The sequence below is a fragment of the Pusillimonas noertemannii genome, from assembly GCF_003096595.1.
Lineage (GTDB): Bacteria > Pseudomonadota > Gammaproteobacteria > Burkholderiales > Burkholderiaceae_B > Pusillimonas > Pusillimonas noertemannii.
Window position 1 is genome coordinate 170603 of sequence record NZ_QEKO01000003.1, and the last position, 57671, is coordinate 228273.

51 protein-coding genes and 2 pseudogenes (2 of these 53 running past the window's edge) are annotated in these 57671 nt (G+C 57.3%); 20 read left to right on the forward strand and 33 right to left on the reverse strand.

The window, feature by feature from the left end:
- A protein-coding gene (locus C7440_RS11920; protein WP_116518683.1) for an amidase family protein crosses the window boundary here: on the reverse strand, positions 1 to 1086 show its 5' portion. 357 nt of this gene lie to the left of the window's left edge; the window shows 1086 of its 1443 coding nt (coding positions 1-1086); it begins with the start codon at positions 1084 to 1086; its stop codon lies beyond the left edge, outside the window.
- Between the two features lie 224 nt (positions 1087 to 1310).
- Between C7440_RS11920 and C7440_RS11925 the strand changes: the two genes are divergently transcribed.
- On the forward strand, positions 1311 to 1892 hold the full coding sequence (locus C7440_RS11925; protein ID WP_116518684.1) for a MarR family winged helix-turn-helix transcriptional regulator: 582 nt from the start codon (positions 1311 to 1313) through the stop codon (positions 1890 to 1892).
- A 22-nt stretch (positions 1893 to 1914) separates the two neighbouring features.
- Here the strand turns inward: C7440_RS11925 and C7440_RS11930 are convergent, their stop codons facing one another.
- From C7440_RS11930 to C7440_RS11950, 5 genes are read right to left on the reverse strand one after another with little or no spacing between them, the layout of a single operon-like run.
- The gene (locus C7440_RS11930) at positions 1915 to 2760 is read right to left on the reverse strand and encodes an ATP-binding cassette domain-containing protein (RefSeq protein WP_116518685.1); all 846 of its coding nucleotides are present in this window, start codon (positions 2758 to 2760) and stop codon (positions 1915 to 1917) included.
- Positions 2757 to 3644, reverse strand: a complete 888-nt coding sequence (locus tag C7440_RS11935) for an ABC transporter ATP-binding protein (RefSeq protein ID WP_116518686.1) — start codon at positions 3642 to 3644, stop codon at positions 2757 to 2759. The genes C7440_RS11930 and C7440_RS11935 overlap by 4 nt, the downstream gene beginning before the upstream one ends.
- Positions 3641 to 4492, reverse strand: coding sequence for an ABC transporter permease (locus C7440_RS11940; protein ID WP_116518687.1), 852 nt, complete (start codon positions 4490 to 4492; stop codon positions 3641 to 3643). The genes C7440_RS11935 and C7440_RS11940 overlap by 4 nt, the downstream gene beginning before the upstream one ends.
- A complete protein-coding gene (locus tag C7440_RS11945) occupies positions 4492 to 5496 on the reverse strand; it encodes an ABC transporter permease (RefSeq protein WP_116518688.1) in 1005 nt (334 codons plus the stop codon). The genes C7440_RS11940 and C7440_RS11945 overlap by 1 nt, the downstream gene beginning before the upstream one ends.
- Positions 5497 to 5505: 9 nt before the next feature.
- Entirely contained in the window at positions 5506 to 7035 is a 1530-nt protein-coding gene (locus C7440_RS11950) for an ABC transporter substrate-binding protein (RefSeq protein ID WP_116518689.1), read from the reverse strand.
- Between the two features lie 259 nt (positions 7036 to 7294).
- Between C7440_RS11950 and C7440_RS11955 the strand changes: the two genes are divergently transcribed.
- Both C7440_RS11955 and C7440_RS20110 read left to right on the forward strand, forming a co-directional pair.
- Complete coding sequence (locus C7440_RS11955) at positions 7295 to 8506, forward strand: Rieske 2Fe-2S domain-containing protein (protein WP_165832563.1); 1212 nt, start codon at positions 7295 to 7297, stop codon at positions 8504 to 8506.
- 73 nt (positions 8507 to 8579) lie between these two features.
- Complete coding sequence (locus C7440_RS20110; RefSeq protein ID WP_116518691.1) at positions 8580 to 9329, forward strand: SDR family NAD(P)-dependent oxidoreductase; 750 nt, start codon at positions 8580 to 8582, stop codon at positions 9327 to 9329.
- Between the two features lie 49 nt (positions 9330 to 9378).
- Here C7440_RS20110 and C7440_RS11965 read toward each other — a convergent pair.
- From C7440_RS11965 to C7440_RS12000, 8 genes and pseudogenes are all read right to left on the reverse strand, one after another.
- Positions 9379 to 10326, reverse strand: a pseudogene (locus C7440_RS11965) (LysR family transcriptional regulator); the annotation flags it as partial.
- Positions 10327 to 10481: 155 nt separating this feature from the next.
- Entirely contained in the window at positions 10482 to 11633 is a 1152-nt protein-coding gene (locus C7440_RS11970) for an ABC transporter substrate-binding protein (protein WP_116518693.1), read from the reverse strand.
- A 41-nt stretch (positions 11634 to 11674) separates the two neighbouring features.
- Positions 11675 to 12262 carry an aromatic-ring-hydroxylating dioxygenase subunit beta gene (locus tag C7440_RS11975; RefSeq protein ID WP_165832565.1) on the reverse strand — a complete coding sequence of 196 codons (588 nt, stop codon included), beginning with the start codon at positions 12260 to 12262 and terminating at the stop codon, positions 11675 to 11677.
- A gap of 2 nt (positions 12263 to 12264) precedes the next feature.
- Positions 12265 to 13656, reverse strand: a complete 1392-nt coding sequence (locus tag C7440_RS11980; RefSeq protein WP_116518695.1) for an aromatic ring-hydroxylating oxygenase subunit alpha — start codon at positions 13654 to 13656, stop codon at positions 12265 to 12267.
- A gap of 376 nt (positions 13657 to 14032) precedes the next feature.
- The gene (locus C7440_RS11985; RefSeq protein ID WP_116518696.1) at positions 14033 to 15325 is read right to left on the reverse strand and encodes a TRAP transporter large permease; all 1293 of its coding nucleotides are present in this window, start codon (positions 15323 to 15325) and stop codon (positions 14033 to 14035) included.
- A complete protein-coding gene (locus tag C7440_RS11990) occupies positions 15322 to 15807 on the reverse strand; it encodes a TRAP transporter small permease (RefSeq protein ID WP_116518697.1) in 486 nt (161 codons plus the stop codon). Before C7440_RS11990 ends, C7440_RS11985 begins: the two co-directional genes overlap by 4 nt.
- Positions 15808 to 15892: 85 nt before the next feature.
- Positions 15893 to 16705, reverse strand: a complete 813-nt coding sequence (locus C7440_RS11995) for an alpha/beta fold hydrolase (protein ID WP_165832566.1) — start codon at positions 16703 to 16705, stop codon at positions 15893 to 15895.
- Between the two features lies 1 nt (position 16706).
- Positions 16707 to 17939, reverse strand: coding sequence for a dienelactone hydrolase family protein (locus C7440_RS12000; RefSeq protein ID WP_116518699.1), 1233 nt, complete (start codon positions 17937 to 17939; stop codon positions 16707 to 16709).
- 342 nt (positions 17940 to 18281) lie between these two features.
- On the opposite strand from C7440_RS12000, the gene C7440_RS12005 reads away from it, so the two are divergent.
- Together C7440_RS12005 and C7440_RS12010 are read left to right on the forward strand one after the other, a co-directional pair.
- Entirely contained in the window at positions 18282 to 19286 is a 1005-nt protein-coding gene (locus C7440_RS12005; protein ID WP_116518700.1) for a TRAP transporter substrate-binding protein, read from the forward strand.
- A gap of 138 nt (positions 19287 to 19424) precedes the next feature.
- Complete coding sequence (locus C7440_RS12010; protein WP_116518701.1) at positions 19425 to 20585, forward strand: ABC transporter substrate-binding protein; 1161 nt, start codon at positions 19425 to 19427, stop codon at positions 20583 to 20585.
- Between the two features lie 105 nt (positions 20586 to 20690).
- Here C7440_RS12010 and C7440_RS12015 read toward each other — a convergent pair whose 3' ends face one another.
- From C7440_RS12015 to C7440_RS20190, 8 genes are all read right to left on the reverse strand, one after another.
- Positions 20691 to 21464 (reverse strand): IclR family transcriptional regulator, encoded by a 774-nt coding sequence (locus tag C7440_RS12015; RefSeq protein WP_116518702.1) that lies wholly within the window; start codon positions 21462 to 21464, stop codon positions 20691 to 20693.
- 186 nt (positions 21465 to 21650) lie between these two features.
- Positions 21651 to 22208 (reverse strand): 3-phenylpropionate/cinnamic acid dioxygenase subunit beta, encoded by a 558-nt coding sequence (locus tag C7440_RS12020; protein ID WP_207775404.1) that lies wholly within the window; start codon positions 22206 to 22208, stop codon positions 21651 to 21653.
- Positions 22205 to 23611, reverse strand: a complete 1407-nt coding sequence (locus C7440_RS12025) for an aromatic ring-hydroxylating oxygenase subunit alpha (protein WP_116518884.1) — start codon at positions 23609 to 23611, stop codon at positions 22205 to 22207. Before C7440_RS12025 ends, C7440_RS12020 begins: the two co-directional genes overlap by 4 nt.
- 26 nt (positions 23612 to 23637) lie before the next feature.
- Positions 23638 to 24642, reverse strand: coding sequence for a 2Fe-2S iron-sulfur cluster binding domain-containing protein (locus C7440_RS12030; protein ID WP_165832567.1), 1005 nt, complete (start codon positions 24640 to 24642; stop codon positions 23638 to 23640).
- A 435-nt stretch (positions 24643 to 25077) separates the two neighbouring features.
- Positions 25078 to 26529 (reverse strand): aldehyde dehydrogenase, encoded by a 1452-nt coding sequence (locus C7440_RS12035; RefSeq protein ID WP_116518704.1) that lies wholly within the window; start codon positions 26527 to 26529, stop codon positions 25078 to 25080.
- Positions 26530 to 26538: 9 nt separating this feature from the next.
- Positions 26539 to 28326, reverse strand: a complete 1788-nt coding sequence (locus C7440_RS12040) for a thiamine pyrophosphate-requiring protein (protein ID WP_207775405.1) — start codon at positions 28324 to 28326, stop codon at positions 26539 to 26541.
- A gap of 219 nt (positions 28327 to 28545) precedes the next feature.
- A complete protein-coding gene (locus tag C7440_RS12045) occupies positions 28546 to 29694 on the reverse strand; it encodes a thiolase C-terminal domain-containing protein (RefSeq protein ID WP_116518706.1) in 1149 nt (382 codons plus the stop codon).
- The gene (locus tag C7440_RS20190) at positions 29691 to 30134 is read right to left on the reverse strand and encodes a Zn-ribbon domain-containing OB-fold protein (protein ID WP_116518707.1); all 444 of its coding nucleotides are present in this window, start codon (positions 30132 to 30134) and stop codon (positions 29691 to 29693) included. The genes C7440_RS12045 and C7440_RS20190 overlap by 4 nt, the downstream gene beginning before the upstream one ends.
- A gap of 163 nt (positions 30135 to 30297) precedes the next feature.
- Between C7440_RS20190 and C7440_RS12055 the strand changes: the two genes are divergently transcribed.
- The 3 genes from C7440_RS12055 to C7440_RS12065 are packed head-to-tail and all read left to right on the forward strand — an operon-like array spanning position 30298 to position 33634.
- Complete coding sequence (locus tag C7440_RS12055) at positions 30298 to 31215, forward strand: SDR family oxidoreductase (protein ID WP_116518708.1); 918 nt, start codon at positions 30298 to 30300, stop codon at positions 31213 to 31215.
- A gap of 8 nt (positions 31216 to 31223) precedes the next feature.
- On the forward strand, positions 31224 to 32087 hold the full coding sequence (locus C7440_RS12060) for a MaoC/PaaZ C-terminal domain-containing protein (RefSeq protein ID WP_116518709.1): 864 nt from the start codon (positions 31224 to 31226) through the stop codon (positions 32085 to 32087).
- Between the two features lie 29 nt (positions 32088 to 32116).
- Positions 32117 to 33634 carry an acyl-CoA synthetase gene (locus C7440_RS12065; protein WP_279305865.1) on the forward strand — a complete coding sequence of 506 codons (1518 nt, stop codon included), beginning with the start codon at positions 32117 to 32119 and terminating at the stop codon, positions 33632 to 33634.
- Here the strand turns inward: C7440_RS12065 and C7440_RS12070 are convergent.
- The 4 genes from C7440_RS12070 to C7440_RS12085 all read right to left on the reverse strand — a co-directional run bounded on the left by C7440_RS12070 (position 33627) and on the right by C7440_RS12085 (position 37480).
- Positions 33627 to 34118, reverse strand: coding sequence for a flavin reductase (locus C7440_RS12070; protein WP_116518711.1), 492 nt, complete (start codon positions 34116 to 34118; stop codon positions 33627 to 33629). The genes C7440_RS12065 and C7440_RS12070 overlap by 8 nt on opposite strands.
- A gap of 23 nt (positions 34119 to 34141) precedes the next feature.
- Positions 34142 to 35407, reverse strand: a complete 1266-nt coding sequence (locus C7440_RS12075) for a styrene monooxygenase/indole monooxygenase family protein (protein ID WP_116518712.1) — start codon at positions 35405 to 35407, stop codon at positions 34142 to 34144.
- A gap of 201 nt (positions 35408 to 35608) precedes the next feature.
- Positions 35609 to 36643 (reverse strand): LysR family transcriptional regulator, encoded by a 1035-nt coding sequence (locus C7440_RS12080; RefSeq protein WP_116518713.1) that lies wholly within the window; start codon positions 36641 to 36643, stop codon positions 35609 to 35611.
- A 45-nt stretch (positions 36644 to 36688) separates the two neighbouring features.
- Positions 36689 to 37480: an SDR family oxidoreductase gene (locus C7440_RS12085; protein ID WP_116518714.1), complete on the reverse strand. Its 792-nt coding sequence runs from the start codon at positions 37478 to 37480 to the stop codon at positions 36689 to 36691.
- A gap of 259 nt (positions 37481 to 37739) precedes the next feature.
- On the opposite strand from C7440_RS12085, the gene dctP reads away from it, so the two are divergent.
- The 4 genes from dctP (at position 37740) to C7440_RS12105 (ending at position 41528) form a co-directional block, all read left to right on the forward strand.
- Complete coding sequence (gene dctP / locus C7440_RS12090) at positions 37740 to 38714, forward strand: TRAP transporter substrate-binding protein DctP (RefSeq protein ID WP_116518715.1); 975 nt, start codon at positions 37740 to 37742, stop codon at positions 38712 to 38714.
- Positions 38715 to 38735: 21 nt separating this feature from the next.
- Entirely contained in the window at positions 38736 to 39236 is a 501-nt protein-coding gene (locus C7440_RS12095; RefSeq protein WP_116518716.1) for a TRAP transporter small permease, read from the forward strand.
- Positions 39233 to 40549 (forward strand): TRAP transporter large permease, encoded by a 1317-nt coding sequence (locus tag C7440_RS12100; RefSeq protein ID WP_116518717.1) that lies wholly within the window; start codon positions 39233 to 39235, stop codon positions 40547 to 40549. The genes C7440_RS12095 and C7440_RS12100 overlap by 4 nt, the downstream gene beginning before the upstream one ends.
- Positions 40550 to 40751: 202 nt before the next feature.
- Positions 40752 to 41528, forward strand: a complete 777-nt coding sequence (locus C7440_RS12105) for a helix-turn-helix domain-containing protein (protein WP_116518718.1) — start codon at positions 40752 to 40754, stop codon at positions 41526 to 41528.
- A 33-nt stretch (positions 41529 to 41561) separates the two neighbouring features.
- Here C7440_RS12105 and C7440_RS12110 read toward each other — a convergent pair whose 3' ends face one another.
- The 4 genes from C7440_RS12110 to C7440_RS12125 form a co-directional block, all read right to left on the reverse strand.
- Positions 41562 to 42662 carry an alcohol dehydrogenase catalytic domain-containing protein gene (locus C7440_RS12110; RefSeq protein ID WP_243410916.1) on the reverse strand — a complete coding sequence of 367 codons (1101 nt, stop codon included), beginning with the start codon at positions 42660 to 42662 and terminating at the stop codon, positions 41562 to 41564.
- 10 nt (positions 42663 to 42672) lie between these two features.
- Positions 42673 to 44088 (reverse strand): aldehyde dehydrogenase family protein, encoded by a 1416-nt coding sequence (locus C7440_RS12115; protein ID WP_116518720.1) that lies wholly within the window; start codon positions 44086 to 44088, stop codon positions 42673 to 42675.
- A gap of 2 nt (positions 44089 to 44090) precedes the next feature.
- Positions 44091 to 45359 (reverse strand): cytochrome P450 family protein, encoded by a 1269-nt coding sequence (locus tag C7440_RS12120; protein WP_165832569.1) that lies wholly within the window; start codon positions 45357 to 45359, stop codon positions 44091 to 44093.
- Positions 45360 to 45496: 137 nt separating this feature from the next.
- Entirely contained in the window at positions 45497 to 46282 is a 786-nt protein-coding gene (locus C7440_RS12125; RefSeq protein WP_116518722.1) for an IclR family transcriptional regulator, read from the reverse strand.
- Positions 46283 to 46415: 133 nt separating this feature from the next.
- On the opposite strand from C7440_RS12125, the gene C7440_RS12130 reads away from it, so the two are divergent.
- The 7 genes and pseudogenes from C7440_RS12130 to C7440_RS12160 all read left to right on the forward strand — a co-directional run bounded on the left by C7440_RS12130 (position 46416) and on the right by C7440_RS12160 (position 53222).
- Positions 46416 to 47687 (forward strand): aromatic ring-hydroxylating oxygenase subunit alpha, encoded by a 1272-nt coding sequence (locus tag C7440_RS12130; RefSeq protein ID WP_116518723.1) that lies wholly within the window; start codon positions 46416 to 46418, stop codon positions 47685 to 47687.
- 7 nt (positions 47688 to 47694) lie between these two features.
- Positions 47695 to 48461 (forward strand): annotated as a pseudogene (locus tag C7440_RS20120) (SDR family oxidoreductase).
- 28 nt (positions 48462 to 48489) lie between these two features.
- Positions 48490 to 49749, forward strand: a complete 1260-nt coding sequence (locus C7440_RS12140) for a styrene monooxygenase/indole monooxygenase family protein (RefSeq protein WP_165832572.1) — start codon at positions 48490 to 48492, stop codon at positions 49747 to 49749.
- Positions 49750 to 49764: 15 nt separating this feature from the next.
- Positions 49765 to 50265, forward strand: coding sequence for a flavin reductase (locus C7440_RS12145; protein WP_116518724.1), 501 nt, complete (start codon positions 49765 to 49767; stop codon positions 50263 to 50265).
- A 43-nt stretch (positions 50266 to 50308) separates the two neighbouring features.
- On the forward strand, positions 50309 to 51340 hold the full coding sequence (locus tag C7440_RS12150; RefSeq protein ID WP_116518725.1) for a TRAP transporter substrate-binding protein: 1032 nt from the start codon (positions 50309 to 50311) through the stop codon (positions 51338 to 51340).
- A 38-nt stretch (positions 51341 to 51378) separates the two neighbouring features.
- Positions 51379 to 51903: a TRAP transporter small permease gene (locus C7440_RS12155; protein ID WP_116518726.1), complete on the forward strand. Its 525-nt coding sequence runs from the start codon at positions 51379 to 51381 to the stop codon at positions 51901 to 51903.
- Positions 51903 to 53222 carry a TRAP transporter large permease gene (locus C7440_RS12160; RefSeq protein WP_116518727.1) on the forward strand — a complete coding sequence of 440 codons (1320 nt, stop codon included), beginning with the start codon at positions 51903 to 51905 and terminating at the stop codon, positions 53220 to 53222. The genes C7440_RS12155 and C7440_RS12160 overlap by 1 nt, the downstream gene beginning before the upstream one ends.
- An 82-nt stretch (positions 53223 to 53304) precedes the next feature.
- Here C7440_RS12160 and C7440_RS12165 read toward each other — a convergent pair whose 3' ends face one another.
- The 3 genes from C7440_RS12165 to C7440_RS12175 form a co-directional block, all read right to left on the reverse strand.
- Positions 53305 to 54039, reverse strand: a complete 735-nt coding sequence (locus tag C7440_RS12165; RefSeq protein ID WP_116518728.1) for a cyclase family protein — start codon at positions 54037 to 54039, stop codon at positions 53305 to 53307.
- Complete coding sequence (locus C7440_RS12170; protein ID WP_165832573.1) at positions 54036 to 55481, reverse strand: aldehyde dehydrogenase family protein; 1446 nt, start codon at positions 55479 to 55481, stop codon at positions 54036 to 54038. The genes C7440_RS12165 and C7440_RS12170 overlap by 4 nt, the downstream gene beginning before the upstream one ends.
- A gap of 65 nt (positions 55482 to 55546) precedes the next feature.
- Positions 55547 to 56815, reverse strand: a complete 1269-nt coding sequence (locus C7440_RS12175; protein WP_116518730.1) for an aromatic ring-hydroxylating dioxygenase subunit alpha — start codon at positions 56813 to 56815, stop codon at positions 55547 to 55549.
- 255 nt (positions 56816 to 57070) lie between these two features.
- Between C7440_RS12175 and C7440_RS12180 the strand changes: the two genes are divergently transcribed.
- Positions 57071 to 57671 carry the beginning of a thiamine pyrophosphate-requiring protein gene (locus C7440_RS12180; protein WP_243410900.1) on the forward strand. The gene runs 1157 nt beyond the window's last position, so only the first 601 of its 1758 coding nucleotides appear in the window; its start codon is at positions 57071 to 57073; its stop codon lies beyond the right edge, outside the window.

The window sequence follows — 57671 nt, forward strand, 5'->3', positions numbered from 1 at the left end:
GGGATTGACCTTGTTCCAGGCGATAAGATCGTCGATGGAGGAGATGCCGCAGGGCTGAAGCGCGCCAAGCAGGGCATTGAGGCTTTCTTTGAACTCGGTTCGGAACACGCTCGAGCGTACATCGTTCAACTGTTCCGCGCTGGGCAGGTCGCAGGGGTCTGCAATATAGGCGCCCGAGCAGGCGAGTCGCTGCAGCACAGAATCGAAGGCTGCTCGGCAGCCATCGTCGAGCACGGTGTCGGCGATGAACTTGCGGGGAACCCCGATGCGCATTCCTTCAAGGCTTGTACCTAGAAGAGACGGTGCGTCCGGAAAATAAGACAGGGACAGTGAGTCGTTTACATCGGCGCCGGCCAATGCGCTGAACACCAGAGCCGCATCTTCAACCGTTACGGCCAACGGTCCAGGCGCGTCTTGGCTGGGTACAAGGGGGACAACGCCATGGCGGCTGACTCGTCCCACGGTGGGCTTGAAGCCCACGACGGAACTATGTACGGCGGGCGTCTGGATGGAATTCTGGGTTTCTGTGCCAATTGCAAAGGCGCAGAACCGGGCCGCTACCGAGGCCGCCGAGCCCACGCTGGACCCCTGGCCTCGATCATAGCGGTGTCCCAGAAGGTTGCGTACCACGCCTCCGGCTCCGCTGAACTCGGACGGCATGACGTCCGAGACGAAATCGGCGAACTCGGTCAGGTTCGCCTTGCCCAGCAGCACCGCACCGGCGTCGCGTAAGCGACGCACCAAGGTCGCTTCGTAGGGGGGGAGAAACCCCGCCAGAGCCTTGCTGCCGGCGGAAGCGGGGCATCCATCGACTGTGAAGACGTTGTCCTTTACGAGATACGGCACCCCGTGCAAGGGGCCGCGGATGAGACCCTCGGCCCGTTCCTTGTCGGCCCGAACCGCCTCTTGCAGGGCAAGCGGGGAAACGTTTCGAACGCAATTGACGCCGCGAGGCCCTGGATTCAGTCGCTCGATTCGGTTCAGGTACCACTGTGTGACTTCTTGCGAAGAAACCTGGCCGGAGGCGATTGCCGAGCCTATGGCCCTGGCCGAGCCGCTCAAGAGAAGGTTGGAAAGGTCGGGCATTGCGTGTTGTGTCCTATCGAAAAAATGAAGCAAGGCGAGCCGAGGCGATGAGGCCGTGGCAAAGTGCTTGGAAATACTGGTAGTCTTGAGTGTCAATAGAATAGTGAGAGCGCTGCCAATGATGTGTGCTGATTTATCAATGACGAATGCATGATCAAGATGATATTTAAATATTTGTATTTTGCAATTAAAAAGGCATTCAGACAAGATCAAGCTGTTAAACTATGTACATCAGGCAGTTGTCTGCCCCACACGGAGATTCAATCTTGGATGCTCAGTTCAGTCTGGAACACCGTCTTGCATATCGGTTTGCCGTTCTCTCCGCCGAGAGCGTTCGTTTCTTGGGCGCCATATACACCAAAAAATTCGGCATCTCTACCGCGGGGTGGCGCATCATGTCCATCATCGGGCGGTACGAACCCATCTTCCCTGGCGTGGCCGCGCAGCATTGCACAATGAGCGCTGACAAGCTTACGCGGGCGGTAGATCGTCTCGTCCAGAAGGGCTACGTGGTGCGCAACACCGACGAGGCAGACCGGCGTCGTGTCATTCTGTGCCTGTCGTCACGAGGCCGGGCGGTTTACAACGAAGTCGAAGAGCTGCATCAATTGATGGAAGCAAAATGGCGCCAGGCGCTAAGCCAAGAAGAAAACACGGTTCTGGACTCCATCATGGACAAGCTCGAGGCGCGTGCGCACGACATATTCAACCGCCCCCCTGAAACCGAGGCCGGCGGCGCTGTGCGCACGACGCGGCGCGCTGCCGCCACGCGGGCTTCGGCGGCACGTAAACGGGCAGTGGCCTGACATAAACACGCAGGGCGCGGCTTCACGCCGGCTCTGCACTCTCTTCCAGCTGTACACGGTGAATCCATGTCGGGTCGACGTCCGGCAAGGGAATGGCCCGCAGAAGACGCTGGGTATATTTTTGGTGTGGGTGCTCGAACACTTCGTTCGTCATGCCGTTTTCAACGATATCGCCGCCGCGCATCACAATGACTTTTTCACACGTTGCACGCACCACCGAGAGATCGTGGCTGATCAGCAATAAAGTCAGGCCACGGTCTTTGCGCAGCTTGTCCAGCAGTTGTAAAAGCTGCGCCTGCACCGAAACATCCAGTCCCGAGACGATCTCGTCCGCGACAATCACCTCGGGGTTCAGCGCCAGGGCTCTGGCAATACCCACCCGCTGGCGCTGGCCCCCTGAAAGCTGATGCGCATAACGCTTAGAGAAGCTTTCTGACAACCCTGCCAGCTCAAGCAATTCAACGGCTTTGTCACGCGCTTGGGCGGACGACTTGACCAAGCCGTTGCTGATCAAGGGTTCAGCTACGATCGAGCCGACGGTAAGTCGAGGGTTAAGCGCCGATTGGGAATCTTGAAAGATGATCTGCATGCGCCGCCGTAATGGGCGCAGTTCGTGTTCAGACAGCCCGATCAGCTCTTGTCCTTCGAAGCAGATGCTGCCACCCGAGGTTTCGCTCAGCCTAAGCAGTGCGCGGGCCAGGGTGCTTTTTCCAGAGCCCGATTCCCCGACGATGCCGATGGAGTCTCCGCGCGCCACCTGGAATGAAACACCATGCAGCACTTCTATCATGGGTACAGGCTTGAACAGGCGCTTGCGTGCGGAGTCGGGAAATGAGACCCGAAGACTCTTGACGTCGAATTGCATCATGCCGCGCTCACTCCCTGGTGATTCACGATTTCGTCGAACAGTTCTGCGTGCAAGGTGCTGGATATCGGCTGAAGCAAGCGGTTCGGACGATCATAGCGCGGTACCGCGTCCAGCAGCGCCTGGGTGTACCGATGTTTGGGCAAACGGAATACATCGTGGGTCGTCCCCGACTCGAGAATCGTGCCCGCGAAGATAACGCTGATTGCATCGCACACTTTTGCGACAACCCCCAGGTCATGGGTCACAAACAGTACCGAGGTGCCGAACTGCTCTTGCAGTTCCCGAATGAGGCGCAGAATCTGGTGCTGCACCGTAACGTCCAGCGCCGTGGTGGGCTCGTCGGCAATGATCAGTTTGGGCCGGCACGCAAAGGCGATCGCAATGACAATACGCTGGCACATGCCGCCAGAAAGTTGGTGCGGATGCTGTTTCATGACGCGTTCGGGATCTCGGATACGAACCGCTTCCAGCATTTCGAGCGCGCGTGCGCGGGCTGCTTTTTTTTTCATGCCCATATGAAACTGCAAGACATCGGTGATCTGCGTTTCGATCCGCATGACCGGATTGAGCGCCGTCATCGGGTTCTGCAGAATCATGGACATCGACCGTCCCAGAAGCCGCCTTCTTTCGGTGGGCCTTAGTAAGGTCAGGTCTTGGCCATCGAACCAGATGCTTCCAGAGTCGATACGTGCGCCGTCAGGCAGGACGCCGAGAATCGCTTTGCCAACCATCGTTTTACCACCGCCTGACTCGCCCACCAAGCCATGCACCGCCTGGCTTTCAAGGCAAAGGCTCAGGCCACGCAGTATGGGTGTACGAGTGCCGCGCGGGCCGCGCACGCTTAGCGACAGGTTTCTGACTTCAAGCAGAGGAGACGTGTTCATCGTTGCAGCACCGGATCGACGGCTTGCTGTGTGCCGTCGCAAAACGCGTTCAGACTGAGAACCATGATGATGATGACAAGAATAGGCGCAGCGAGTACCCACCAAGCCTGATTGATGTAGGCGCGCCCGTCGGCGATGATGCCTCCCCAGGTGGCGACGCTGCTGGAGCTGAAGCCGATGAAGCTGAGAATGGCTTCGACCACGATGGCGCGGCCCATTTCAAGGCCGAAAAGAACCATCATGATGGGCAGGACGTTCGGAAGGATCTCGTGCAAGACCACCCGCAGCGGCCGCATGCCGATTGCGCGCGCCGACATGATGAAATCCTGCTCTTTGAGCGCCTGTACTTCGCCCCGTATGACCCTACAGAATCGGGTCCATCCGATGATGATGACGGCCATGATCACCGTCATCAGGCCGGGACCGATGACGGCCGCCAGGACAATGGCCAACAACATTGGCGGAAATGACATGAATACTTCCAGGACACGGGAAATCACGGCATCGACTTTGCCGCCGAAGTATCCGGCGAAGATGCCCAGGGCGACGCCCACCAGGGCCGAAGCTGCCGCACCCGCCAGCATTACCAGTAAGGCCGGCCGGGTCCCGAACAAGAGTCGAGACAACAGGTCTCGGCCTAAAGCGTCGGTACCCAGCGGGTAATTGGGGTCGCCGCCGGCAAACCAGGCGGGCGGCAGCAGCTGATTGAGCAGGCTTTGCTCCACTGGGTCGTGTGGGGCGAGCCAGGGCGCTAGTATGGCAACCAGGATCAATGCCGTCAGCACGCCGCCGCCCAACCACATGCGGGCATTGCCGCGAAGAGGGAACGCAAGACACAGTGATTTCATCAGTGACGCGCCCTTACGTTGAGTGCCGAATGAAGTAGATCGAAAGCGAAGTTCATGATGACGAAGATAAAGGCAAACACGATCGTCACGCCTTGAATCAGCGGCAGGTCCCGATTAATTGCTGCGACATACAGTAGGTTGCCTATGCCCGGATAGGCAAAGATCAGCTCGACGAGCACGGTTCCTCCGACCAGGAAGACAAAGTTGACGCCGGTCAGGGTGATGGTGGGTAGTAGAGCGTTGGGCAGGGCATGCCGAAACAGAACACGGGGCCGAGCGAAGCCCTTTACACGCGCAAGAAGGATGTAGTCCTGCACGTTCGCCTCGAGTAAAGAGCTTTTGAGCACGCGAGCGATAACCGCAAGCAGAGGCAGGGCAAGCGCCGTCGCCGGAAGGATCAGATGTTGCAAGAGCTCGCCCACCTGTGAAAAGCGAAGGGTAGCCAAGCTTTCGAACAGATAGAATTGCGTGCTGAAATCGAAACTGCGCGATGGGTCGATGCGGCCCGAAAGCGGAAGCACGGGCCACATGACGCCAAAGGCCAGGATCAGCAGCAAGGCCCAGAGAAACTCTGGAATCGCCAGGGCCACCGAGTTTATCGAGTCGATCAGGCTTTCAAGGATGCCGCCCCGCCAGTATGTGGCGGCAAGAGCAAACAGAAAGCCCGCTATCAGCGAGATGATGATCGCCACCACCGCAAGCTCCAGCGTGGCGGGCACGCTCTTGAGCACCAGCGTGAGCACATCCTGCTTCAGCATGATGGAAGTGCCCAGGTTTCCGGTGGCGATGTCCTGAAGGAAAATCAAGAACTGGTGGGGGATGCTCTTATCCAAACCGAACTGGACACGCAACTGCTGGATGTCTTCAGGTGTGGACTCGCCCACGATCATCATGGCCACCGGGTCGCCCGGGATAAGCCGAAGAAGCACGAACACGACGAGAGCGACCCCGAATAAGGTGGGAATCGCCAGCAGCAGGCGCCGAAACAACACATTTGCATTCATCGGCCGACCTCAGGCACGTCCGATCTTGGCGGGGAGGATGTGCCCGACCAAATGCGGGGTGAAGGTCAGTTCGCGTTTATAGATAACCGGCTGGTAAAACTGAAACAGTGGAATGACGAAGGCGTTCTCGGCGATGTACCGGTTGACCGCTTTGTAGCCGGCCAGCCGCTTTGCCTCGTCCCGCTCCTCGAACAAAGGTCTGATCCGGCCGTCCAGGTCGGGCGTTTGCCAGGAAGCATGGGGCGAGTTCATGACCATCGCCGTGCCCAACGATGATTCAGGGTCTGCTGTGGAGTTGCCCCAGTTGTAGAAGGCGGCCGGCGCCAGTTTGTGCTGGGCGCGAAGCTCGAAGTGTTTGGCGATTTCATACACTTCGACGTTGGCTTTGATGCCGACCTTGCGCCACATTTCCACAATGGCCAGAACGGTTTCGTAATCTTTGGGCTTGTAGCCGCGCGTGGTCTGGATCGTAAACTCCACGGGCTTGTCGCGCGAGTAGCCCGACGCCTTGAGCAGGCGCTCGGCCAGGGCAGGGTCATAAGGCGTGGTAATAGAGGGGTCGTAGCCCTTGTATTGCGGGGCCAGCAGCGTGTCGATCGGGGTGGCCATGCCTCGGTGCAGGCGCTCGACGATCAGCTTCTTGTCGATGGCATGCGCCGCGGCCTTGCGCACATTGGCGTCTTCCATAATGCCGTTGTTATTGAGAAAAAGCAGGGCGATGTCGGTGATCGGGTGAGCGACGCCGACAAGATCAGTCTTGCGGCTTAGACGCTCATATTCCTCGTAGGGAACATCAAGCGTTATATCCGACGCACCTCGCTCTATTTCTGCAACACGCCCCGCCGGATCGACGATGAACTTGAAGACGACGGTATCAAAGGCGGGCTTGGGGCCCCAGTAATGGGGGTTGACCTTCAGGCGCAGGAAAGAACCGCGTTCGAATTGGTCGAACATATAAGGCCCCGAACCCATCGGCCGCCTTTCGAACCCTTCTTTGCCCACGGCTTCGTAGTAATGCGGAGGAATGAGGTAACAGGCCAGGAAGGTAAAGCGCTCTAGCATATTGGCCCGCCAGGGCTCTACATCGAAGGTCACGACGTTGCCCTGCGTCGTAAGGTTCTTGATGCTGGCAAATACGGTGGACAGGGGGTTGCCCGAGGAAGCCTCTCTTAGGCGCCGCAGATTCCACAGTACGTCGTCCAGGCTGACCGGCTTGCCGTCATGCCAGAAGGCGCCCTCGCGAAGGCGCATGGAGATCTTGTCGCGGTTCGGGCTCCAGCTGAATTCATCCATCAGGCCCGGCTGCAGGGACAGGTCTTCGGCCTGCCCGATGTACGGGTCATACAGCGTTTTGAATATGCTTTGCAGCCCCGGGCTGGTGGCGTAAGAGCCGCTGTTCGGATCGAAGCCCGGCGGGGCGATGTTGTAGGCGATGGTCAGCGTCGGGCCGATCTCGGCGCGCGCCTGCTGGGACCACAGCAACGGCGACAGGGCCGCCGGTGCAACGGCAAGTGTTTTTATGAATGAGCGGCGCTTCATGATGATGTCTCCTTCTTTTGGCTCGTTTTCTAAGCTGCCTGATGCACACCGTTCATGCGCAAAGCAGCCCGAACGAGAATTCGCAGAATATCTCAGTTGTTTGTTTAAATCAATAGTCGCATAATACAAATATCGCCAAATAGAGTTAATTTTCGGGCCTGCGGCGATGGGCTCATGAATGGAGAAATGTCCGATGCTTAGTCCAGAACGGAACCGGACCCTTACATCTGTCGGTCCGGACACCCCTATGGGAAATCTAATGCGTTCCTATTGGCTGCCCGTCTTGCTATCCAGCGAGCTTCCCGACCCTGATTGTCAGCCCGTGCGTGTGCGCCATCTTGGGGAAAAACTCGTGGCTTTTCGCGACACGTCGGGCACGGTGGGTCTGCTCGACGAGTTCTGTCCGCACCGTAGGGCCTCTTTGGTTCTGGGCCGCAACGAAGAGGGCGGTCTGCGATGTGTTTATCACGGCTGGAAATTCGATACCTCCGGCGCATGCATTGATTTGCCCAGCGAGCCACCCACTAGCTCATTCAAGCAACGCGTTCGCACAAAAAGCTATCCGTGTATCGAGGCGGGTGGCGCGATATGGGCCTATCTGGGCGAGGGCGAGCCGCCCGCGCCGCCGGCGTTCGAATGGATGGCCGTACGGCCCGAGCAAAGATTCGTCAGCAAGCGCCTGCTGGAGTGCAATTGGGCTCAGGCCCTTGAAGGCGATATCGACAGCAGCCATGCCTCTATTCTGCATTCAAGGCTGAACCCTGCCGACTACGCCGAGTTCGAGGGCGCGCGCGAACTGCTGTACTTTGATGGCGATCGGTATCCGCGCTATGAGGTGTTCGATACCGACTTCGGCATGACGATGGCGGCCAGGCGAAATGCAGAACCGGGTTCGCATTACTGGCGGGGCGCCCAGTACATCATGCCTATCTTCGTCATGATCGCGCCTTTTGACGACCCTTTGCCTCAGATGAATATGTGGGTGCCCATGGATGATGGCAACACCATGGTATGGGCTTTGCATTGGCACCCTGATCGAAACCTCACCCAAGACGAGCTTGAACGACGAGGCAGCAACCTGTACTTTCATTGCACCCAGTTTGAAGACGGAACCTCCGAAGCCGGCAGCAGTTGGATCCCGAAAGCGAACAGCCGCAACGATTACCTGGCGGATGCCGAGGTGCAGCGCACCAAGATGTATTCTGGAATCGAGCCCTTGTGGTGCCAAGACAAGGCAGTACAAGAAAGCATGGGTACGATCACCGATCGCGTGCACGAGCATCTTGCACCCAGCGATCTTGCGATCAGCCGTTGGCGGCAGAAAATTCTTGCTACAGTCGAAAACCCGGTTCAGCTAGAAGAGCTTCCCGGCCGAGACCCACAAACCCATCGTGTGCGTCCGCCTCACTTCGTGGCGCCCGAGAACGCCGATTGGCGATCTCGCATGGAGGAAGAATCCAGAATCGCTTAAGCGTTGCAAGCCGGCATAGTGCCAAGGCCTTGTGCCGGTGGCTTTTCAGGATGATTCATATTTCGGACATAACATGAGCAATCAAATCCAAGAAAAATCGGTGCTTGTCATCGGCGCGTCCGGAGGCATAGGCGCAGAGATCGTTCGGGCCTTTGTTCAGGCAGGCGCTCGCGAGGTTATCGCGGCAGGCCGCAAACCCCCCCGCCATTTGCCTGAAGGCGTGGGGTTCATTGAAATGGATGTCGTCTCGCCAGAGAGTGTCCGCCGCGCTGCCGCTCAGGTAGCGGACAAGGTCTCCATCGTGGTCAACAGCAGCGGAATCAACGAAGGCCGCCGTTTGAGCGATATTGACCTGGCTGGCGCTCGAAGAGAAATGGAGGTCAACTATTTTGGCCTGTTAAACGTATATGAGGCGTTCGCGCCGGCCATGAGGGCCAGAAAAGAGGGCACGTTTGTCAATCTGCTCAGTGTTTTGGCCCATGCAAACCTGCCGCTGATGGCTACATATTGCGCCAGTAAAGCCGCGGCGCTTTCCCTGACCCAGGCCATGCGGGCAGAGCTGGCCGGGTTTGGGGTTCGCGTTTGCGCCATACTGCCCGCGGTGGTGGATACGGCAATGAGCTCGGCGGCCTCGTCGCCGAAGATGTCGCCCATTGAACTGGCCGATGAGATCGTCGAAGGCGTCATCAACGGGGTAGAGGATTTATATCCGGGCACGGCCGCACAGCTAAGGATTGCGTTGCAGAAGGATTGGAAGGCAGTGGAGCGCAGCCTGGCGGCAAGGTTGCCGCCAGGTTCATGCACCCACGCGCGGCGCGATTGATTTCTCTTCGCAGCCACGCAATGCCGGCGTCCGCTTCTGCCTGCTCGTGCCACACCATCGAATACGGCAGGTGAGAGCGGCCGCAGGGGTCGGTGTGAAGCCGCAGCCCGTACAGATGCGCTGTCGCGTCGGCGAGGTGGCGCGGAAGCATGCCTATGGCGTGCGACGTTGCCACGATGGGGGCTATCGCCAGTGGGTGCGGAACGACCGCAGCGATATGTCTGGTCAGGCCATGCCTGGACAATACGCCTTCGAGCGTTGTCGAATCGCCGATATGAACGTTCCTGCGCAGGCCGCGCTCTGCTATGTGCGAAGGCGAGATGCCCGTATGAGGCGTATCAGCGAGACGTACGACGACGTGCGGGTATTTTGCAAGATCTTCCAGCGTCAATTCTTGAACCGCATGGTCGGCCCTGGTCAGGTATACCTGCTCGATCTCGGTCAGCAACGACGAATTGAAGCGGGAACCGATCTCTACAAAGGTGCCCAGTGCCAGGTCGATTCGACCAGCATCAAGTTCGTGGGCGATGTCCAGTGTGCTGGCGGACAGTATTTCAACGCGGACGGACGCGCTTTGCTGGATTAGAGATTGCAAAAGCACGGGCATCAGTGTTGCACTGGCAAAGTCGGTGCCCGATATCAGAAAGCGCCGCTTGCTTGTCTTGGGGTCGAAGCCGCGTGTCTCAAGGGCGAGTTGCAGGCGCAGCATCATCTCGTGCACCGTCGGCGCAAACTCAAGAGCAAAGGCTGTGGCGCGTATTGAATTGCCGTCGCGTACGAAGAGTTCGTCTCCTAGTGCGGAGCGCAGGCGCCTGAGGCCGTGGCTTACCGCCGACGGACTGAGTTTCAGGCGCCGGCCCGCACCGACAACGCTTTGTTCGGCCATCACCGCATTGAAGATGCGCAGCAAGTTCAAGTCCAGCGCCGAAAACCGGAACTTGCTCCCTGGGTTCTGTTGCTCATCCATTCCGTCTCCTTGGCATTTTTCTTCTTCCATCCTGCGGGGTCAGCGTAATTTTTGCTGATCCGCTCGCGACGGAATGCCGTAAAGACAGTTTATTATCAAAATTCTTATACAGCAATTATTGCTTATAGCAATGAATTGGACGAGCAGCATCAGCGGATCAGGCTTTTCCCCCTATTTGTTTCTTGTCAGTCCAGGATTTTCCATTGCCCATTTTTCAAGGTGACCAGGATGCGCGAGCGCTCGTCCGAGCCAAAACGGCTGTCGGGAGTGTAGTTATAGACGCCATGTGTGCCTGCCAGTTCTTTCGTCGAAACCAGGGCCTCCCGAAGTGCGATCCGGAACTCGGGCGTACCCGGTTCGGCATTCTTGACGGCCCGGGCGGCAGCATCCGTTACCAGCAACCACGCGTCAAAGGCATAGGCTGAAATGGCGCCGCTGGGAGGTTCGCCATTTGCTTTTTCATATGCTTTGCGGAATTCAAGCGTAAGCTGTTTGCTGGGGTTGGAGTCTGGAAGCTGGTCGGCTACGACGACGGGGCCGGCCGGAACAATTACGCCCTCGACGGCAGTGCCGCCCACACGCACAAAGTCGGGATTGATGAGGCCGTGTAATCCGTAGAGCAGTCCTTTATAGCCGCGCTCCCTCAACGTCAGGAATGGCAGGGTGCCCGGAGTGCCGGAAGTTCCGGTAACGACGGCGTCTGGACGGGCTGCGAGGATTTTCAGGGTTTGTCCCGTAACAGAAGTATCAACGCGTGCGAAACGCTCGTTGGTTACGACGTCGATGTCCGTACCGGCCAGATTGGCCTTGAGTGCGGCATATACGAGGTCTCCCCACGGGTCCGAGAACCCTATATAGCCTACTTTTTTGATGTTTCCGTTCTTCTTCATGTGCTCTACCAGGGCTTCGACCATTAGCTCTCCGGGTTGCGGCACGGTCAGCATCCATGATCCGGGCTCGCCCTTCAGGTTTGCAGCCGACAAGGCAAGCAGCGGGGTTTTGGTTTCATGCGCCACGGCGGCAATGGCCAAGGCTGCGGGCGTACCCGTGCCTCCTAGAATGGCGTCCACCTTGTCCTCGTTGACGAGCTTTCTTGCATTTCTCGTGGCGGTGGTCGGATCGGACGCATCGTCATATTGAATGACCGTGATTTTGTGCCCTGCAACTTCGGACCTGTATGTGCGAGCCGCCTGCAGGCCATGCACCAGCGGTAGGCCTAAAGAGGCAGTGGGCCCGGTCAGAGAGCTGACGAACCCAATTTTTATATCGGCAAAAGCCGAGGCGCTTGCCGTGCTGAGGGTCAACGCGATCGCCGCGATACCAATTTTTAATGTCATGGTTGTCTCCGTTATAGTTGGAACTGGCTGTTTCCGCTTTCTTAGACGCAATAGAAGTCAAGTAAGCTGGGAACTCGGTCATTGAGAAGAGTGGCGCGTTTGCTGACGACAGACAGCGTTTCGCCTGCAATTTTTAGCTGATAGTCATAAAGCCCGAAGTATGTGTGCTCGGCTTGTGTTCTTAGGCTGTAACTATGGCAAGACCAACTGGCCTGGACCCGCAAGCGTTCCGCATTGACTGGCTCTACGACGGGAGCGCCAACCAGGTGGGCGGTCCTTATCAGCGGAGTTGAAGCAAGGGAGCGACCTGTTCCGACGCGCCACGCTCTATCCGATAAGGCATCTCTCCCTTCGATGTAGATCAAAGATGTTTCATTGTGGGGATCTTGCGTAACCTGGTCTTCAGACGTCCAGGCCGGAACCCAAAAGACCGCGTCGGGCTCATAGAGGGCCAGCCACTCGTCCCATTTGCGGTTGTCGACCAAATTAGCTTCCAGTGCGAGAAATTCAGTGACTTGGGCCAGTACTTCGTACTTGTTCATGCTCAAATGCCTCTTGCGGTTGTCGCCCCAATTGGTTTCCAGGGCGAGAAGCTCTGTGACCTGCGCCAGTGCTTCGTATTCACTCATGCTTAATTCCCTTGCTTTGGCTGGGTGGACAGTAGACGCAGCCATTCGCGGAATGCGTGCTGGTGGCCAGTTTCGTCACCCATGTCAAAGTCGGAATACACCCACGATTGTGGATTGACGCCAAGCTCGGCGGCTTCAGGCGATGCACCATGCTGCAAAACTGCCATACCGCGGGCATAGTCGACCCATGCGTCGGGCTGGTCGACGAGGCCTTGCTGGCACGCTTCGTAGCAGGCCATGTCGTCGGGGTTTGCAATACCCAGGTTCAGAAATTGTTCGCAATGACGGATACGTCGACGGCGAGCCTCGGGATCTTCGCCTTTGGGGCCGATGCAGTAGGTGATCATTTCGGTCTGGTTTGCAGAGATCGGACGGATCAAGGCCAGCAAAGATGCGATGTTGTCCCAAAGCTGAAGGTTGGGATAAATGTTCAGGTTGCGGGTATACAGCATCCATTTGGCACGGACCTCGCCCACACGCTTCACCAGGTCGTCACGCGCAACAAATAGCGGGCGCGCCTCTGGCGTCGGTGTGGGTCCAAACATGACGGCGTGTCCGTTACCCAGGTCGAAGACGCCTCGCTGCAGCTTTGTCCGCTCTCGAGTCAGTCCTACGTAGGCCGATACATTTGATTGCGAGACGGCCTTGCCCGTCTCTTCCGCGACTTTGCGTTGACGATCGAGAACATCAAGGTAGGTGCTGTGAGTAGGCCTGAAGTGGTAGCTGTCAGTACCGTTTTCAATCTGCCATTTCCAGTTGGCGTTATAAGTGAAGGTGACGCGTCCCGGGATAAGCTCGAGGCCGTCGGCTCCCTGGTCCACCACGAGATCGATGAACGCCTTCGAGTCGGCAAGATGCTCGTCCAATGAGGGAACATCGGGGTTCAGGGAACCGAAGATGAACCCTCGATAGTTCCCACACCGGGCTATCGGTTTGAGATCATGGTTGTGATTATCAAAGGCGGGCAGATAAGCGCCGGCTTCTTTGCCATGTACTGCCACAAGCTTGCCCGAACTTGAAAAGGCCCATGCGTGGTACGGACAGGAGTGTATTCTGCGATTTCCTTGCTGCGAACTGGTCAGGAGCGCGCCCCGGTGCGTACAGCTATTGTGCAAGGCGTGAATCTCGCCGTCTGCGTCTCGGGTCAGCAGAACAGCCTGGCGGCCGATGCTTGTCGATATAAAGTCGTGCGGGTTTGCAATCTCTGACTCGTGGCCCAGGAACATCCAGGTGGATTCAAAGATATGCTTCATTTCAAGCTCGAAGATTTCTTCGCTTGTAAAAGCGCTTCCATGAACCCGGAACAGACCCTCTTTGGGCCGGTCGTCCACCAATCGAGCCAGTCGTTCGTTCAACTGAGTTGTCGAACTTCTCTCTTCCAGAATTGCATTCATAAGCTGCCTCACTTCTTGTGCCAAATTGAACGCCCGCCTCGCAGGATGTGTACGGCGGCAACAAGATGATTGTTGATGGCGGTGGGCAGAAGGTCGAGTGAAGTTTCAGCAGGAATGGTGATGCACGGTGTTCATGGCCTGAATTTTATGAATTATTTATTCTTTTAAAACATAAGCTTAGTATTTTTTTTGTTGCGTTCTGGCGAGAAGGGATCAAGGTGCAGGGGGCTTTCATTAGGGAAGAACCCTATGAATACAAGCGATGAAGGCTGGGTGCCGACCGATAAAAAGAACAGCCACGCAGCAGGCGGCAATGCCTACTGTGTGGCCGTTCAGGCCAGACGGCTATATTTGCAGTAAGCCTACTACCCTTGCCCTACCTCATCAGCGAAGGCAGCAGCAAGCTGATCTGGGGGAACGCAACGAGTATGCCCAGTGTGAAGACCATGATCGCCACCAGCAGCCATGTTCCCGCAAATATCTTGGCAAGGCCGACACCAGGCAGCAAGGCATTCAGCACAAACAGGTTCATGCCCACCGGCGGCGATATCATGCCGATCTGCACCACCATGACGATCAGGACGCCAAACCAGACCGGATCCAGTCCCAAGCTGAGGATGACGGGAAAGAACAGAGGAACGGTAAGCAGTATCATCGTCAGTTCTTCCATGACGCTGCCAAGTATCACGTAGACCACCATCATCGCCACGACAACCATGACGGGCGACAGGTTCATTGCCATGATCCAGCGCTGCAAATCGCTTGGCATTGTCGTGAAATTGACGAAATTTGCGAAGATGCCGGCTGCGATGATCAGCACAAACAGCATGGCCGTTGTGCGTGTTGACTCGACCAATACCTCGAACGTCGTCTTGATGGTCAGTCTGCGGCGAGCCAGCGCAAAGAGGAAAGCCCCGGCGGCTCCAAAACCCGCTGCCTCGGTGGCAGTGAACCAGCCGCCATAGATCCCGCCCAAAACGACGACGATAAGAAGGGCGACCCCCCAGATTCCGCGCAAGGCGCGCCAACGCTCGGGCCATGTTGCCCTCTTCCCTGCGGGCGCTTGTTGAGGGTCACGCACCGTCATCCACGTGATGCCGCCCATAAGAAGCAAGGCTGTCAGCAGGCCGGGCAGCACGCCGGCGGCAAAGAGCTTGCCGATGTGTGTCTCGGTGATAATGCCGTAGATGATCATGATGGTCGACGGCGGAAGCATGATTCCCAACGTTCCGCCGGCGGCCAGAACTCCGCTGGATAGAGAGTCGCCATAGCCGAGCCGCTTCATCGAAGGGTAGGCGACCTTGCTCATGGTGGCTGCCGTCGCTACGGACGAGCCGCAAATCGAACCGAAACCGGCACAGGCAATAATGGTTGCATGCGCCAGGCCGCCCCGGATATGTCCTATGAACGCGTAGGCGGCCGAGAACAGTTCATGAGCCAGGCCGGCCTTGGCGACGAAGTTTCCCATCAAGATAAAGAGCGGAATGACCGACAAAGTGTATGCAAAGCCGGTTTCATACACCACTTGCGCCACGCTGGCCAGGGCGGGATGAAAGCCGCGCATATACATGAGGCCGCCGAACCCGACGAACGCCATGGCGAATGCCAGCGGAACGCGGATGATGGCGAGGATGAAGATCGCGACAAAGCCTATCGTTGTTTCAATCATAAGACGGCCCCTTGACCCTCAACATGCTCTTCGGGCTCATGCCCCAGTTTCAACAAGTGAACGATTCCCGTAATGACGCACATGACGCTCATGCCATAAATAAAAGGGGCCTTAAGAATGCCCAATTGAGCGGTGGTTTCCCCGTTATGGCTGAAGTCTTCGCCCACCTGCCACATGAGAACACCGACGCCGATCAGTAACGCGGCACATATGACCTGCACGATGTTGAACTGGATGGTGCGAAGAAGAGGTGGGGTGTGTGCATCCAGGGCATCGAACTCTACGTGTTCTTCCCGCTCTGACACTAGGGGGAGCCCCGCAAAAATTACAACGACCATCAAAAGCTCTGTCAGTTCCAAAGCTCCCGGAATCGAGTTATGAAGAAATTTTCGGCCCAGGACATCGAAGAATGTCAATCCCATGATGGCAAACAGCGCCAGGGCGCTAAGCGCCTCGCAGCTGCCAAGTAGTTTTTTTCTCATATTGCGCCTGTCTCCTTACGGCTCCTTTGATCGGGTTTAGCATCGCCAGCGGCGGCGGCAAGCCCTAACCGCCGCCATCGCTGAATCAAGCGCAGCCTTCGATGAAAGGCCGCACCGCGGCGTTGAACTCATCGGGCTTTTGCCAGTTCACATAACGGGCTGCGCCGGGGATTGAAGGCGCTTCTTTGAAGTTCTTCATGTTGGCGAGCGTCTCGGGGCAGTCGAGGTAGGGGTCGTCGGCGCCGCAAAGCCCCAGCACCGGAATGTCGAGCTGACTGAATCTGGGAACGAGATTGGGCACTGAGTGGCCGAACTCGAGCATGCCGCGCTTGTAATGTTCAAGCGGGTGGCTTGCCATCATTTGGATGACCTTTTCGCGGAAAGGCCCTTCTTGTTTGGGGATGACCCTGTAGATGTTATGGCCGCCTTCGCGGCGCAGCAGGTCGATCATCGCCTCGCGGCCTTCATGCTCTAGAACCGGCGCAACGCGCTCGGATGCCGCCCGCCAGACCTCCATGTATCGGGGGGCGTCGTGCAGTTCGCTCCAGGCGCCAAGCACCATTCCTGCGACCTTGTCGGGATTATCAATGGCGTATTGCACGGCCACCGTGGTACCGAACGCCAGCGCAACGATGACGGGGCGTTCGATGCCGAGTTCTTTGATAAGGGCTTCGAGGTCTTTCGCCTGGTTGACCAGGGAGAACCCGTAGTCCGTCCACTCGGTTCCCTTGTGTCCGCGCCGGTTGTATGTAAGGCAGCGGAAATCACGTGAGAACTCTTTGATCTGGTGTTCCCAATACTGCATGCCGTGAATTTCGCCGTGAATGAAGACGATGTCGCGGCCCTTGCCGGCAAGCTCATATTCGAAGTTGCAATTATTGACTTTGATGGAAGGCATTCTATGCGTCCTTTTGGTGGGTGAACTGTGGCAACAATGCATTTGCCGGAAGACTGGGGTCGACTACTTTCTGGGCAGACTCACGACCCGCAACAGGCAGCCCGGCAGGGTCTAGAAGGCCGATCTGTACCAGGACAGACGCCTGGTCCCAGTAGATATGCTCGTGCATAAGCTTGTCGCCCTTGAACGTGATGATGCCGACCAGGGGTACTTCGACGTAACGTCCTGTGGGGGGTATGCCCGGCAGCATCCATTCAACCTCGCGGTCGTGGGTAAAGCACATAATGCCTTCGTTCACGACGCGATCGACACCCACCGTTCTCGAAATGGGGATCGTATGCATGTCGGCGGGGTTATTGGGTATGAAGTGGTCGCGATAGAAGCGATGGAGCTCGATCTGGCCGTAGCCGCCGATCAGGGTGGGAACATGATTGACGTAAGGCTCGGGAACCATGGTCGCCATGGTCGCGTCGGCGTCACGCGTGACGAACTCGCAGGCTCGGTGCGCTTCCCAAAGCGCGTTCAAGTCATACCAGGGCCCCAAAACTTTCCGTAGAACGCCCAGGCTGCGGCTATACGCCATTCCTGCCGCGGGCGCGTCGTAGACGGCTCGCTGGGTGTCTGCAAAGCCGTGGTCGACACCGTCATAGACGTGTACGCGGGCTTCGCGGTTTGAGGACAAGGCCTCGACAACCGCCTCGATTGCGGGCGCCGGTGAAAGCGGATCGAGTTCTCCGTAGTGCACCACCACCGGTACCTGGGTTGTCGCGAGTTTCTCCAGATGATTATGCAGCGCCACAGGATAGTAGGCGACCGCGCAACTGACATAGCCAGCCGCCGCAGCGAGCACGGAAAGACGGCCGCCAAGGCAGAAACCCACCGTGCCTATCTGCCCCTGACACGCCGGGTGGTTTTTGAGGGTTTCGACCGCATCGCGTATGTCGTCCATAACCAATTGCTGATCGAGGCGCTTGGCGAGGTCTCGTGCGTGAGCCACGTCTTCTTTGGAGAAGCTGAGCTCAATGCGCGGCTGCAGGCGCCAGAACAGATCTGGAACAAGCACAACGTAGCCTTCTTGCGCAAGGTTGTCGGCCACGGCCCGCAGACCGGCCGTTACACCAAAGATTTCTTGGCACAGGACGATGCCCGGCCCCCGGCCCTTCGGCGGAAGGGCGAGATACCCCTCCATTGCGCCGCTTCCTGCGCATTGCACAGTAATCCACTCATTCGTCATTCGAGGTTCTCCTGGGTACATGCTTTCGCCGTCTGCATTCAGCTTGGGAGAGTGCATTCGGTCTCTTTATAGTCCGTTGAGCGGACTCGTTTTTCAATTATAAGAATCGAGTTTGTGTTGGTCAACGATGAATTTTATTAAACAGGCAGCTTGGTCTTCTCTTTGAATGGCTTATAACCGTACTAACCCTTGCTTTGTTTCCATTGACTCACTCATGCTCAAAATTTATAATGGCGTTTATGTCCGTGTAGCGGACAATAATTAGGCTGAAAATTATTTTATAACTACTTGAAGATGGACCGGTGCGCTTCCGCCCCTATTTTCGATTACCCGGAGACGACAATGAAAAAATCAATTTTGACGCTTGGCCTGGCAGGGCTTATTGGCATGCCTGCCGCATACTCACAGACCGTGCTAAGCGTCTCTAACTGGACAGGCCCCGGCCAGACGACCGCCGTGAAAGAATGGTGCGACACACTGGAAAGCAACTCTAAAGGCCAAGTCAAGTGCAACATCCTTCCGCGGCCTGTCAGCGCGCCTCCCGGTAGCTTCGATGCGGTGCGCAACGGGGTCGTGGATATCTCGCTGACCGTGCATGGATATACTCCGAATCGTTTCGTGTTGACGCAGATCGCCGAATTCCCGTTTCTGGGGGACGACGCGGAAGCCACCTCGGTAGCCTACGATCGCATCGCCTCCAAGTACCCACAGTTCGGCGCAGCCCATGAAGGCGTCCGCGTGCTGGGCTATTTCACACACGGTCCGGGCATGGTCTTCAATAGCCAAAAGAAAGTCGCCTCCATCGAAGATTTTCAGGGGCTGAAGCTGCGGGTCGGGGGTGGAATGGTGAACAAAATAGCCCAGGCCGTCGGCATCAATGCAACCCTCAAGCCCGCATCAGAGGCCTATGAACTGGTTTCCAGCGGCGTCATGGACGGCACGCTTTTTCCGGCCGAATCCATCGCCGCGTACAAACTCGAAGACACCATCAAGTACGCCACATCATTTCCGGGCGGCCTCTACAACACCAGTTGGGTGTTCATGATGAATCCCGCGACCTATGAAAAACTTTCCGCCGAAGAAAAGAAAGCGGTCGACTCTGTATCCGGAGAAGTGGTGGCGCGTATCTTCGGGCGGATGTGGGACAGGCTTGATAAGGCAGGCCATGAAGTCATGCAGAAGGCGGGAGTCGAGGAAACCCAGGCCGACGAAAAATTCGTGGCGGATGTCAAAGCCAAGACCGCATCGCTTGAACAAGACTGGGCTCAAGCGGCCGAAGCCCAGGGCCTGAAAGAACCCTTGAGCGTACTCGCAGAATTCCGCAAGACGATTGCAGAGCTGCAATGACAGCGCGGGAGGAGTTTCGCTAGGGATGGCCAGAAATGACAACAAGTTGGGACCGTAGTGAAAGGCGATAAAACACAGCAAGGCCAGCGTACGACGCAAAGGCGTCCCGCTGTCCATTAAGCCGACGGAGACATATACATGAAATACAAGAACTTGCTTACTGCTGGGGCGCTGGCATTCGCGTTGACGCCTGCCGCGGCGCATGAGGTGCGTATCGGCTTGGTTACGACACTTTCGGGGCCAGTGGGGGCGCTCGGACAACATGTTCGTGACGGTTTCGCCCTGGGAGTCGAGGAAGCGGGCGGCAAGCTAGGTGGTCTGGACACCACGGTGATCGTAGAGGACGATCAGCTAAAGCCCGAAGCGGGGCGTCAAGCCACCAACAAGCTAATTGGGCGGGACAAGATTCACATCCTGACCGGGCCTGTTGTATCGAATGTAGCCATGGCTTTGGCCAAGCCGGCCCAAGACAGCGATGTGATCTTTATCAGCCCTAACGCAGGGCCTGCCTTGCTGGCTGGCAAGCTTTGCTCCCCCAGTTTTTTTACCACAGCTGGGCAAAATGATCAGTCGCACGAAGCCATGGGGGCATATCTTCAGCAGCAAGGCATCAAGAACGTCTATTTGATCGCGCTCAATTACAACGCCGGTAAAGAGGCGCTAAGCGGCTTCAAGCGAATGTATAAGGGTGAGATCATCGATGAAGTGTATGCGGCACAGACTCAAATGGACTTCTCTGCCGAGATCACTCAGATACAGGCGGCAAACCCCGATGCCGTCTATGTATTTATGGCTGGCGGAATGGGCATAAATTTTGTCAAGCAATATGCCCAAGCGGGTCTGTCGGACAAGATTCCCTTGTATTCCGCATTCGTTATCGACAGTATCACATTGCCCGCTATTGGCGAGGCGGCAGTCGGAACCTATCAAACCAACTTATGGAACGCCGATCTGCCCAACGCCGCCAATAAGCAGTTCGTCGAGCGTTTTCGCGCCAAATTCGGGTACGAGCCCTCAAACTTTGCAGCCCAATCGTATGACACGGCGCGCTTGATTGACAGTGCATTGCGCAAGACTGGTACCGCCGACGACAAAGATCTGCTTATCGCTGCACTTCAAGAGGCCAGCTTTGATTCTGTGCGTGGGCCGTTCTCATTCAACGTCAACAACTTTCCCATCGCCAACTTTTATCTACTGAAAGTCGTGAAGGACGACGATGGAACGATTAGACAGGTAACCGAGAAGATCGCCTTGGAAAAAGCCAAGGATGCCTACTACACCGAATGTGAAATGACGTGAGTTAGGCTAGGCCGGCTAGTGTGAGATCTTGCCGCCACGGCCCTCAGGTGTCGCCAGCGCGCCATCAGCCGAACAGGTTGATGGCGCATATTCTTCAAGCAGGCGTCAAAGCCCTGTTTCGTCGGGCTGGAAGCCCAATGAGCGGGAAATGTGCGATGCCTCCGACATCAGCAGGTTCGCATACGATGTGACCGCCTTGGCATCAATGCGAACGCTGGGGCCGTAAAGCGCCAGTGAGCCGACGACTTCTCCGGAGGCATCGAAGAATGGGGCTGCAATGCTTGTCGCGCCGCGTATCTGTTCATCCTGGCTTACGGCGTAACCTCGTTTGCGGGTGCGCTCGAGTTCTTTAGTGTATGCGGCGACATCGATCTGTGCGTCTTGGGTCAGTTGCCGCAATTGCCTGGCATCGAGCGCTGAGTGGGCGGCTATGGCTTTTCCGCTGGCACCCGAGATCAGGCTGTTGTGAAAGCCGACGCCCCGTCTGAAGCTTAATGGGTGAGGGCTTACGAGCTCGGCGACGCAAATCCGGGAATCGCCTTCGCGCACAAAAAGCCCCACGGTTTCGTTGCTAACCTCCCAGACACGCCGCATCATGGGCAGTGCCGCGGCAGCGGGGTCGTTGCTGGACATCCAGACATGGGCCAGGCGGGCAACTTGGGGCCCCAGCCTGAACTTCTGCGGATCGCCGGACGACACCAGATAACCGTTGACTTCAAGCGTATGAAGCAGCCGGTACATGGTTGGCCTGCTGAGGTCGACGCGCTTTACGAGTTCGCCAGGAGACAGCTCGAAATCGACTGGGCTGAATGCCGAGAGGATTTCAAGCGCTCGGCCGACTGCTCTGACGCTTTCGCTAGCTTTCTCTACTGCCGCCATTTCACAAACTCCTTGCTGATTAGCATGTGGTTTAGCCCAAGGGGACGGTGAATAATGATTATATTCCAATGAAATGAGAAGAATATCCATTATGCAGACAGTGGGGGCAGAGCAAAAAAAAGCCGGCCATATGGCCGGCACTATGCTCCGATTACTGTCGCGGCACGGTTTTTACGCGTGCATTCTTTACAGAATGGTGGTCAGCATTTTCGCCGAGAGCACGTTTTCGGCAAGCTTGATTTCACGGCGCAGCAGAGACCAGGCTCCGCCAGAGTTGCGCAAAACGTCGTTGCGGCGCGCCGCAAGCACGATGTTCTCGTACTGGTTGCGATTCTGGCGAACCAGTATTCGACTGGAAACGCCGATTTCACGCTCGCCATTGGCCTCATCCACGGATGTGACATACACGTTGGATACGAAATGCACCACCCGTGAGACGGGCTCTTCGGCCCAATGCGCTCCGGTACGGATTTGTTCGATGCGCTTGCCCATCGTCCATTTTCCTTCCTCGAACCAGCTGATGTCGATGCCTTCGCGCGTGGCCTCGCGCTGCTCCAGTTCGTTGTGGCGCGCGTTGCGCAGAATCGGCATGAAGTAGACAAGATCTTCGTGCAGGGTGTCGAGCCAGTCTTCATAGAGCCTGGCATCGAGCAGGTCGGCTTCACGATATAGGAAGCGCTCGGCCTCCCAGGTAAGTTCGCGCAGTTCTTGTCGATTTGCGATGGGGGTTTCTATAACGCTCACGCCTTGCTCCTGTTCAGTTCAACAAAGACGGGATCATGGTTGCCCATCAGGTGGTCCCAAGGTTTCTCGTCCATGTAGTCGGTCCAGCGCGTGTAGAAGGTGCGCGGGTTTTCTTCGGAAATCTGGGTCGACACATTGCCCGCCAGCATTTCGTGCGGGCCGGCCTGCCCCAGCGATTGCTGGTAGTTGTAGGGATAGCGGCGCGCGATCGGACCGGCGCTGGCTTCAGTAGCCATCTGCCAGTTTTCAATGTCGTCCGACTCGGTCATTCCGGCGGGGCCTTGGTATCGCATGAAGAAGTGCCGCAGAATGTCTCGCACCTCTTTGGGCGCCTGCTTGTCGATCAGGTACCACTTCCAGATTTCTGTGTGCATCGGTCCATGGGGGTGAAACACGGTGATGGAGCGGGGCTGACGTCCGTTGAAGCCCATGTTGGGGAATATGGTGCCTACGAAAGGTAGCAAGCGAGACCTGTCGCCCATGCGCTCTTGGCGTTCTTCGTAGCACTGGCGAAAGTAGCGTTCAACTTCGGGATTGTCCTGGTACGCCTCGGCATAGGGGAGCATGCTGGGTTGAATGGCGGAATGGGCGCCATGGCCGGCCGGGAAATTGACCCAGACGTGCTGGGCGCCTGCAAGCTCGTCATCGCGTCGGCCCTTTTTGCCCGATTGGGCACTGGGACCGATGCCGATTTCGTCTACAGAGCGATGGCTGGGGTTGTGATAGGTGTCGCCCAGGAAGTTCTCGGCGCCCACCTTCCAGTTTGCGGGGATGATCCATTTCTGGACGCCGGCGAACACCTCGGTATCACCCGGAACGCCGTTGAGTCCGTCCAGGGCGAGGTCCAGATGTTCTTTGGCATCGCCTAGATACTCTAGCAAAGGCGGTGCGTCTTTGTCCCAAGTTGCCCAGACCGTGCCTTTATAGTTGGCCAGTTGCGCAACTTCGATCAGCGACCATTCTTCTTTGTCGAGATGTTCTTCATAGAGCGCGCCGTACATCGGCACGCCGAATAGCTTGCCTTCGGTGGTGTAGCTCCAGGCGTGATAGGGGCAGACGAACTGCTTGGTATTGCCTTCGTCATACTGACAGACCTTCATGCCCCGGTGGCGGCATGTGTTGAGGAAGACGTGGAGCTTTCCTTTTTGGTCGCGGCACAGAATGACCGATTCATTGCCCATGCGGGATGTAAAGAAATCGCCCGGGTTCTTGACTTGGCTTTCGTGTCCTACGAATAGCCAGGCTTTTGTGAAGACGCGTTCAAGCTCGGCCTTGTAAATGGTGTCGTTGGAAAAAATTTCACGGCTGATGAGGCCGGCTTCGCGATCGACATAGTTCGCAAACGGCTTCGCAGGGGTGGTACGCAGGTCGTTGCTTTGAATGAAAGGGGCTTCTTGCTTCATGGGCGTGGTTTCCTCGTGAGTCATTTTTAACCAATGAATTTCTCGACGTACAGTTGTCGGGCGGGAATGCGTTTGGCCTTCAGGATGCCTTTGACGGCATCGATCATGGGGGGAGGGCCGCAAGCGTAGATGGAAGAGGAGCGGTCGATCGATAGCTCGTCCAGCAGCTCGGTGACGCGTCCTTGTCTGTAGGGGGAGGTGTCATCGACTTTGTCGCACGACACCTGGATGGACAGCCCTGGCAAAAGACTTTTAAGTTGCTCGAGACGATCCAGCTGGAACAATTGGTTCTCGTGGCGCGCCCCGACGAGTAGTTCGATGGGTGTGGCGCGGATATCGGCTTGCTTGGATTGAGCGATCTGTTCAAGCATGGAAAGCAAAGGCGCAAGGCCGGTTCCGCCGGCGACCATGATCTTGGGCTGTGTGTCGTCCCGTAGGTAGAACGTGCCGCGTGGCGCACTTAGTTCGACGCTGTCGCCGACGTTCGCGGACGACAGCCAGTCGGAAAACAGGCCGTTTTGCTGCAGGGCAATGTAGAACGTCAGCAGCTTCTGGCCGGGAGGGTTCGCCATCGAGAACGACCGGTGGAAGTCTCCGGAAGGCGTGATATTAACGTACTGGCCTGGGAGGAATGCAAGGGCGTCCTGGGTTGTCAGCGTAAGCGCCATGGTGTCGGCGGCGACCGTTTCTATGCTTTCTACGACGGCGGTGCTGCCCGCTTCCGAGGCGGCCAGGGCGTCATCGCCGGAGTAGGGCAGTTCGATGACGGCAGCTTCTGTGGCGCGAGCCCTGCAAACGAGCACGACGCCGCTTTGCTGCTCGGATTCGGTGAGTACGGCGGGGCTGAACTCATCCATTTCGACCGTGCCGCGGGACACCCGGGCCTGACAGGTTCCGCAATTGCCTTCTTCGCAGTCGGTAAGCAGTTGAATGCCGCGCTCTCGGGCGGCTTCCAGAACTTTTGTACCGGGGGCCAGGTGCAAAGTGTTGGTGTGTCCGTCTGAGAAAACGAGTTGTACTGGGATCGACATGATTGAGTCCGCGGTGTGCGACTGGCTTACGGCCATACCCTATGCGGCCTATTTTTCCGTAATGTCCATTGTGTGGTCTGTAGTCTCAAATTATACAGGTTCAATGTTTGACGTCAAGAGCTCTTATAAATCCAGATGGCACAGCTTCAATAAGGGAAGAAGCTTGTATTGAGCCTGGATGGACTACATTGATTTATACGCTTGAATTTATATTATATGTCCGTCTGGTGGACGTTATTTTGTTGGGAGATGGGTCATGCTTGGGCAAGATGAATGGAAGGAGGTAGCGAACGGGAAGCGCAAGACTCGCTCAACCGGAAAGGGAAGACGGAAACAGGTTCGAACTGGTTCGGAGGGGTGTGACTTCTTTGCTTTACTTGGCGCGCGAAGCATGGCTGCGGGTTTCCCGCACAACCATGCCTGGCCGAAGCGGTTTTAGAACGGAAGCTGGTGGTCTAGGGTCTGAATCGTCAGGAGACGGAGATCGGTGAACTCTTCGATTGCGGCGCGTCCGCCAAAACGGCCATAGCCACTGGCCTTGATGCCGCCGAACGGCAACTGGGCTTCAGTGTTTACCGTGGGGCCGTTAACGTGGCACAAGCCCGATTTGATCCGTTCGGCGACCCTGAGCGTACGAGCGATATCGCTGCCGAACACGGCCGCGGCCAAGCCGTACTCGGTATCGTTTGCCACCCGAATCGCTTCTTCGACGCCTTTGACCCGTATCACTGAAGCAACGGGGCCAAACGATTCTTCGGCGTATATGCGCATTTCAGATCGCACGCCATCCAGTATGATCGGATCAAGAATGCTTCCGTTGCGGGCCGGGGTGGTAACCAGACGAGCCCCTTTATTTACTGCGTCGTCCACCAGTTCCTGGACGCGGTCGGCAGAGGTTTCGTTAACGAGCGAACCCAATGCGGTTGTGCTGGTGCGAGGGTCGCTTGCTGCCAGAGTGGCCGTTTTTGCGGCAAGGCGTGAAACGAAATCGTCGGCGATCTTTTCGTCGACCACAATACGTTCGGTGGACATGCAGATTTGGCCTTGATGCATGTAGGCGCTGAACACCGCGGCATTGACAGCTTGGTCAAGGTTTGCGTCTTCCAGCACGACAAGAGGGGCTTTGCCGCCCAGTTCGAGCAAGGCCGGTTTCAGATGCCGGCCAGCCAGTTCGCCGATAATGCGCCCCACCCGGGTCGAGCCGGTAAAGTTCACCCGACGCACGGCCTCGTGGGCGATCAAGGCTTCGACGATGGCGGGCGCCGATTTTGAGTCATGCAAGATCACATTCACGACCCCGGCGGGGAAGCCGGCATCGACAAACAGTTCTCCGATAAGATGGTGGGTTGCAGGGCAAAGCTCTGAACCTTTCAATACGACAGTGTTGCCGCAGATCAGGGGCATGGCGATGGCGCGCACACCTAGAAGCAGAGGGCCGTTCCAGGGAGCCATGCCCACGACGACGCCGGCCGGCACGCGGCGCGTAATGGCCAGCTTGCCTGCTTGGTCGGACGGAATCTGCTCGCCGGTAACCAGGGTTGCCAGCGCGGCGGATTCGCGCAGCACATTCACCGAGCCATGCACATTGAACTCGGCCCACGCGGTGGTGGCGCCGGTTTCTTCAATAATGGTTTCGATGAACTGATCGGCCCGTTCGGTAAGTAGTTCAATCACACGCGCAAAGAGGGCGCGCCGATGATTGGGGCCGGTGCTTGACCATTCGTCAAATGCGGCGGCGGCGCAATCGATGGCGGCGTTGACGTCTTCGACCGTGGCCGCCGCGGCGCGCGTGGCGATCTGGCCGCTCAGCGGACTGAGGCGTTCAAAGTATGCACCGTTGCCTGCTTCGCGTAAATCCGCGCCGATGCGAAGTTGTACCTTTTTCATCCTGACCCCTTATAGTTTTGAAACGCGTACTTGGAGAATCGCTGCCTGCCCGCCTTTTACCGCGGCGAGACAGCGCTGGATAGCTGCTTCAGCGTCGGCCGGGTCGGCCAGCACTTCGCCGTAGGCCCCGGCCGACTCGGCCAGCTTGGCCATATCCGTATCGGGAGCCAAGATCGCCGAGAACTGATCCTGCTGGTTGGCTTCGCCGTCTGGATACATTCTTAGTGTGGCTTGCTTCACAGCGGACCAACCCGAGTTGTCGAGCACGACGGTGAGTATCGGAAGGTCGAACTGTCTGGCCACCGCATAGACCGAACTGGGATTCGAAAAATAAAACGTTCCGTCGCCGATTATCTGTACGATGTTGCGGTCCGGGCGGGCCAGCTTCATGCCCAAGGCCGTGCCACCCGAGTAGCTCAGGCCGCCGCCCGACATGCCCATAAGCGTCCCCCCTTTTGTTCTGGGTATTTGTTTGAACACGGGTAAGACGTTGCGGACCGCTTCATTGAGCACGATGTCGTCTGCGTCCAGGAGTTTTCCCAGGACCGCGCATAAGTAGTGCGGGTTTATCTGCCCCTCGGCGCCGGGATCAGCGGCAAGCTCTTTATCGGCGGCGGCCTGTTGGGCGTGCTGCTCGGCCAGCCCGGCCAGGCGCCTCTTGGCGCGTTCCAGGAACTCGGGGGTAGCCGTTCTGCGGAGCTCTTCAAGCAGCTGGCTTAGCAGCTTGAAGCTGTCGCCTTCGACACGCAGCTGCGTGGGAAAGCTCCACATCGGTATATCTCTTTTGCTGGTATCGACGTCCAGCTGAGCCCACCAGGTGTCAGGGTTCTCTTGGGTGTACTTGGGGATCCAGGGTACGTCTACATCAACCAGAAGTCCGACGTCGACGTCTTTGACATAAGGGTCGGGCTGGTAGCCGGCGAAGCAAGGCGAGTCTCGGCGGATATTGAGATAAACGGGATTGAACTCGCATACGCGTATGCCGGCAAATTGCGCCAGTTCGTCGATGAGGCCGGGTGTTTCGGGGTTACGCCCCGCATACGCGGTAACCAGCAACGGGTTCTCGGCCGTCAGGAGACGTTGAGCGATTTGCCGGATGGTTTCGGCGTCGGCGCCGCCAGCCTTCGAAGGCGGATTGCGCTTAAGGTCGACGGGACGTACTTGGTCGGCATCGTGCGTAGCGGCCAGGATTTCGCGCGGCAGCATGAGATACGAGGGTCCCATGGGGTCGCTTTGCATCACGGTGTGCGCACGCGCCAGAACCTCTTTCACCACTGCGGGCGACTGCAGGGTGTATTCCCACTTTACATAGGGGCGCACGACCCCGGCTTGGTCAAAAGGCTCTTGTATGAAGTGCACATAGGTGTCGCGGCACCCGGGGAGTTCGCCGTAAGTGCTGAAAGGCGCTCGGCCGGCCATGAGCAATACCGGTATCCGCGTGCGAAAGAGGTTGTGCAGCCCCATCGCGGAATTTGCCGTGCCGGAGTCGACGTGTACCAGTACTGCCTGCCCCTGCCCGGTCGCGACTGCGTAGCCGGCTGCCATATGCACCGCCGTGTTTTCATGCGGACAAAGTATGACCTCGGGATGACGCAGCCCTGCTTTCTTCCATCGAGCCATTTCCTCGATGATGGGCGCATGGTCAGTGCCCAGATTGCAGAACAGGTACTCGACCCCGAGCTCCATTAGAGCTTCAAGAAAATAGTGCGATGCCGTTGGAGATTGCGTATTCATAGATTGAGGAATTAAGTATGAAAGGCGTAAACCCCGCGGGAGTTCACGAGAACTGCTTGCCATGATCTGGCAATATTTTTCCAATACGTCGGTTTTTATTGTCCATCTAACGGACATTCAAATCATTATATTTTGTATGAGAGGGTGCGGTCAATCGTAATTTTTCTAATAGAACTAAGAAAAATGGCTATTTACATGGAAGGAGGGGGTTTCTTGTATCCCTGGCTTCCATGAAAACTTGTTTTTATTGACTGCTCTGCGGACATTTTTAATTGTTATTTTCTACACGGAGGCCTCGGTGGAAAAGATTATGGTTGACGCCGTCGCGAACATGCCGCCCACGCCATGGCACACGGATATCCTGGGATCGGCCAGTTGCGCGGGCGCGCGCCCGCGCAACTGGCGCACGCTTTCCTGCATGGCGTACATGCCGTACATACCCGAGTGCATATAACTTAGGCCGCCGCCGTTGGTGTTGACCGGCAGGCTCCCGCCCGGCGCAGTGTTGCCTTCGGCGATGAAGCCCGCCGCCTCGCCTGCGGCGCAGAACCCCAGTGCCTCCAACCCGTACAAGGGAAGGTGGGCAAAAGCGTCATAGATCATCACGTGATCGACGTCTTTGACGCAGATGTTGGCTTCCGAGAACGCTTGGGCTCCCGAGCGCTTGAAGGCTCCTGACGAGGTCAGGTCGGGCATTTGACTAATAAGCGGGGACTCCGAGCTTTCGCCGGTTCCTATGACATAGACCGGACGTTCCGCCATGTCTTTGGCTTTCTCGGCTGCAACCAGAATAAGAGCGCCTCCGCCGTCGGTAAGCGGGCAGCACATGGGACGCGTAAATGGATACGCGATCATTCGAGCCGCCAGTACTTCTTCGACGCTGATTTGCTCTTTATACAAGGCTCGCGGGTTCTGCGCGGCCCATTTGCGTTGTGCCACGACAACGTGGGCCAAGGCCTCCAGGCCCAGCCCATGTTCATGAAGATACTTGAGCACCGGCAGGGTGAACATCGTGGGCGAGGAGATGGCTCCGAAGGGGGCTTCGAACTGTCCGGCCAGACTGCTGGGCGGCGGCGGCCAGGGGAGTCCGGTTGCCGCTATGCGTGATTTACCGCTTTCGCCGTGGGCGACCAGCACGGTCTTGCATAGTCCCGAGGCAATGGCCGCGGCGGCATGGCGGACATGCATCAAGAAAGAGCAGCCGCCGACGGAGGTGCCGTCCAGCCAGGTGGGCTGTATTCCCAGGTAATGCGCCAAGCTGGCTGGGGCCTCTCCCGCTATGGCAATCCCATCGATGTCGCTCAGGCTGATGCCGGCGTCGCGCACGGCGTTCAACGAGGCATCCGCTGCGATGCCAAGTTGGGACAGGTCTTCAATGACGCCCATGTTTGTGGATTCGGCTGCGCCGACAACTGCTATACGTGCGTTCATTTGTGCTCTGCCGGTTCGAAAAGAGGAAGGGAAACTTCGTCGTTCTGCCTTTGGAAGACCACTCGAAGCGGCATGCCTATGTGTAGCGAATCGGGTGAAGGCGCGCAGTTGATGATGTTGGTCATCATTTGGGGACCTTCGTGAAGAGCGACGATCGCGACGATATAGGGGGCTTCCAGTCCGGGTGCGGGCTTGGCGCTGATGACATAGCTGAGCAAGGACGCTTTGCCGGTGGATTGGGTTACCAATACCGAGTGTGAGCCGCAGTTTGGGCAAAAAGGGCGGGGTGGAAAATAATGCTTTGAGCAGTCATTGCACGCTTGCAATAGCAGTTTTTCTTGGCTGATGCCGCTCCAGAAGTGTTGAGTTTCAGGGGTGGCTTTGGGTAGAAGGCGAGACGAGGATGGGGGGGAGTTCACAGCTGCTCCGTAATGTGGCATTGATGCTGTATTTCATCAAGAACCATGCCGGGTCATTGATTAGTCATCCGTGGTGTCCGCATCCCGGGCAGTTGGGTAAGCGCTTTTTAGCACGTCGGGCATCCGGCTTACGCTGCGCCTGTGCAGCAGTCAAATCATCTTACTCAAGGCTTAACGAAATCGTATGGAAAAAACTCTGGACTCTAAAGTTGTGGTTGTTACGGGCGCGGCTCAAGGGATAGGTCGTGCCATTGCCAGGCAAGCGGCTGCGGCCGGCGCAAGGGTAGTCGTCGCGGATATCGCTAAATCGAAGTCCACCGATGCGGATTCGGGATGGCTTGCCGATAGTGTCGTGCGGGAAATCGTCGCAGAGGGCGGTACCGCGGTGTCTTCCTCCGAGGATATCTCCGACAGCGCCGCGGCGGCGCGTATTATCGAGCAGGCTGTCGACACCTACGGACGTATTGATTGTGTCGTCAATAATGCGGGAATTCTGCGTGATCGGATGTTCTTCAATATGGAGGAAGCTGAATGGGATGCCATCATCAAAGTACACCTGTATGGCTATTACAACGTGTCGCGCGCGGCGGCTCCCCATTTCAAAGCGCAGAACTCCGGCAGCTATATTCACTTCAGTTCATCTTCAGCGCTAATAGGCAACTTGGGCCAGGCCAACTACGCCGCAGCAAAAATGGGCGTGGTGGGGCTTTCTACCGGTATCGCTCTGGATATGCAGCGTTTCAATGTGCGATCGAACGTGATTGCACCGTGGGCCTGGAGTCAATTGATCGAAAGCGTTCCTATCCGCACGCCCGAGCAGGGTGAGCGGATGCGCAAGCTCAAAGAAAGCATGAAGGCCGAGCATATCGCGCCACTGTGCGTGTTCTTGGCAAGCGATCTGGCGGCGTCTGTTTCGGGGCAGGTTTTTGGATCCCGCGGAAATGAAGTCTATCTATTCAGTCAGCCACGCATCATCCGGTCTGTACACAAGTCGGACGGCTGGGACGCCGAGAGTCTGGCGGCTACCATGCTGCCGTCGTTCCAGGATGATTTTATTGCTCTCAAGTCGCATCGCGATGTCGTGAGTTGGGACGTTATCTGAGCCGGATCATGATTAATCTGGAAGTCATTCGCAATTTGCCGGAAACAGAAATACCGGTGGACTACACCGAAAAGGACGCAATTCTTTATGCCCTGAGTATCGGACTTGGGCATGATGTCGAAGCGGAGCTTGAATACGTCGTTGACCTGCGGCTCAAGTCGACGCCGATGTTTGCTTTGATCGCCGGACATAACCTGCCTTGGCTGCGGCAACCCGAAACCGGCATAGACGTCAGGAGAATGCTGCATGGAGAAACCAGCTTGACGTTGCACAGGGCATTGCCGGCAGCGGGCCGTGTCATTGTGCATGGGCGCATCTCCGGGGTCGTGGATCGTGGGCCGGGCAAGCATGTGTCCGTCTATTTTGAACAGCGTCTTCTTGAATCCGGCACTTCCGAGCACCTGGCCACCGTTGGGGGCTGTTTCGTGTTTCCGGGCGCTGGTGTGCGGGCCGACGCTTCAGGCAGCCAAGCCAAGGCGGCAAGACCGCCCGACAGGGACGCCGATGTTGAGCTCGAAGTCTGCATTCCCTCCAATGCGGCGCAATTGTATCGGCTTAACGGTGATCGGAACACATTGCATGTCGATCCGGAAGTGGCCCGACGGGCAGGATTCGAAAAGCCTATTTTGCACGGCCTGTGTACCTTCGGCTACGCAAGCACGGCATCCGTGCGGGCGCTATGCGGCCATGACGCCCAGCGCATCAAGCATATCCAGGGGCGCTACTCGACCCCGATCTATCCAGGCGAGCGCATGCGCACTCAGTTCTATCAGCTGGGCGACAGCGAGTACGCCTTTCGCTGTATCGCCGTCGAGCGCAACGTGACAGTGCTCGATGCTGGTCAACTTATATTGCAAAGCGGACGAGGCTAATTGTGTATATCGGAACCTATGCACGGAAAGTGCCCAAGAAACCCGCTGTGATTGACGCCGAAACAGGCTCATTGCTGACTTATGAACAACTGAACGCGGAGTCGAACCGGGTTGCGCGCCTGCTGCACGAGCGCGGGCTGCGCCGCGGCGATCAAGTCGCCATTTTTATGGAGAACCACCTTTCGTATATGGCGGTGATCTGGGCGGCGCTGCGTTCGGGGCTGCGCGCCGTGCCCTTGAATCGCTATTACAACGCCGAAGAGGTGGCGTATGTGGTGAACGACTGTGGCGCCAAAGCCATCTTTACGACGGCGGCCCAAGGAAATGTCGCCAAGGCGCTGCCGGGTCAGATTCCCGGCTGTGGGCACTTATTCGTGATGGATGGCGATCTTCCGGGGTGGGAGCGTTACGAGACAGCCCTTGCGCTCCAGAGTGCTTTACCTCCGGAGGTCGAGACAATGGGCGCCGTGATGTCTTATACCTCTGGAACCACGGGCCGGCCCAGGGGCGTTCTGCGCCCCATGCCGAACGTACCCGCCTCGGCAACATGGGGGGGCTGGATCGATACCGGGGAGCTCTTCGACATTGATGAGAACACCGTCTATCTGTCTCCTGCGCCTTTCTATCATGGGGCGCCCATGCGGTTTTGCCGTGCCGTCCATATGGCCGGAGGCACCTTGGTGTTCATGCGAAAGTTCGACGCCGAGCAGGCATTAAGACTGATCGAGCACTATCGTGTCACGCACTCTCAATGGGTGCCTACAATGTTCGTGCGCATGCTGAAGCTGGACAGGAGCATACGCGAACGATACGACCTGTCGTCGCATCGAATAGCCATTCATGCCGCCGCTCCATGCCCCACCGATGTAAAGCACCAGATGATTTCGTGGTGGGGGCCTATAGTGCATGAGTATTACGGCGCTACTGATAGCGCAGGAATCACATCGATCACTTGCGAGGAATGGTTGCAACATCCCGGTTCGGTGGGACAGGCAGACCCCGAACGCGTGAAGGTGTGCCGGGACGACGGCTCTGAAGCAGCAGCCGGAGAACCCGGCCAGGTGTATTTCGTTGGCGAGCCCGAGTCGCTCCCACGTTACTTGAACGATCCGGAGAAAACTCGTGCTTCGCGCCACCCCGAACATGACAACTGGGTCACCGGGGGAGACATAGGTGTCATACGCGAAAACGGCTACCTGTACTTGACTGGCAGAAAGGCCTTCACGATTATATCGGGAGGCGTCAATATCTACCCCCAGGCGATCGAGGACGCCCTGATCGAACATCCCTTGGTGGCCGATGCCGCGGTGTTTGGCGTCCCTAACGAAGAGATGGGCGAAGAGGTGAAGGCCGTGCTTGAACTGGCGCGCGGAGTCGAGCCGTCAGCCGATCTGGTCGATCAACTGACGGTCTATTGCAAAACACGTGTGGCACGATACATGGTGCCTCGGTCTTTCGAGTTTGTTGAAAAGCTGCCTCGAACGGAAACCGGCAAGCTCATGAAAAAAGAGATGCGGGACGCTTACTGGCCGGACCAGGTCAAATAGCGGCTTCCAATGCGCTATAGCGGCGCTGGAAGTACATCAGCGCAGGTCCTTGGTGCCCTTCGTGAATGGCTTCCACCCGCGCCAGGCATACGCAGTGCGAGCCGACCTTCTGTGTCTCGAAGATGCGGCAATCCAGGGCGATGAGGGCGGATTTCAAGACCGGGGCGCCGGTCGACAGCTGATACCATTCTCCGGAACCGAATCGATCATTGCCATAGACGCCCGAGCGGCCCGCAAAGGTATCCGCCACGGCGTTGTCGCCGGCGCGCAGAACATTGATGCACAAAAGCCCATTTTCGCGCAGGGTGATACCGGCCTGGCTATTGCAGTGCACGCAGACGAGGACAGTGGGCGGTTCGTCCGAAACAGAGCACACAGCCGTGGCGGTAAAGCCGGCGCGTCCCCCTGTGCCGTCGGTGGTTACCACATTCACGGCGGCGCCAAGACGCGACATCGCGTCACGAAAGGATGTGTTGGAAACCATTTTTCTCTCCTGGCGTGTCTCGTTCAGGCGGCTGTTCTCGCCGCGTCTTCTTTCATGCGATGGCGTTGCCCGAAGATCGGACCGAACATGCGATCGGCGACCTCGCGATCAAAGAGCCACGGGAAGTAGTCAGGCGCATGGTTGAACGAGGCTGCGAACCTTTGAGCCACTTCGTGGTGATCGTTTGCGGCCTCGACGACGTCATGCATGTGGGGGGTGAAGTCGAGCATCCGGTTCGACCATTCTGTTGTCAGGCATCCGCGTTCACGCCAGAAGCTTTCGAAGGTTTCCTGCATCCAGCCGCGGTCGAAGGCTTGGTCGCCGTGAGCCAGAATGCGCTGCAGGTAATGCCAGGCGGCTTTGCTTGCGTTGTTCGAGCCCTGGCCTGTCAGCGGATCGTTAAGCATGACGACGTCACCGATGCCCAGCACGGCGCGGCCCGAAGGCATGGTGGCCACCGGCTTGCGCACGGTGGGCGGGAATCGGCCGGTCAGTGTTCCATTGGCGTCGGTCAGTTCGATCTTGGCGCAGCGCGCGGCCTCCCATGGGAAGAAGCGCTGGAGTAGTTCTTTGCTTCGCGCCAGATGTTCCTGCGGGGAGCCGACGTCCGACCAGCTGTCCATCGGACCGCCCACAATGCCCTCGAAGACCATGATTTCGCAGGGGCCGCTGGTTGTCAGCGCGGGCATCACAAAGTACTCGCCTATGCCGGGAGCCATGCTGAAACAGTTTCCGCGCACCGGGGTGGTGGGCTCCATGCCGGTGACGTAGGTCAGCGCCAGTGCGCGTTGCGGTTTGTCATGAATAGAACGCAGGGCGTCGCGCTCGAAGAGCCGGCCCACTTCGCCCTTGCCTGAGGCAACGATGACCAGGTCATGTCTCTGCGCGAGCGCGTCAATGTCGGCAACCCCCGCCTGGTGGATCTGCAGGACGCCGCCCAGCCGTTCGAATTCTTCCATCCAGCGGGGAATCTTGACTCTCTGACAGATGGAGTTTCCGTAAGCCGGCCGTATCGCACGCCAGTTGACGTCTCGTCCTCCGTCATCGGTACGACGCGAAAACTCGAAGAACTCGATTTTTGGCGCCTCTTCCTCCCAGAAGTTGAGACCCAGGGCGCGTTCATGGTCCAGCCCCGTTTTCTGCATGCCCTGGCTGGAAAGGATCCGGCCGTTCTTGATCGCATCGGCGTCTCTGTCGGTTACAACGCACACCTTGTAGCCATGCTGCAGCAGTCCGATACCAAGTTGAAGGCCGGCGTGGCCGCCGCCGATGATTGCAATCGATCGCATATTGATGTCTCTCCTATATGTGGATGCCTGGCGTGCTGCTCGAATATGCAAAGCAGAAGAACACCACGCCAGCGAAAACTGAACGCAAATAGCCATGCGTTCTGCGCGGGGTCGGTCCTGCGCAAAGCGATTAGCCATAGCCGTATGATGGCGCGATTTGCCTGTTATTTATCAGGAAGAGACGATGAAGTTTTCGCTCGACTATCGTGCACCGTATGCAGCATCCAATAGTTGCGAGCGCAGCCACGCGACGCCGATGTCTGTGTCGGCTTGTTCGTGCCAGACCAGCGAGTAAGGCCAAAGCACCTTGCCGCACGGGTCATCGTGGATTTTCAGGTCGAACGCCCGAGCGGCCGCTTCGGCCAGCCGGCGGGGCAGCATGGCAATGACGTGCGATTGTGAAACGATAGGGCCGATTGCCAGGGGGTGGGGGACAACTGCCGCTATGGTGCGGCGCAACCCATGCTTGGCAAGAACCCCTTCGAGCCCCGCCGAGTCTCCGATGTGCGCGTTTCGGCGGATTCCCCGATCGGTGGCGGCCGCTCCGGATTTAGTCGAAGGGGGGGTGTCGACAAGGCGCACCACCACATGCGGATAGGTGGCAAGATCGTGGATGCCTAGCGTCTGCGCCGGATGATCTTTGCAGGTGACGAAGACCTGCTCGGTTTCTTCGAGTAGTTCGGTGCGAAACCTGGAAGGAATCTCAACAAACGTGCCGACGGCGAGATCGATGCGTCCGGCGTCGAGTTCCTGTGCGATGTCCATACCATGCAGAGACACCACGTCGACACAGACGGATGCATTCTGCTGGACCAGGCGTTTTACCAGAGCCGGCATCAGCAGGGCGCCGGCGTAGTCGGTGCCGGCGACCACAAAGTGCCGATTGCTTTGCCGCGGGTCAAAGTCGCGGTTTTCGAGCGCGAGCCTTAATCGTAAAAGCGCGTCTTTGACCGCAGGAGCCAGCTCGATCGCAAACGATGTGGGGCGCATCGTAGAGCCATCCCGCGTAAAAAGCTCGTCGCCGATCGAGGCCCGAAGGCGCCCCAGCCCATGGCTGACGGCGGATGGGCTAAGCGAGACCCTTCTGCCGGCCGCGACGACACTGCGCTCGGCCATTACCGCATCGAAGATGCGCAGGAGATTCAGGTCAAGCGCCGAGAACCGAACCCTGCCAGCGGTGGTCGTGTCGTCGGGAGCGGGCGAGGGCTGGTCGTGGTTTTGCCGATGCGATGTCAAGATTCCTCCAATACGATTGAAGGCTTTGCGCCCCTGACCGTGATATTACGAGCTTTTGAAGCGTTCTGCGCCCAGAAGGCCTTGCTCCGGCCCCAGCGCCAGATAGCCGCCATCCACGGCAAGCTCGGTGGCGGTGGTGAACCGTGCCTCATAAGATAGCAAAAACGCCACGGTATCCGCTACTTCAGCGGGGTCGGCCATTCTGTTCAGCATGTGAAGAGGCGCCGCCGCTGCGTCCGCCGCGGCGCGATCGCCGCCAGTGCGCCGATCGAATGTCGCCGACCATACCCACCCAGGAGACACGGAGTTGACGCGGATATTGTCCTTGGCAAGATCGGCCGCGGCGTTGCGCGTCAGCTGTAGTATCGCTGCCTTGGTGGCGGGATAAACCCAGCGGTTTGCTTGCGCGATGTGGCCGCTGATACTGCCGAAATTGACGATGGCCCCGCCCCCTCGTTTGATCATTTCAGGGGCAACTGCCTGGATCAGCATGGCGGTGCTTGCCACGTTGGTATTCAGTGCGGTCAGCCAGTCTGAGCGGGGCGACTGCATGCCGGCGTCCAAGTAGACCGCAGCAAGGTTTACCAGAAAATCGATGCCGCCCCAATGTGTCACCGCTTTGCTGACGCAATGGCCAATCTGGGCGTCGTCCTGCACATCGGTCTTGCAGAATGCGGCGCGTGGGCCAAGTTGTTTCGCGGCGGATTCGCCTCCGGCTTCGTCGATGTCGGCAAGCAGCACGCAGACTCCTCGTTCGATCAGCCCGGCGACAACTTCCCTGCCAAGCAGGGTGGCCGCACCGGTAACTATTGCCACCTTGTTCTCAAGTCCTCGCATGTTCGTACTCCTGATCCTCTATGGAAGTAGTTGATGTTAAGGCCAAGCTAAGCTGAGCGGCGATGATATTTTGGCAGTCGCCGCGTGCATGATGTGCAGCATGTTTCGTATGAGTAGTGTCCATGCGCTTGCCGTAGGCCGCCATTGGGGTGGATTTTCGGCTTCTTGCCCGCCAACCGGACAAGTGCGATAAGTCGGCTTCATGAGGTCTCGCAGCGAACTAAGCTCTTCGTTGCCATTGTTAAGTGAGGAGAATTCAATGCGTGTATTAATAAGAAAAATGCCATCCCTGTTCGCCGGTGTGGTCATGGCGGTGAGCTTCGGCGCCGCGCAAGCCGAAGAAGTTGTGCTGCGAGCGGTTAGTGCATTTGCGTCTGGCACGGCCGCGTCGGGCGCGTTCGAGAAATTTATCGAGAAGGTGAATGCCGAGGGCAAAGGCCTTGTTCGTATCGAATATCTGGGTGGTCCCCCGGCCATGCCGCCGTTTGAAGTGGGAAGCGCTGTTAGCCGGGGAGTGGTGGATATCGTGAACGTCGCGGGCGCGTTGTATACCTCGATGCTGCCCGAGGCCGATGCGCTTAAGCTGGGCGAGCTTACCCTGGCCGAAGAGCGTGAAAATGGCGCATGGGACTTCATCAACCAGTTGCACAACGAAAGAATGAATGCATGGTATTTGGCCCGTGTTGGCGAGAATTTACCCTTGCATTTGTTTCTGAGCCGAGAAGTAGCCGAACCAGACCTGAGCGGTTTGACGATTCGCGTCACGCCGGCGTATGCCGCGTTCTTTCGGGCGCTCGGCGCCAATGTTGTTCAGACTGCTTCGGGCGAGGTATATACCGCACTGGAGCGAGGAGTGGTGCAGGGTTATGGATGGCCAATTATTGGCATATTTGATCTTGGCTGGCAGGAAGTAACCAAGTTTCGGGTGGATCCGGGTTTCTACAAAGTTGATGTCAATATGCTGGTCAACCTGGACCGGTGGAAATCTCTTGATGACAATCAAAGAGAGTTTCTGACCCGCATGGCGCGCTGGATCGAGGAAACCGACTTCCAGGACAACATTGTGTTGAAAGAGCAGGAGATTCGCAGACAGGCCGACGCTGGCATCAAGGCAATCGCTTTCGAAGGCGCCGCGCGCGAAAAATGGCTAAGCACAGCACGCGAAGCGGCCTGGAAGCAGGTCGTGTCCCAGTCAAAGGAAGGGGCAAAGCTGCGCACCCTTCTTACAAAATAGAACAGGGGATGCCGACGCATTATGCGCTACTACGATCGATTTCTTGATTTTTGCGGTACCTTGACCGGGATGCTGATACTGCTCATTAGCATCGGTATCGGTGTCGATGTGTTGATACGCTGCGTGCAGGGTCAGAGCATTTACTGGATGATAGACCTTGTCGAATATGCATTGCTGCTGATGACGTTTCTGGGCGCTCCATGGGTGCTTCGTCATGGACGTCATGTCGCAGTGGATATTGTCCTGATGACATTGCCGCATTACGTCCGGGCCTGGGTTGTTCGTGTTATGGCGGTCGTGTGCGCCGCAATTTGCGGTTTCATGGCCGTCGTTGGCGCTGAGGCGGTACTGGAGTCCTACGCGCGCGGTACCCTGCTATTCAAAAGCCTTGTGTTTCCAGAGTGGTGGATCCTTCTTTTCATGCCGATCAGCATGATGATGTGTTGCGTGGAGTTTGTTCGTCAGGCTCTCGGACGCGGCGTCGAAATTGAACGGTCGGATTCCGAAGGAGAGGGCATATGACATGGCTTTCGTCGTTGATTCTGCTCGGAGGAGGCCTGGGTGCGCTGCTGATAACCGGAATACCGGTTGCGTTGGCTTTCTTCGGCATCAACCTTGTCGGCGCCTGGGTATTTTTGGGCGGGGAGCCCGGCCTGATGCAGGTGGTACGTAACAGCGTCGGCTCCGTGGCCAATTACACTTTGGCGCCCATCCCTCTTTTTATTTTGATGGGCGAGGTTCTGTTGCATACCGGGCTTGCCTTTCGCGCCATCGATGCGATAGAACGCTTGATTTCTCGTGTTCCGGGGCGAATGCCGTTGGTCGCGGTGGCAGGCGGTACGGTGTTTGCCGCCTTGTCTGGTTCCAGCATCGCCAATACGGCGATGCTGGGTAAGGCCTTGCTGCCCAGTTTGCTTGGGCGGGGGTATCACCCGACTTTGGCGATGGGGCCCATCATGGCCACCGGCGCCATTGCCATGTTGATACCGCCCTCCGCACTCGCGGTTCTAGTGGGTAGCCTGGCAGGCATTTCAATAGCGAAACTGCTCATCGCGGGCATCGTTCCGGCCCTGATGCTGTCAGTGCTATTTGCGGCTTACATTATTGTCAGGGCCATACAGCGCCCGCAGGACGCGCCGGCTGAACAGTATGCCTCGATAACTTTCCGCGAACGCATCGGGCCATTTCTGCTGTACGTGGTTCCGCTGTCCGGTATTGTCATTGTGGTGGTCGGTAGCTTGATCGCTGGTTTGGCCACTCCGACCGAGTCGGCGGCATTGGGGGCGCTGGCGACGATGCTGGCTGCCATGCTGTACCGTAGTTTCACCATGGCGGCCATGATGCGCGCCCTGCATGAAACCGCAATGACGGTTGTGATGATTATGTTTATTATCGTTGCATCGTCCTCGTTCAGTCAGTTGCTTACTTTCTCGGGCGCCAGCCACGGTATCGTGACGGTGCTTCAAGCATTTGACCCGACGCCGTTCAAGGTCATGTTGGGAATGATGTTGATTCTGCTGGTACTGGGTTGTTTTGTGGACCAGGTCAGCATGGCAATGATCACCATTCCTATCTTTTTGCCAGTGGCGGCCGCTGTGGACATCAATCTGTTGTGGCTAGGCGTTATTTATCTTCTGGCAATGGAGGTCAGCTTTCTTACGCCGCCCTTCGGATTGTTGCTGTTCGTCATGAAAGGTGTGGCGCCACCCCATCTTTCCATGAAAACCATCTATTATGCCGCCGCGCCGTTCGTCATGCTTGAGCTGTTCGTGCTGGCCGCTGTGTTGCTCTTTCCAGAGCTTGGCCTTTGGCTGCCCTCGTTGATGACGGAATAAGGACGTGATGAGGTATTACTGATAAAGCCGGCTGACAGCCGGCTTTATCAGTGAAGAATGACCATATGGTGGACAGAATAATCAATATGAAAGATAATCCACTAAAAAACATGCCCTCGACGCAGTGAAGAAGCCCCTTTCCTTTGTTACTCGGCTTTTTCGGTGTCCTTGCCTTGACAGGGGGTATAAGCATTAAGGAGACATGATGAACGACTCTACTATCCGGAGTTTCCGGCGTGGACTAGAGGTGCTAAAAGCCTTGAACACCCGAAACTACCTCACCGCCCTCGAAATTAGCCGAGCTTGTACCTTGCCCAGGTCGACAGTGTATCGAGTGCTAGAGACTTTGATGCAGGCAGGGTACGTGGTGCGCGATGATATTACGGACGTATACAGCTTAACAAGCGAGGTTACCAAGCTGTCCAGCGGATATGGTCCTAGCGCTCATGTCATCGAAATAGCCAAGCCCTTGCTGAAGGCGTTCAGCGACGAAATCTGTTGGCCTTCGTATATTCATGTGCTCGAGTCAGATGTTATGGTTACGCGTGCTATCTTCCGTTCGCCGCGGGCGCTGACCTACCCGCGTATCGGAAAAAAACATCCCATCGCCAGCAGCGCCCCGGGCCGGGCTTATCTTGCAAGTTTGGAAACGGATGAACGCAGGCGCTGGATACAGTCTTCGCCCGAGGTTTCGCCCGTGACAAGTGGAAACAACTGGGATCTATACAAGCTTAACAGCCTGATTCGGGATGCGGGTATCTTGGGGTGCGGGTTTCGGGACGAAGGCCTTGTGCCCAGAACCTGCTCGATCTCTTTGCCGATCCGATGCGGCGACAACGCTGCGGTGTACTGGACCATTGTCATGATGAGCGCGGTAATCACAGCTGAAAAAGCCGTTTCGAACTATTTGAATGAGGCCAGGGCGATAGCTGTCCAGATCGAGCAGCTTGCGCATACCCGTCAGCCTCATACGCTGTGATGCCCGCAATCGTCACCTGTAATCTGAGTCTGCTCAAAGCGTCAAGATGGTCCGTATGCCTATGCCTTCGCGCAGGTCTTCAAGCGCATCGTTTATCTCTTCCAGCGGCCGCTCTTTGGTAATCAGCCCGCCCAGATTCAACTCTTTGCTGCAGCAAAGGTCGAAGTAGTGCGGCAGGTCTCTTTGGGCGTGACAGTTGCCCAGATATGAGCCCTTGATCTGCAGCTGTCTCAGCACCATGTCAAGCGCTCCCACAGCAATGGGCTCGGTGGGTTTTGCAACGCCGATCATTACAATCGTGCCGCCTTTTCGTACCAAGGCGGCCGCCAGCTTCAAGGTTTCAGGGCTGCAAACGCCATCGAATATATAGTCGAACCCCACGCCTTCGGTCAAGTCTTGGCAAGAGGCCTGCAGCCCATCGGCATGGCTGTCAAAGGTTATGTGCGCTCCAAAGCTTTGAGCCTGGCTGCGTCGTTCGGCATGGAGGTCCAGCCCGGCGATGGGTTGAGCTTGAGCGATGCGCAGCGCCTGGATTGTCGACAGACCGACGGCGCCCAGACCGATCACCGCGGCGCTGGCCCCCTTGGGCACGGCGGCTACGTTCGCCACCGACCCCATGCCGGTTTGAACGGCGCAGCCCATTACGGCGGCATGCTCCAGAGGGATGGGGTCCGGAATCGGCACGACACCTTCGCGTTCTACCAGTACATACTCTGCGAAAGCCCCCAAGCGCAAGCCCCGGGTGACAGGTATGCCGCACAGCCGGACGCGCACGTCGCTGCCGGTGGGGCCGGCTACAAGAGAGGGACTTACCGCCTTGGCGCATAGAACTGGCTGGTTGCGCAGGCAGTAGTAGCAGGCGCCGCATGAAGGCCGCATCGACACTACGACGCACTGCCCTAGGGCAAGGTCGCTAACGCCGGTGCCTACGGCCGCTACGGTGCCGGCCGCTTCGTGTCCCAGAATCGCCGGTACGGGGTAGGCCATTTTTCCGTCGGCCAGCCCCAAATCGGTGTTACAGACGCCACAGTGCGAGATTCGAACCAGCACTTCGCCGGGGCGCGGATCGTCGATTTCGGCGTCATCGACCAGGACTAGGGGCTGTCCAGCCATTTCAAGAATGGCTGCTCTCATCTTTCTCAAGTTATGCTCCACAGGGTGTGTGCAAGACCTTGCGCACCACGAATTCATCACAGCCCCAGTCGCCGAACTCGTAGCCGAATCCGCTGTGCTTCATGCCACCAAAAGGAATAGAAGGTTCCGGAGGCGTCGCGTGTTGATTCACGAACAAATTGACCGCCTCCAGGCGGGCTGCCAACGCGGCGGCCCGCGAGGGGTCAGAAGACCACACGGATCCTCCCAGACCGTATTCCGACGCATTGGCGCGGGAAATTGCTTCGTCTTCGTTATCGAATGGCAAAATGGGCAAGGCGGGACCGAACTGTTCTTCCTGCACCAGGCGGCTGTCTTCTGGAATGTCTGCAACAATAGTCGGCCGAATAAAGTGGCCGGGCCATTCAGAGGGCGTTGCGGTGTCGGTAACGATGCGACCGCCCGCCGCGACAGCGTCCCGCAGCAAGGTGTGCACATGGTCGAACTGTTGACGGTTGTTCAAGGGGCCCATGTGCACTCCATCGACCAAACCGGGACCGACGCGCCATGAGGCAGCAATCGCCGCCATCTTTTCCACCATGGGTTCGTAAAGAGAACTGTGCACGTAAAGACGTTTTACCGCGCAGCAGACCTGACCGGCGTTCATGAACGCGCGTTCGAACAACAACGGTGCGGCGGCGTCCAGGTCGGTATCGGCAAGGACGATCGCAGCGTCGTTGCCGCCCAGTTCGAGTGTCAGGCGTTTAAGAGTGGGTGCGGCGCCCGCCATGATCCTCTTGCCTGTTGGTGTCGAGCCGGTGAACGACACTTTAGCCACGCCCTCGTGACTTACAAGAGAGGCCCCCAACTCGGCGCCGCCGGTTACCGTATTGAATACACCCGCGGGCAGACAGCCGGCGAACAGCCTGGCTATGGCCAGTGTCGTCAACGACGTTGTCGGTGCGGGCTTCGCCACGACGGTGTTACCCGTCCATAGTGCGGGGCCCAGCTTCATTGCCAGCAATACGATAGGAAAATTCCATGGAACGATAAGGCCTACGACGCCCAATGGCGCCCGCACGGCCTCTACCGTACGATTGGGGTCGCGGCGAATAATCTCCTGAGCGGCCGGCTTCTCGGCAAAGTATTGCAAGTAGCTTCTGGCGGACAGAATCTCGCGTTTGGCTGCGGGCAGGGGCTTGCCTTGTTCGCGACTTAGAAGCACCGCAAGTTCGTCGAGATTGGCGGCCAGTAGGTCGGCGCATTGCTTCAGGGCATGGCGGCGACCCGCAAGATCTCGAGACCAAGCCGGCAATGCCGCTGAAGCCGCCGAAACGGCATCGTCAAGACCTCCCTGGTTTGTAATGGGCGCTTCAGCTATAGCGTGTAAAAACGCAGGGTCTTCTACGGCATACCAATCCGACCCGTGGGCGGTGTCTCCGGCGCTGATGTTAAAAAGACGATCCATGCCTATTTTTCCATTGAGGCGGGCTCATTGAGGCGCACGGGAAGCGATCTTGCGCCTCGGATCACGGTGCCCAGCCATGGAACGTCCTCGGGCTTGCAGTTCAATTCGGCTTTCGGAAATGCCTGCACAAGCCGACCTACCGCGGTTTGTGCTTCGAGCCGGGCAAGGTGTGAACCCAGACAGAAGTGGACCCCATGGCCGAAGGCCATGTGCTGCCGAATCTGCCGTCGGATGTCGAAGCGGTTCGGGTCGTCGAATCTTTCGGGATCGCGATTCAGGGCGGGCAGAACGATTTGCACGAAGCTGCCGTGAGGGATTTCTGTGCCCCCGATGGTTACGTCGGCCGACGTTGCCCGGAACGTTGTGTAGGGCACGGAGCCATCGTAGCGAAGCGTTTCTTCGATGGCGTTCTTGATCAGGCTGGGGTCGTCAACGAGCAGTTGTCTTTGATCGGGGTTGAGCATCAGGTGCAGCAGGGCATTGCCGATCAGTCCGACGGTTGTTTCGTGGCCGGCGATGAGCAGCAGATAAGACATGCTGCGCAGCTCGTCGGTGGTCAAGGCGTTCGAAGAGTCCCGCGCCGCAATCAGGGCGCTCAGCAGATCGGTTTGCTCGTCGGGTGAAGCGCCCTCTACGAGCGCTTCACGTTTGGCGTCAATGAGCTTTGCGATATAGGTTTGCAATAGCGCCAGGCTTTTTTCCTGGTCTGGATGGCCCGGAGTCATGACCGACTCTGCCTGCTGCCGGAAATGCAGTCGGTCTTCTTCCGGAACCCCAAGCATCATGCAAATGGTCGTAATGCCTATCGGGTAGGCAAAATCCGCGATCAGGTCGGCTTCGGCGCCGGTGCGCATGCGGTCGATCAGACTGTCGACCAGTTGTTCCACCGACGCCCGAAGCTGCTCCAGCCGGCGAGGAGTGAATGCAAGTATGACCAGCGAGCGAAGGCGTGTGTGGTCGGGGGGGTCGGTATTCAACAGATTGCCCGCCACGGTGCCACCGATTGGAGTGCCGGCGCCAGGGCCGCTGCGCCCCTGGGCCTTCAGCGCATATTGCAGATGTTCGAAACCTTTAGCAATATGGGGGTGGCCCAGCGCTTCTACAGCTTCGGCCCAGCGCGTAATCAAGTAGATCTCGGTGCCGACGGGGTTTCGGATGCGTACGACAGGCCCTTTTCCGCGCAGTTTGTCATACTCAGGAAAGGGGTTGAGGGTAGAGGGTAGCGGAGGAAGATCAATGATCTCGCCTCGGGAATCGGTGGATATTTTCATGGTGGTCCCTGCTCGGCAACGTTGAAGACAACGCCGTGCCCAGATGTAAGAGTACGGTCCATTGCATCTTAAGTCTGGAGCAAAGGACTTTGCGGCTTTCATGACGACCGTCCGCAACGCGGACGGATTTCATGGACTTACTGCGCGTGTGGTTTCGTCCCGGACTTTGCGCTGGGGGTGTGTCCCAACGCGAAGCTTAGCCGTGCTGCTTGCTCGCACAATGGTTTGATGTATTCACGTACTTGGGTCGGCCGAAGCCGTACGCTGGGTCCGAATATCGCTATTGCGGCTATTGCGTTGCCGGAGTTGTCGAGCACGGGGGCAGCCATGGCCACGGCTCCTTCGATCAGCTCATGACGGCTGATGGCGTATCCGCGTTTGCGGATTGCAAGCAATTCTTCTGCTTGACTCTCGGGTGCGATAGAACTGTTTTCGTAGGCGCTTCGGAAGCTTTCGTCTTCGGCGCGCGAGAACGCCAGTATCACCCTGCCGCTCGCGCCTCGCACCAGTAGCTGACGGTAGCCGACTCCGCGGCGGTAGCTAAGGGGGTGCGGGCTTTCAAGCTCCAGGACGCACACGCGAGAGATATCTTCGCGAAGGAATAGGGACACAGTTTCCTGGCTGTGTTCCCAAAGCGTCTTCAACATTGGCTGAGCGAGCTGCGTGATGCTTAATGAACTACGCCACGCGTTGGCAAGTTGTCCTACAGAAGGTCCCAGGCTTAGCTTCATGGGATGGCCTTCGATCGCCACTAGAAACCCTCTTTCTTGCAGTGTTGCAATCAAGCGATAAAGAGTAGGTCGGCTCAGATTCACGCGCCGCAGCAGGGTGGACACAGGCAGTGCGCGATCGCCGAGCCGAAAGGCCAGCAATACTTCCAATGCGCGGTCGACCGCTCTTATGTTCTCGCTTTTAGCCTTCATTCTATTCATGGCGACTTAATTTTTGTCTCAACAGGCGGATAACTATCTCATTTTGATTGGCGTTCGTCAAACCCCGGAACAAAATAATTCGACATTGCAAGTCAGTGTGTGGACATTGTTCTAGGAGCGGAAAGTGGATAAGCAAGTTGCCGAAGTTCTGGTTCGTACCAACGCCGGAACGCCTATGGGGGAACTGATGAGGCGCTATTGGACGCCCGTATTGCTCTCCAGCGAAATTATTGAGCCGGACGGTCCGCCCGTCAGGGTCCAGATACTAGGAGAAGAGCTTTTGGGATTTCGCGATACCGAAGGCAGTCCGGGTTTGATCTCCGAATTCTGTACGCATCGTGGCGCGTCATTGTTTTTTGGACGTAACGAAGAAAACGGTATCCGCTGTTCATATCATGGATTGAAATTCAACCGCTTGGGCGAGTGTGTTGAAGTTCCGTCCGCGCCGCGCGCCTGCGAGCATATGAGGATAAAGAGCTACCCATGCATCGAGAAAGCGGGCGTGGTCTGGGCATACCTGGGGCCCAAAGAACTGCAGCCGGACGATCTGGACGTGGAATGGAGCACCCTGCCGGATAGCCACGTGTTTGTCTCCAAGCGTTTGCAAGAGTGCAATTATCTTCAAGCTTTGGAAGGTGGAATCGACACGGCGCATGTGACCTATGTCCATCGCTACGAAGTCGACAATGACCCCATGCATCAGGGAACCCGGTCGTTGGATTACATCAAGGCAGATGGCAACGTAGTCTATGAAATTGAGAAGACTGAATTTGGCCTGACACTATATGGTCGCCGCAACGCCGATCCGGAAAGCTATTACTGGCGCATTACACAATGGCTGTTTCCCTGGCATACGCTAATTCCCCCCTTTGGCGACCACGCATTGGGCGGGCATGTATGGGTGCCGGTTGACGACCACAATTGCTGGGCCTGGAGCATAAACTTTCGCCCCGACAGGCCGCTTACGGAAACCGAGAGGGCGGACATGCAGGCGGGCAAGGGAATTCATTGCGAGTATGAGCCGGGCAGCTGGCGTCCAAGGGCCAATAAAGATAATGATTATCTCGTTGACCGGAAGGCGCAGCAGGAAAAGCGCGCATATAGCGGAATCTTCGGCTTTGCGGTTCAGGATGCGTCGCTGCAGGAAAGCATGGGGCCGATACAAGATCGCGAGAACGAGAAGCTGCTGCCGACAGACCGCGCAATCGTGATGGCGAGAAAGCTACTGCATGATAACGCCGTCGGCTTGCAAAGCGGAGAGCAGCCGCCGATTCTTGGCGCGCAAGCACAGCAGGTGCGCGCGGCGGGCGTGGTGCTGCCCAAAGACACCAGGCCGCAGGAGTGGGCTGACGAGCATATCAACGGCACCCGCGATCAGCCCGTATTCTCGATCTGACCACGCCATGAAAAAACATTCGCGCGTCGCCCTCGTCACCGGAGGAGCGACCAGTATAGGCGCCTCTATTGTTGAAACTTTTGCCGAGGCAGGGTACTGCGTCGTTATTGCGGACATCAATGAGCAGCAAGGGGTTCGCCTTGCTGCGCGGAAGGCAATGTCTTTTTTCAGCACACAGACCTGCGTGACGACGGCAGCATCGGCCACTGTGTGGAATATGCCGCCGAACTGGGCGTTGTCACCGCCATCGTGCACGCCGCGTGCAGCTACGTGGACCACGGCGCGGCGTCGAACAGAGCACAGTGGCATGAGTCTTTGGATGTCAACCTGGTCGGTGCGGCGTTGCTGGTTCAAGCGGCGGCACCTTACATGGCCTCGGGCGGTTCGGTAGTCCTGCTCGGCAGCATCTCGGCAAAGATTGCGCAAGCCCGGCGCTGGCTGTACCCAGCAGGCAAGGCAGGTGTGCTTCAGCTTGCGCGCAGCATGGCGCTCGATCTGGCTGAAAACAATATTCGGGTGAATTCGCTTTCGCCCGGTAAGACGTGGAGCACGGCTTTGAGTGCCAAGCACGCGGCCAATAGACGACGGGCGGATTTGGCGGAAGGAAAGTATCACATGCTCGGTCGCTTGGCTGACGCCGAAGAAGTCGCGAAGGCCGCCCTTTTTCTGTGTTCGGCAGACGCCGGCTTTATTACTGGGGCCGACCTCGCCGTCGACGGTGGATTCAGCTCCCTAGGGCCGGAAGCGGTCGCCGCACAGAAAGTTCATATGTAGGGCATTACTTTAAATAAGGAGACAAAACATGAGGACAATAGCAATTGTCGGCGGTGGACATGCCGGACTTCAACTGGGCATAGGCTTGCTGCAACATAAATATGGCGTGACCATTGTCACCGATCGCGAGCCGGACGCTGTTCGCAAGGGCCGCATCATGTCCAGCCAGGGCATGCAGCATACCGCGCTTGAATATGAACGCAAGCTGGGCCTTAACTATTGGGATGGCGTGGCGCCAACGCATCATTTTATCGAGTTCTCGAGCCTGGGGCAGGGTGGAAAGCCGGATCTGGTCTGGAGGGCGGAACGCCCGAACCCAGGCAATTCTGTTTGCCAACGCGTAAAGATTCCCCGCTGGACGGAAGAGTTTCAGCGCCTTGGAGGCGACCTGCGCCTATCGTCCGCCACCATCGCTGATGTGGATGCTCTGGCGCAATCGCATGATCTTGTGATCATCGCGGCGGGCAAAGGAGAGATTGGCAAGCTATTCCAGCGCGACGGTAAGCGCTCACCGTTCGACAAGCCCCAACGAGCCCTTGGGTTGACCTATGTATTCGGCATGCGGCCCACCGAACCACACGGGGTGACTTTCAACGTCGCGCCAGGGGTTGGAGAATACCTCGTCATGCCGGCTTTGACGACCGGAGGGGAGTGCCATGCCATGGTCTACGAGGGCCAGATTGGAGGCCCCATGGATTGCTGGTCTGATGTAAAGACTCCCGCTGAGCACTTGGCCAGAAGCAAGGAAATCCTCGAACGATTTTTTCCGTGGGAAAGCGCGCGCTGCGCCAGTATCGAGTTGACCGACGAGAACGCCATGCTGTCGGGACGCTTTGCACCCACCGTCCGTAAACCGTTGATCAGTCTCCCTTCCGGACGTTCGGCTCTGGGTATTGCCGATGTCGTGATGGTCAATGACCCGTTGACGGGGCAGGGTTCCAACAATGCCAGCAAGTTCGCCTGGCATTATCTGCACAAGATTCTCGATCGGGGTGATCAGCCCTTTGACGCAGCCTGGATGGAGGAAGTGTTCGAAAGCTTCTGGTGCCAGCAGGGCTGCTTGACGACAGAGTGGTCAAATCGGATGCTTGCGCCGCATACGCGCCATATGCACGACGTCATTGTCGCTGCAAAAGACCATCCTCGATTGGCCCAGCACTTTGTCGACTGCTTCGATCATCCCCCCCATTTTTTCCCGTGGCTGTTTGATCGGCAGGCCGCCGAAGTGATGTTTGGAGAGATCTTCTCGGCCCGGGAGGCGGCGGGATCCCTGGCTCAGTGCGCATAGCGAGAGGCGGCGATCATGATTTCCCCTGAAGATTTTCGGGACGCGATGAGTTGGTTGGGCGCGGCCGTAAATATTATTACAACCGATGGAGAGCACGGGCGTGCAGGACTGACCGCCACCGCCGTTTGCTCGGTATCGGCGAGCCCTCCGACTTTGCTGGTTTGCGTGAACAAGGCCAGTTATGCATGGACCGTGCTTCAAAAGAACGAAGTGCTGTGCGTCAACGTTCTGCGTGCGTCCGACAAGGGTGTGGCTGACCTTTTTGCGGGGCGCTCAAGTGTGCCACCGCAAGACCGGTTCGATCTCCACAACTGGAACAAGCTTGCAACGGGGGCGCCGGTTCTTGAAACCGCACTGGTCGCCATGGACTGCCGTATCTCCGAGATCAAAGAGGTGGGATCACATTCTATCTGCCTGGCCGCCGTCGACGAAATCTACAACGGACTTCCAGGGGCAGCGCTTATTTATTTTCAGCGGCACTACGGGACACTGACCTTGCCAAAAATCGTCGCGTAAATTCTTCATCGTTTCAGATACAACCATAATCAGGAGACAAATCATGAAACCCATACAAAGAAAACTATATTTCGCCTCTGCCTTCGCATTGCTTCTATCTTCTTCCGCAAACGCCGAACCTGTTTCCTTGCGTTTGCACCACTTCGTGCCCGCGCAGCAGAACGTCGCCGCTCATGCGCTTGCGCCCTGGGCAAAGAAGGTCGCTGAAGACAGCAACGGCGAAGTAAAGATACAGCTCTTTCCCAGCATGCAATTGGGTGGCAGGCCTTCCGACTTGTTTGATCAGGCCAAAGACGGGGTGGTGGATATTGTCTGGACGGTGCTTGGCTATACCCCGGGGCGCTTTCCTCGAAGCGAGGTCTTTGAGCTGCCGTTTTCAAGCGGCGCGGGCGAACCAGCATCCAGGGCGTTTTGGGAATACGTCAATCAAAACGCGCAAGAAGAGTTCCGCGAGGTCAAGTTGCTTGCCGTGCATGTACACGGTCCAGGCCTTTTTCATACCAGAGACCCGATAAACACGCTGGAAGATATTAAGGGCATGAAGATACGCGGCGGGTCGAGGGTGGTAAATCACCTGCTTGAAGAAGTAGGTGCGGTGGCGGTGGGTTTGCCCGTGCCCGCAGTGACCGAGGCCTTGTCAAAAGGCGTCATCACGGGTGCCACATTGCCCTGGGAAGTGACTCCGTCATTGAAAATTACTCAGATAGTCAAGAACCATACTTCCTTTGCCGGCGACAAGGGCCTGTATACGCAGACATTTGCGATGGTGATGAACAAAGCGTCGTACGAAAAGCTCTCCATCGACCAGAAAAAAGCTATTGACGACAATATCGGCATTGAACTTTCCGCGGCGTTTGGCCGAGTGATGGACCAGGGCGACGCAGAGGGGTTGGCGTTGGCAAAAAAAACTGATAACAACATCGTAGAGCTGGATGCCGCCGAAACAAATCGTTGGAAGCAAGCTGCCAGCCGGGTGCGTGACATCTGGTACGAAGAGGTCGCGGCCAAGGGAATAGACGGCCCCAAACTTGCGGAAAATGCCGAAAAGCTCATAGACCACTATTCAAAAGATTGAATCGGCCTGGCTGTTTGGAACTATGGAGTGTTCGCATTATGAGCAATTTCATCAATGCGCTGAGCCGGGTCATGGCCTGGTTCGGCTGCCTTGTGCTGGTACTTATCGCCCTGACCAGTGTAATCAGCATCATCGGCCGTGCCCTTAGCGGATTCGGCCTGGGCCCCATCCCCGGCGATTTTGAACTGGTCGAAATCGGCACCGCCCTGGCGATTTTCTGCTTCCTGCCTTGGGCTCATCTGCGGCGTGCTCACGCAAGTGTCGATTTGTTGTCGAACGTGCTGTCGTCCCGGACGACGAAGGCGGTTGAGTTCTTGGCGGACTTGTTGATGTTGGCATGCTGGGCCGTCTTGACTTGGCGCATGGGCGTCGGAATGATGGATTACCAGGCCAACGGTGAAGTCAGCTTTGTGCTGCAAATACCGGTTTGGTGGGGCTACGCGGCGTCTTTTCCGTTTGCGGTAATGGGTTGCTTGGTGTACCTGTGGCGAATTGCCTTGGACGTGGGCTGTGTGGCAACTGTTGAACCAAGCCCTCGAATACTGCAGAGCGGGGTGCATTGATGGACCCATTATGGCTTGCGGTTTGGTCTTTGCCTGCGCTGCTGATACTTATATTTCTGGGCGTACCTATTGGCTTGTCAATGCTCGCCCTGGGCTTGGGGGGCTGCTGGGCTATCTATGGTTCGCCCATTCCATTACTGAATCAGCTAAAGACCTTGGCCTACGGGCAGTTGTCCAGCCATTCGCTGTCCATCATTCCCTTATTCTTGCTAATGGGCCAGTTCGCCTCGGTGGGCGGGTTGTCGCAAGCCTTGTTTAAAGCGGCGGAAGCATTTGTAGGGCATCGCCGCGGCGGCGTCGGCATCGCGTCAATTGGCGCCTGCGCCAGCTTTGGAGCGATTTGCGGGTCTTCCATGGCAACAACGGCCACAATGGCCCAGGTGGCACTGCCCGAACTAGAGAAGGCGGGATACGCGCGCGCGCTGTCGGCGGGCACATTGGCGGCCGGAGGCACTTTGGGGATATTGATTCCCCCGTCTATCGTGCTGGTTATATACGCCATACTGGCGGAACAGAATATTGCCAAGCTATTTGTCGCCGCTGTCGTGCCGGGAGTCGTCGCTATTGTTGGCTATATACTGGTCATTTCTATTATTGCCAGATTACGTCCCGGTACAGTGGGCGGCCAAGCGGAGCCCGTGTCATGGGGTTTGCGTTGGAAGGCGCTGAGCGTCGTCTGGCCTGTAATGCTTATATTCATTGCCTTGGTGGGCGGCATATATGTAGGCGTGTTTACACCCACTGAGGGGGCCGCGGTAGGAGCGGTGGGCACCGCCATCGCGGCGTGGGCCCGAGGGGGAATGACAAGAGCGAAAGTATTACAGGCGTTCGAACTGACGGCGTCCGCCACCGCCATGGTGTTCATGATCGTGCTGGGTGCGGCGGTTTACAATATTTTCCTGGCGCTTTCACAGATGCCGCAAGAACTTGCCGGCTGGGTGGGGCAGCAGGGGTTCTCGCCTTATCAGATCCTCTGGGCGATTCTTATTTTCTATTTGATCGCGGGCTGCTTCCTAGACTCGCTCTCGATGATTCTGCTCACTATTCCTATTTTCTTTCCGATGGTTTCGGGCTTAGATTTCGGCCTGACTCCAGAAGAGACGGCTATCTGGTTTGGTATCCTGGTGTTGATCGTCGTCGAGGTCGGGCTTATCACGCCCCCTTTAGGAATGAACTTGTTCGTGATCCAGTCCATGGCGCCTCATATCACGACGCGCGACCTTTATCTGGGCGCTTATCCTTTTGTCATTAGCGATTTGGTTCGTATCGTGATTTTGGTATTGGTACCTTCTATTACCCTGTTCATACTAAGGCTTTGATACTAGGGCCAATAGGTAGAAAAAGGGGATGGAAGCTGAATGCTTCCGTCCCCTTTCGATGGACGAGTCTTTTGGTCGGTGTTCAGTCAACAATACCCACAACTCTGGCCGGCGAACCATCCATGCCGGCGAGTTTGAGCGGTAGTGCAACAATGTGGAAGCGTGGGCTAACCTGTCCCAGATTGGTCAGCAGCTGGATCATCGGAATGTCCGCGCCGAGCCAGCGCCTATGATTCGCACCGCGCTGCTGCGGCGTAAGCTGCTTGAGCCAGAACGGCATCTCTGGAAAGCAGTCCATCGCCACGGCCGCCACGCCTTGCGCTGCGACCCACTCGCCCACGCTTGGCTCCAGATGTATGGTCGACGCCCAGAACTCCGGCTTGCCCCAGGCCCTGTCGGTCCAGGCAGTTCGAATCACTGCGACTTCGCCTTTTTTCACGGTTACGCCGGTTGACTCCAGGTCGTCGGCCGTTACGCCCTGGCCGGGTTGCATGTGCGATACATCGATAACGACCGCTTGGCGCATCACGGTCCGGTCAAGGGGAACCTGGTCGATGGCTGCCCCTTGTTCAAAAAAATGGCGCGGAGCGTCAATGTGCGTGCCTACATGGGTATTCAGGGACAGCACGGTATTCATCGAGTTGATCGCCTCGGCGCCGCTGCGCACCGGTACACCCTCGCGCGCGAGGAACTCGCGTTGCGTCTCGTTGACGACTGTGACCGCTTCGACCGCCACGGGGTTCTGCTCGTAAAAGGGAATCTTGGGGATTCCCGCCATGCCCGTGACGACGGGAAGCGTAAGATCGACTATCTTCATGGTGCTCCTGTTGCCGCATCTTCATACGACGTAATGGTTTGACTGTGCAGATATTCCAAAATACCCTGCAGGCCCGATTTCCGGCCGATTCCGCTTTGCTTGACGCCTCCATAAGGCGCAAGGTGGTTAATCGCTAATACGCCGTGACTGTTTATCCAGACCTGGCCGGATTCTAGTTGTAGGGCAACATCGGTTGCGTGTTTTGTATTCTTGCTCCATACAGAGCCGCCCAAACCGAATATGGTGCTGTTGGCCCGCCTGATCGCCTCTTCGTCATCACTGAAGGTGGCAACGGGTATGGCCGGACAGAACTGCTCTTCTTGCACCAGCCGAGCATCGTCGGGCAAGTTGGTGACAAGGGTCGGCTGCATAAAGTAGCCTTCGTCGTATATCCCACGGTCAAGAATACGGCCCAGCGCTTCGACGTGGCCGCCGCGCCGCACCGCGTCATCGACAAGTTCCCTGGCTCGGGCGAGGCCGGCTTGGCTGTGGACGGGACCCAGGGTTACCGAGGGCTCGAGGCCGTTTCCGACGACCAGGCTGTCAATGGATTTTCTGAACTTCGCCAAGAACTCGTCGGCTCTGGATTCGTGTACATAGAACCGCTTTGCCGCCATGCAGACTTGACCGGACATCATGAACGTTGCGTTGGTCATGCGCGAAACAACGGCCTCATCCAGCACGGCATCTTCAAGCACGATGGCAGGGTCGTTTCCGCCCAGCTCCAGTGTGACGCCCTTGATCGTCTGAGCCGCGTTGGCCATGATGTGACGGGCCGCGGGAATGCTGCCCGTGAACCCCAGCTTGGCCACATCGGGATGGGTTGTTAAGACATCGCCGATTTCCCCCGGCAACCCGGTTACGATATTGACGATGCCCGCCGGTAGTTCGGCGGAAAAGCGGCGGATGGAGTCGATAAGGGTAAGCGGGCAGGATTCGGGCGGCTTGAGCACAACGCCATTGCCCGCCAGCAGTGCCGCTACAACCTGCGTAAAGGCAAGGACATCGGGCGAGTTCCAGGGCACGATCGAGACTACGACGCCGTAAGGACGGCCTGTTACGAATGTGAACCCGTTCTGTGCTGGGACATGCTGCACTTCATCGAGCTGCTCTGCAAAGCCGAGCGCTTGACGCTGCCGTACAGGAACGCTTTGAAGCTCGCCCCGCGCCTGGGCCAGCGGCTTGCCATTCTCGCGCACAAATATGGCCGCCCTTTGTTCTAGATCTTCTTCGAGCCGACGCAGGCCGCGTTCGAGCAAAGCTGCGCGTCGACGAAAAGAAAGCGCGGCCCATTGCGGCTGCGCGCGCTTTGCGGCGGCCACCGCCGCCTCGACGTGGGCCGGTGTGCCCCGCACAATGGTGCCTACAATCTCAGAGGGACGGGCGGGGTTGCGCACCTCAAGCCTGTCGTTGCCCTCGACACGCTTGCCGTCGATCAGCATGTGTTCGACGATCGTCTGGGGAGATGTGGGGTGGGAAGGCATGATGTGCTCCGCTAAAAATTGCCTTAGACGCTGAAAACAGGGTTCTCCAGCGATGCCAGGGCATCTTTCGCCCATTCTTCCGCGCGCAGCTCGCGATCCAGCAGGACTGAAGCCGCCCTGACATGTTGCGAGGCGGCATCCAATGCGGGCGGGTTCTTGCCGCTACTGAGTTCTTTTGCCGCTTTTTCTAGCATGCGGCGAGCCATCACGATGGCGCGATCCGTCACAACCAGGTGTTCTTTCGAGTAGTCTTGAATCGGCCCCATGCTTTCCTGTAGCGAGGCATCCTGCACTGAAAACCCTTCGACACCACTGAAGCTCAAGTTGTCTTTCTGGGCTTGGCGGTCGATCAGCCAATCGTTGCCGGGGTTTGCCAACGGAATGAACGTGCCCGGCACATATTTGACATGAATGCCCTTGCCTTCCTTCATTGCCTGAAGCTCGTCTTCGGGCAAGGGCCTGTCGGGCAGGAAGTTGATGCTCCATGCCCAGCAGCTTTCGTCGTCGATGGGAATCCACATATGGCCCCCCAGGGCATGGGGGCCGAACGGGGGAATAAGGGTGAACCACGGGAAAATCCACTGGGTAATGCGCCAGTAATGCGAATTTTCTTCGCCGTTGCGCCGTCCAAAGATGGTCAGGCCGTGAGGCGCCTCTTCGATGTCGAACACAGCGTTCTTGTCGGCCTTGATGTATTTATTGGCCTGGGCCCGCTTGTGCATTGGATCTTGCTCGAGTTCAAACCGATGCACCCATGAGGCATGCGTCGTGTCTATGCCGCCTTCCATGGCCTGCAGCCAACCGCTTGCCTGATAACGCTTGCTGACGAAGCGGTGGGCGGTGGGAACAAGGCACCACTCAAGCCCCGGCGGCTCGGGCATGGCGTCTGCGGGGCCCATGTAGGCCCACAGAATGTCGCCGCGCTCGATGCACGGATAGGCTTTGATTCTCATGCGCGGGGCCAGTTGCGGCACAGAGGGAAGCTCTAGGCATTGGCCGCTGATGTCGAATTTCCAACCGTGGTACGAGCAGCGGATTCCGCCTTCTTCATTACGGCCCAGGAAAAGTGAAGCCCCGCGGTGTGCACAGAATTCGTCAACCAGTCCGGGACGTCCATTTGTATCGCGGAAGGCCAGAAGCTTTTCGCCCAGGATCTTTACTTTTACCGGCGGGCAATCAGGTTCGGCGATTTCTGAAGACAGCATGACGGGAACCCAGTATCGGCGCATGAGTTTTCCCATCGACGCGTCTGGCCCTGTTCGAACGAGCAATTCAGCAGTGACATGGTCCATCAGAGTCCTTTGTTCAGATAACGATGGGAACTCGAATTATCAGGCGGTTTAATTAATAACGTATGTACAATTACAATAATATTCTGTAGGCTAATCAACGTCAATAAGCAATAGATAAATATATATTTGATGGGTTCTCAGGTTTTTTCTGGTCGTTTTATATACCCATAATGTATGTATTCGTACAAAAAGGGCGATTGCTGTCATGTATGAACCCTTTGAACAGCTCGAAGGCAGAAAGCCATGGAGGCCGACATGTGGAAGGAGGAGGTTCGCGCCAGCGGAATATGTGAAGTACCAGAGGGTACGACAGGTGATGCGATTGTGGCGGCCTTGGCTGCCGGAGGCGTCGATTGTCTATTCTTTACCTCTGGGTCGGAAATCTGTTTTTATCAAGAGGCCATTGCAAAAGCCAAAGCATGCAATCGGCCGGCGCCTCGGCTGATCGTGATGACACACGAGCATGTCGGGCTGAACGCGGCACTGGGATACAGCGCCGTCACGGGCAAGCCTTCGGCGACGGCCGTACATGTCGATGCGGGAACGCTGCACCATGGGGCTGCCATCCATACGGCCATGCACGCTGGGCTGCCGATCGTCATGACCGCAGGCCATCCGCCCACCAGTGCAACAGGATCGTCTTCGGGCGCGCGTAATACCGGCGCCCATCTTTGGCTGCAAGAAACCTTCGACCAGCATTCCGTGGTGCGCCAATATGTAAAGTGGGATCATCGCCTTACCGCGCATGACGACCCCGGCTTGCAGGTCAGCCGTGCCATTCAGGTGGCCGCGTCCGAGCCCTGCGGGCCTGTTTACCTGACCATTCCTCCAGAAGTATCTATGTCCCCGCGCAGGG

Coding starts and splice junctions, on each gene's coding strand:
- C7440_RS11925 (WP_116518684.1), top strand. CDS start 1,311: ATGTACATCAGGCAGTTGTCTGCCCCACACGGAGATTCAATCTTGGAT.
- C7440_RS11930 (WP_116518685.1), bottom strand. CDS start 2,760: ATGATGCAATTCGACGTCAAGAGTCTTCGGGTCTCATTTCCCGACTCC.
- C7440_RS11935 (WP_116518686.1), bottom strand. CDS start 3,644: ATGAACACGTCTCCTCTGCTTGAAGTCAGAAACCTGTCGCTAAGCGTG.
- C7440_RS11940 (WP_116518687.1), bottom strand. CDS start 4,492: ATGAAATCACTGTGTCTTGCGTTCCCTCTTCGCGGCAATGCCCGCATG.
- C7440_RS11945 (WP_116518688.1), bottom strand. CDS start 5,496: ATGAATGCAAATGTGTTGTTTCGGCGCCTGCTGCTGGCGATTCCCACC.
- C7440_RS11950 (WP_116518689.1), bottom strand. CDS start 7,035: ATGAAGCGCCGCTCATTCATAAAAACACTTGCCGTTGCACCGGCGGCC.
- C7440_RS11955 (WP_165832563.1), top strand. CDS start 7,295: ATGCGTTCCTATTGGCTGCCCGTCTTGCTATCCAGCGAGCTTCCCGAC.
- C7440_RS20110 (WP_116518691.1), top strand. CDS start 8,580: ATGAGCAATCAAATCCAAGAAAAATCGGTGCTTGTCATCGGCGCGTCC.
- C7440_RS11970 (WP_116518693.1), bottom strand. CDS start 11,633: ATGACATTAAAAATTGGTATCGCGGCGATCGCGTTGACCCTCAGCACG.
- C7440_RS11975 (WP_165832565.1), bottom strand. CDS start 12,262: ATGAGTGAATACGAAGCACTGGCGCAGGTCACAGAGCTTCTCGCCCTG.
- C7440_RS11980 (WP_116518695.1), bottom strand. CDS start 13,656: ATGAATGCAATTCTGGAAGAGAGAAGTTCGACAACTCAGTTGAACGAA.
- C7440_RS11985 (WP_116518696.1), bottom strand. CDS start 15,325: ATGATTGAAACAACGATAGGCTTTGTCGCGATCTTCATCCTCGCCATC.
- C7440_RS11990 (WP_116518697.1), bottom strand. CDS start 15,807: ATGAGAAAAAAACTACTTGGCAGCTGCGAGGCGCTTAGCGCCCTGGCG.
- C7440_RS11995 (WP_165832566.1), bottom strand. CDS start 16,705: ATGCCTTCCATCAAAGTCAATAATTGCAACTTCGAATATGAGCTTGCC.
- C7440_RS12000 (WP_116518699.1), bottom strand. CDS start 17,939: ATGACGAATGAGTGGATTACTGTGCAATGCGCAGGAAGCGGCGCAATG.
- C7440_RS12005 (WP_116518700.1), top strand. CDS start 18,282: ATGAAAAAATCAATTTTGACGCTTGGCCTGGCAGGGCTTATTGGCATG.
- C7440_RS12010 (WP_116518701.1), top strand. CDS start 19,425: ATGAAATACAAGAACTTGCTTACTGCTGGGGCGCTGGCATTCGCGTTG.
- C7440_RS12015 (WP_116518702.1), bottom strand. CDS start 21,464: ATGGCGGCAGTAGAGAAAGCTAGCGAAAGCGTCAGAGCAGTCGGCCGA.
- C7440_RS12025 (WP_116518884.1), bottom strand. CDS start 23,611: ATGAAGCAAGAAGCCCCTTTCATTCAAAGCAACGACCTGCGTACCACC.
- C7440_RS12030 (WP_165832567.1), bottom strand. CDS start 24,642: ATGTCGATCCCAGTACAACTCGTTTTCTCAGACGGACACACCAACACT.
- C7440_RS12035 (WP_116518704.1), bottom strand. CDS start 26,529: ATGAAAAAGGTACAACTTCGCATCGGCGCGGATTTACGCGAAGCAGGC.
- C7440_RS12040 (WP_207775405.1), bottom strand. CDS start 28,326: ATGGCAAGCAGTTCTCGTGAACTCCCGCGGGGTTTACGCCTTTCATAC.
- C7440_RS12045 (WP_116518706.1), bottom strand. CDS start 29,694: ATGAACGCACGTATAGCAGTTGTCGGCGCAGCCGAATCCACAAACATG.
- C7440_RS20190 (WP_116518707.1), bottom strand. CDS start 30,134: ATGCCACATTACGGAGCAGCTGTGAACTCCCCCCCATCCTCGTCTCGC.
- C7440_RS12055 (WP_116518708.1), top strand. CDS start 30,298: ATGGAAAAAACTCTGGACTCTAAAGTTGTGGTTGTTACGGGCGCGGCT.
- C7440_RS12060 (WP_116518709.1), top strand. CDS start 31,224: ATGATTAATCTGGAAGTCATTCGCAATTTGCCGGAAACAGAAATACCG.
- C7440_RS12070 (WP_116518711.1), bottom strand. CDS start 34,118: ATGGTTTCCAACACATCCTTTCGTGACGCGATGTCGCGTCTTGGCGCC.
- C7440_RS12075 (WP_116518712.1), bottom strand. CDS start 35,407: ATGCGATCGATTGCAATCATCGGCGGCGGCCACGCCGGCCTTCAACTT.
- C7440_RS12085 (WP_116518714.1), bottom strand. CDS start 37,480: ATGCGAGGACTTGAGAACAAGGTGGCAATAGTTACCGGTGCGGCCACC.
- dctP (WP_116518715.1), top strand. CDS start 37,740: ATGCGTGTATTAATAAGAAAAATGCCATCCCTGTTCGCCGGTGTGGTC.
- C7440_RS12095 (WP_116518716.1), top strand. CDS start 38,736: ATGCGCTACTACGATCGATTTCTTGATTTTTGCGGTACCTTGACCGGG.
- C7440_RS12100 (WP_116518717.1), top strand. CDS start 39,233: ATGACATGGCTTTCGTCGTTGATTCTGCTCGGAGGAGGCCTGGGTGCG.
- C7440_RS12105 (WP_116518718.1), top strand. CDS start 40,752: ATGATGAACGACTCTACTATCCGGAGTTTCCGGCGTGGACTAGAGGTG.
- C7440_RS12110 (WP_243410916.1), bottom strand. CDS start 42,662: ATGAGAGCAGCCATTCTTGAAATGGCTGGACAGCCCCTAGTCCTGGTC.
- C7440_RS12115 (WP_116518720.1), bottom strand. CDS start 44,088: ATGGATCGTCTTTTTAACATCAGCGCCGGAGACACCGCCCACGGGTCG.
- C7440_RS12120 (WP_165832569.1), bottom strand. CDS start 45,359: ATGAAAATATCCACCGATTCCCGAGGCGAGATCATTGATCTTCCTCCG.
- C7440_RS12125 (WP_116518722.1), bottom strand. CDS start 46,282: ATGAAGGCTAAAAGCGAGAACATAAGAGCGGTCGACCGCGCATTGGAA.
- C7440_RS12140 (WP_165832572.1), top strand. CDS start 48,490: ATGAGGACAATAGCAATTGTCGGCGGTGGACATGCCGGACTTCAACTG.
- C7440_RS12145 (WP_116518724.1), top strand. CDS start 49,765: ATGATTTCCCCTGAAGATTTTCGGGACGCGATGAGTTGGTTGGGCGCG.
- C7440_RS12150 (WP_116518725.1), top strand. CDS start 50,309: ATGAAACCCATACAAAGAAAACTATATTTCGCCTCTGCCTTCGCATTG.
- C7440_RS12155 (WP_116518726.1), top strand. CDS start 51,379: ATGAGCAATTTCATCAATGCGCTGAGCCGGGTCATGGCCTGGTTCGGC.
- C7440_RS12160 (WP_116518727.1), top strand. CDS start 51,903: ATGGACCCATTATGGCTTGCGGTTTGGTCTTTGCCTGCGCTGCTGATA.
- C7440_RS12165 (WP_116518728.1), bottom strand. CDS start 54,039: ATGAAGATAGTCGATCTTACGCTTCCCGTCGTCACGGGCATGGCGGGA.
- C7440_RS12170 (WP_165832573.1), bottom strand. CDS start 55,481: ATGCTGATCGACGGCAAGCGTGTCGAGGGCAACGACAGGCTTGAGGTG.
- C7440_RS12175 (WP_116518730.1), bottom strand. CDS start 56,815: ATGGACCATGTCACTGCTGAATTGCTCGTTCGAACAGGGCCAGACGCG.